The sequence below is a fragment of the Pseudomonas sp. GW821-FHT10C09 genome (genome assembly GCF_059415465.1).
This window is the reverse complement of sequence record NZ_JBWKNG010000032.1, coordinates 1-57,210: the sequence shown is the minus strand read 5'-3', so window position 1 is coordinate 57,210 and position 57,210 is coordinate 1. Positions and strand designations below refer to the sequence as shown.

Below are 57,210 nucleotides of genomic sequence, written 5' to 3'. Positions count from 1 at the left end.
ACCCGTGAGAACGCGAACGACGCCCGGCAGATCCACCTGTGTATGGGTTCCGGCGACTTCAACACCTTGATGGACCCGAACCAGCTCACTCAGGTCCTGGACAATTTGTTGCGAAATGCCTGGCGCCACAGCGCCCTGAATCACCACACGGCTCAGGTCTGGCTCAAGTTGTTTGTCGATGCCGACAGCCAATTGCCGATTCTCGAGGTTGTGGACGACGGCCCCGGCGTGGCGCCAGACCAGCAGGGGCATTTGTTCGAACCGTTTTTCACCACCAGTAGCCAAGGCACAGGCCTGGGGCTTTATCTGTCCCGTGAGCTGTGCGAAAGCAACCAGGCCCGCCTAGACTTCAAACCACGCCAAGGCGGCGGCTGCTTTCGCATCACTTTTGCTCACGGACGGAAACAAAGTTGAACATGAGCCCACGGCCCAAAGTCCTGATCGTCGACGACGAACCGGATATCCGCGAACTCCTGGAAATCACCCTGGGACGGATGAAACTCGATACCTTCAGTGCCCGTAACCTGGGCGATGCGCAAGCGTTGCTGGCCCGGGAAACCTTCGATCTGTGCCTGACCGACATGCGCCTGCCCGACGGTACCGGCCTTGAGCTGGTGCAGCACATCCAACAGCGTTACGCACAGGTGCCGGTGGCGATGATCACCGCCTACGGCAGCCTTGAAACAGCGATCAACGCGCTCAAGGCCGGCGCCTTCGATTTCCTGACCAAACCGGTCGACCTCACTCGCCTGCGGGAGTTGGTCACCAGCGCCCTGCGCCTGCCCGCCCCTACCGACGCCAGTACGGCGATTGATCGCCGGCTGCTGGGCAACTCACTGCCCATGCGCAACCTGCGCAAACACATCGACAAACTCGCCCGCAGCCAGGCGCCGGTGTACATCAGCGGCGAATCCGGCAGCGGCAAGGAGCTGGTTGCAAGACTGATCCACGAACAAGGCCCGCGAGCCCATCACCCCTTCGTCCCGGTCAACTGTGGGGCGATTCCGTCAGAGCTTATGGAAAGCGAGTTCTTCGGGCATCGCAAAGGCAGTTTCAGCGGCGCCATCGAAGACAAGCGCGGACTGTTCCAGGCCGCCCAAGGCGGCACGCTGTTCCTCGATGAGGTCGCGGATTTGCCGTTGGCGATGCAGGTCAAACTGCTGCGTGCGATTCAGGAAAAAGCCGTGCGCAGTATTGGTGAGCAACAGGAAACCGTGGTCGACGTGCGCATCCTTTGCGCCACCCACAAAGACCTTGAGGCCGAAATCGCCGCCGAGCGTTTTCGTCAGGATTTGTACTACCGGCTCAATGTCATCGAACTGCGGGTTCCGCCCTTGCGCGAACGCCGTGACGACATCGAGGCATTGGCCAGCCATGTGCTCAGGCGCTTGGCGGCCGACAGTGGCCGACCTGCCGCGACACTCCATCCGCTCGCACTGGATGCGCTGAAAAGTTATCGGTTTCCAGGCAATGTGCGGGAACTGGAGAACGTGCTCGAACGGGCTCACACCTTGTGCGAGAACAAGCAGATCGAAGCCAGCGACTTACGACTGGCCGAGGGTAATTGCGCGGCAGAAGGCGGGGTTCCGGACCTGACGCAGATCGACAATCTGGAAGACTATCTGGAAAACGTCGAGCGCAAAGTCATTCTCCAGGCGCTGGAGGAAACCCGCTGGAACCGTACTGCGGCGGCTCAGCGGTTGAATCTTTCGTTCAGGTCGATGCGTTACAGGCTCAAGAAACTAGGGTTGGATTGAGGGCCCCTTCGCGAGCGGGCTCGCTCCCACAAGGATTTTGCATAGCTCACAGATCCAGTGTGGGAGCGAGCCTGCTCGCGAAGGCAATGACAGTCGCCGAAGATCCTGCGACTAGATCCGCCCGGTCGGCGCGTACGGCTTGGGATCAATAATCGGCTCACGCCCCAGCATCACATCCGCAAACAACTGACACGACGCCGGCGCCAACACCAACCCATTGCGGTAATGCCCGCAATTGAGCCAAAGCCCCTCAAACCCGGGCACCTGACCAATGTAAGGAATGCCTTCCGGCGAGCCCGGCCGCAACCCGGCCCAGTGCCCGACGACTTCGGCATCCGCCAATGCGGGAATCAACTCCACCGCCGATGCCTTCAGGCTTTCCAACGCCGAATCGGTCGGCGTCTTGTCGTAGCCTTCATGCTCCAGCGTGCTGCCGATCAAAATGTGCCCGTCGCGGCGGGGAATCGCGTAACGCCCCTTGGCCAGCACCATGCTCGGCAGAAAATCTGCCGCGCACTTGTACAAAATCATCTGCCCTTTCACCGGTTCGACCGGCAGCGCCAGGCCCAGGCCTTTGAGTAAATCACCGCTCCAGGCACCAGCGGTCAGCACCACTTGATCACCCTGAATGGCCCCCGTCGACGTCTGCACACCAACGACTTGATCGCCTTCACGAATGAAGCCGCTGACTTCGCACTGCTCGTGGATGGTCACATTCGGCAGCGCCAGCAACGCAGCCTTCAGCGACTTCACCAGCCGCGGATTGCGCACATTGGCCACATCGGCCATGTAGATCGCCCGCGAGAACCCCGCGGCCAACACTGGCACTGCATCGTGAGCCGCCGAGATATCCACAGCCCGCAGCGGACGGTTTTCCCGTTTGGCCCACGCCAGTGCCTCAGCTTCGTCATCCAGGTCCAGCCAGTACAGGCCGGTGGTGTGAACTTCAGGATCGACTCCGGTCGCAGCGAACAATCGCTCACCGAGCTGTGGATAAAAATCCTGGGACCAATGGGCCAGAGCAGTGACCGCCGGGTTGTAGCGCCACGGATAGAGCGGCGAAACAATCCCGCCCCCGGCCCATGACGACTCCTGCCCAACGTTCGAACGATCCAGCAGCACCACGCTGCGCACTTCAGACGCGAGATTGAACGCCGTCAGCAGCCCGATCACGCCGCCGCCGACAATCACCACTTGCTGTTGCCTGGTCATGTTCAGATCCAACCGTTAAATAGACAAAGGGCGCAAAAGGCGCCCGAAAGAAAACTCAGCGACCCCAGCAATCCTTGGCGGTCAAACCGGCTGTGGCGTTGACCATGTTCCGAACACCGGTATTGGTGAGGGTGAAATCCCCGCACTTGTCGGTGGCCATGCTCGAGCCAGCCTTGCGCACCGCCGTCAGCAGGAAGGTCTGGTCAGTGATTGTCGGGGTGATGGTGTAATAGTCATTGCCGGCGCTCAGGCCGGTGGCGTTGGTGTAGACATTGCTCTTGGTGTAGAACCGTTCAAGGATCTGCGCCTGCTCCGACAACACCCCGGCGATTTCGCTGCGCCGGCCCTTCTTCAGGTACTCGGTGAAGCTCGGGGCGGCAATGGTCATGACGATCCCGATGATCGCAATCACGATCATGATTTCGATCAGGGTAAAACCTCGGTTGGATCTACGCATGCCTCAACTCTCACTTACTGTATTTGTCGCCACATGATGCGACGGCTGCCGCCGCCACCTTTTTCTACTAGCGTTTTGATGTTGCCACTGGAATCGTTAAGAATCTTACCGGTTCCGCCGTTGACGATGGCGTTCACGGTCGAAATGCCGCCGGCGGAAACCACACCGCTCGACACCATGTCGGCGCTGTCGACCACACCGTCGCTGTTGGTATCAAGCACCGCATAGTTGAGCATCTTACCGCTGAACGCCTCCAGTTCGACCAGTTTGCCGGTGCCGAAGCTGGCGCACGGGTCGGTGGTGTCCACACTCGCCGTGGTAAAAACAATCCGCCCCAGCACCAGACTCGCCTGATTGATCACCCGCTCACCTGTCAGCACGTTGTTGTACACCAGTGGCAAGTACCAGCCCTTCTCTGCCGGGTAAGTCACATCGTTCTGGCTGGTGGTGATGAATTGATCCGCGCTCCCCGCAAACACACCGGTTACCGCCTGCGCCTGCAAACTGGCCACGGTGATCTGACCCGATCCCCCGTCCGCGTCCCACACCGCATAAAACGCCTGCAGATCCTTGTTGGTCTTGTCGGCCGTCTCGTTGAATTTACCGGTGCCGACAAACACTTCCTTGCCGCCCAGTGCATTATCCGCCAGCAAGGGTTGCGCGGTGATCGGCTGAGTGGCGCCGCCTGCCGTGGTAAACAACGGTTTGCCGGAAAAGGCCACGCCCCAGGTATCGGGCGCCGTGGCGCTCAGGTCGAACTTCCACAACCGCCCCTTCAAGTCGCCGCCATAGGCAGCCTGCACCACGTTCTGCGAGTTGACCCTCAGTTTCACCGACGACAGCCCATTGGTGGTTTCAGTGCTGTCGACCACGATTTTTTTGATCAACGAGCCGTCACGCACATCGACCACGTACAACGCCGCAACGCCGGAGTTGCTGCCATAGCCGTTGGAAATGAACGCAGCCCATCGACCATCGGCCAAGCGTGCCACTTCCGGCCGCGCGTAGGCATAACCCAGGTCATTGAAAACGTTCGCCGTGCTCGGCGTGGTGGGCGCAGCGATTTCCCACAGCGCCTTGAACGCGTTACCCAACGAGGCGTCGAACAGTTGCAGCGCATAGAAGACTTTGCCGCCCGCACCGGTGCCGCCGATAGCCAGGGTTTTCCAGGCACCGCTGAGTTGGGCATCGAACACACCGACCTGACCGTCGACCAGGTACTTGTGGCTCACACCGTTGATGTAGGTCGGATCGGCGATATAGCGCAGTGCGGGCAAAACGCTGGACGGCATATAGGCATAGCGCCTGACCCCGTTGGCCGAGTTGATGACATTCACAAAACCGTCGTTGGCGTTCACCACCAGGCTGGCACTCATATTGGTGGCTTTGGTGGCCAGGTAGGTACTGTAAGTGCTGTCGCCCAGCAGATCGGAAGCGGTTTTATCCACAGGGGATGCCAGTACAAGCGGCGAGTTGATGATGTCGCCGAGCAATACGCTGCGCACCTTGAGCCCGGTTTTATTGGTGCCCTTGCTCCACTCCACCAGATCGCTGCCGGTGATGCCGGTGGGCAGGCTTTGACTCAACGATGCCTGCTGCGCCGGCGAGAAACTGCTGTAGGCCAGCGTGACGGCAGTGTTACTCAGGGTGTTCCAGGATTGAAAGGTCGGTGCGGTCGCGCCGGGGACGATGGTGGTGTCGGTGGTCCATTGCACAGCAGCAGTGTTCACCGCTCCAGCAGAAGTGAAACCGAAGGACTTGATGGTGCCGCGCCAGTCCTTCGGGTCATAGCTGGTCTGGAAATAGCTGGATCCGCTGGTCAGGGTGATGCCACTGGTGACACCGCCTCCCCCGGAACCGGCCTTGAAAGTGATCTCACTCAACGCCGACGACAACGCGCTGTTGAGCCCCACGCTATCGGTCGCCTGATAATACTTGCCCTGTCCATAGCTGGCCGCGTCCGACAACATCTGGTTCGCAGCGGTAAACCCCACGGTGTAGGTGTTCATGTTCTGTTTCGGGAAGTCCACTGCGTTCCAGCTCTTGCCCGCCGCGTCGGTGCCGGTGGAGCGCATATCGATGTCGAACGCGAACTTGGCGATATCGTCGAGGTAAAGCGTGTCACCTTCGCCGTCACCATTGAGGTTGTTGCCGTCGTTGTTCACGCCATCCCAGTTCGGCAGGCGAGCACCTCCCAGCGGATCGTTGGTCGGGAAGCTCCGGTCAAAGGTCGGCAGGCCATCGGTGATGACCACGCCGTAATTTTTCTGACAACGGTACTGGATCGGGCTGGTGTACGTGGCTGGCGTCGAGTTGTAGTAAGGCGCCAGGCCCCGAAAGTAGCGGGTGATTTCGTAATAGGTTTCCGCCAGCGGCGTATTGGCCACGGCGCTCAAGCCGTTGATGGAGCTGATCAGGTTGTTGTAATTGTTGTCGGCCTGCGACTGGGTCACGCTGCCACTCACCACTGACAGATCACTGATCGAGCGGGCGATGAAGCCGCCATTGCCAGAGTTGCTGCTGTTCACCGGATTGAACGTCGCAAGCCCCATGCGCAAGCCGCGGTTGCTGCTCACCAGCGCCGTGGACACGTTTCGCGCCACGTTCATGCGGTAGTCGTTGGGGATCGAACCCGTGGTGAAGTCCCGGTTGCTGCCGTTGGCCAGACCCACCAGGTACGACAGGTAATCGTCGGAGTACCGGGTGTTTTCATTGCCCACCGGGTCCGGCAACTTCAGGCACAACGGCGCCAGGCTGTTGTTGTAAAACGCGTAGGCCCCACTGGAGCATCCGGACTGCGGCAGACTGGACAGGAAGATCGAATCACCGACGATGTCGCTGCCGCTCAAACATAGCCCGAGGAATAAATTGCATTGTCTGGCGGGCGTGCGCCCTGTAACGGTCGGATCGAACCCGGCGGCATAAATGATGCTGTTCATGCTCCCCGAATCGTCGATCAGCAACATCACGTTCGGCGCAACAGCCGCGGCGCTCAGCAGCGGTGAATCCGAAGGCGTGAAGGCATACGCCGGGGCCGACAGATAAAAGCCCAACAACGCACCGTAAAACGACCGCCAAACGCGCGAGCGCCATTCAGTACTTCGCATAAATACTCTCCACGACGCTGCGCGAGTTGCCCGCGATGCCGACGGCGGTCACCCGGTAAAGCGTCGCCGAGGTATTGCTCGGCACATTGACGGCGTTGAGCGTGGTGCCGATGTTTTGCACCCCGTAAAAGCCACTGCCGGAAGCGATCCACGTCACACCAGAGCTGGAGTTGAGACCGGCGGCCGTGATGCTCGTGGCTTCGGCCGGTGGCGCGCACTGGCCGCAGACCGGCAATGAATAGCTGTCGAGTTGCACCGCGCTTTCACCCACGCGCAACGCCGCTTCGGCGCCCTGGAATGACTGGTTGCGCAGGCTCACGCTGCCGGCCATTTTTTCCTGCAGGGTGGCGTTCTGCATCGAAGAAAGGCCGATCAGTGTCAGCAACAGCAGAAACACCAGACTGACCAGCAGCGCCATGCCACGTTGCGCGCAGTACGTCATGTTGGCCACCCTCATGGCAGGCGGTTGCGCAAGGCGGCAACCACGCTGAAGGTCTGGTTGCGCACCCGATTGTTCGGGTCGGTGAGGGTCAGGGACAGGCGTACGCTGCGAATGCGCGCCGGGTCCGACGGGTTGCTGCTGTAGCTGGAAGCCGCCACGTCGGTGGCGGAACTGGCGAGGCCGAAACTCACGTTAAACGCACTGACGTTATTCACCAGCACGTACTGGGTGGGCGTGCCGGCGCCGGCCCCCATCAATATCTGGTTATTGCTGAAGCTGTAGATCAATCGCCGGATCGGAAAGGCCAGAAACCCTGTCGCGGGTGTTCGCGCGCCGGTATACGCCGTCGCCGAGTTGCGACAGTCAGACACCACCGTCCAGGTCGGCGCCCCGCCGTTGCTGCCGACATCCGCTGTCACCAGGGTCAACTTGAGGTTGGCGTTGTCCCAGTTGATGGGGGTGATCTGACTGGCGTTGAAGTCACCCGACGAGCTCGAATCGGTGATGGTGCCCAGACAGCCGAACATGCCGACCATACGGATTTCCTGAATCATTTTGCTCAACACAAAACGCGCGTCCTCCTGCATCGCCGCGGAGACGTTCTGGCTGACGTAGGTATTTTTCGCCGCGATGAAAATCTGCGCCACGCCCAGGACCACGATCAGACTCAACGCCAGCGCAATCAGCAACTCGATCAAACCGAACCCTCGGCTGGAGCGGTTCATGGCGTGGACACCGGGTCGACTGAGGCGCGGCTGGTCAGGACAAAGCTGCGGCGCGAGCTGGCGATATTGGCGGCGCGTGAGTCATCCCAATTGATAGTGATGGTGTAGACCCGCTGGTTCAGCGTCACGCTGCCAGTGGCCGTCGCGCCGCCGAAATTGGCGATGTTGGTGGTGAAATCGTAGAGGTCCTGGTCCCGGGCGACACTCAGGTTGCCCGAGGTCGGAGGCGTGACGGTGTAATCGGCGGCGGAATTGGCGCGGATGCGGTCCATCATGTCGTAGGCGATAAAACTCGCCTGGCTGGTCATCCGCGAACTGTCGGTGTACTTCAGCGCATTGAGCTGAATCGCCGCCGCCCCCAATAGCCCCACGGTCAGTATCAACAACGCCACCAAGACTTCGATCAGCGTCATGCCCTCCTGTGCACGCTTGCTCCATCCCCTCATCCGCAACTTCCACCCAATAGAATTCGTCCGTTCAAACACACGTTCAGCGTCCTGCTTTGCGTCCCCGATACATAGTTGATGACCACGGCGGTAGACGGTGCCGACAAACCGCCCAGGTTGTTGAAGTCCAGCGCGGTCACTCCTGAGGTTAGCGTCAGAGTGGCGCCGCTGCTCATCGCTGGAACAACCCGCAATACATTGGCCGGTGTGCCAGTACCGTCATAGACCGTCAGTTCACCGGTCCACACACTGCCGCCCGCCGTCGGACGGACCCGGGTGGTGATGCCACGGTCGATGGCCTCCAGCCGGGCGAAATTGAGTCCACGCTGCAAGTCGCCGATTTCGGTATCGGCCCGGGTGGTTTGCACCGAACGGGTAAACGCCGGCACGGCCAGGGTGATGAGGATCAGAAACACCGCGAGCGTGATCAACAACTCGATCAGCGTGAAACCTTTTGTACGATGATCCATCGGTGCCCTCCGTTGCCGTCGGCTATACCTGCTTCTACACGCTAGAACATTCGACCGGCCCAGGCAGGTTGATTTGCCATTACTCGCGCAAGGATTGCGCGGGTCACACCACTCCAGGGAGGGAAATGCCATGCATCAGCAAGGATTCAGCCTGATCGAACTGCTTATGGGACTGGCGATTGCCGCAATTGTTCTGCTGTTGGTCAGTCCGGCGTTCGCGGCACTCACTGAATCGAACCATCGCGAGGCGGCGGCGAACGCGCTGGTCAGTGGTATTCGCAACGCCAGAACCCTGGCCATCACACGCAATCAAGCCGTGGTGATTCATGGCATCAACGGGGATTGGGGTCAGGGTTGGCGGATCATTCTGGACATCAGTGGCAAAGGGCCGAAGGACAGCAGCAATCCGCTGCTGGTTGAGCGCGTCAGTGGCGCTCGAGGGGCGATTGTCGGCAATGGGCCGGTCAGGCGTTACATACGATTCAGCGGGATAGGCGAACCTCAGATGCCCGGACGGGCGTTTCAAGCGGGGACAGTGCACTTTTGCGCAGCCCGCGAACCGGTCAGCCAGCTCCAGGTGGTACTGGCCGCTACGGGTCGCGTCAGCCTGCGCAGCAAAAAAGCCGAGCAGGCGCTATGTCCGGGTGGGAAACGCTTCAGAGCAACGAGCGCACGCGCAGCTCTTTAGGCATGGAGAACGTGATGTTCTCCTCGCGACCGGCCAGTTCATCGGCACCGGTGGCGCCCCACGCCTGCAATTGCTGGATCACGCCGCGCACCAACACTTCCGGAGCCGAGGCACCAGCGGTAATGCCGATACGCTCGACACCCTCAAACCAGCTCTTTTGCAGGTCTTCGGCGCCGTCGATCAGGTAAGCCGGAGTGGCCATGCGCTCGGCCAGTTCACGCAAGCGATTGGAGTTGGAGCTGTTCGGGCTGCCAACCACCAACACCACGTCGCATTCGTCGGCCAGTTGCTTGACCGCGTCCTGACGGTTTTGCGTGGCATAGCAGATGTCGTCCTTGCGCGGCCCACCAATCGCAGGGAAACGGGCACGCAGTGCGTCGATCACGCGGCTGGTGTCGTCCATGGACAGGGTGGTCTGGGTCACGAAGGCTAGTTTTTCAGGGTTGTTTACCTGCAACGCGGCGACGTCTTTCTCGTCTTCGACCAGGTAGATCGCGCCACCATTGCTGCCATCGTACTGGCCCATGGTGCCTTCGACTTCCGGATGACCGGCGTGGCCGATCAGGATGCACTCACGACCATCGCGGCTGTAGCGCGCGACTTCGATGTGCACCTTGGTCACCAGCGGGCAGGTCGCGTCGAACACCTTGAGGCCACGGCCCGCGGCTTCGGTACGCACTGCCTGGGAAACGCCGTGGGCACTGAAGATCACGATGACGTCGTCCGGCACCTGATCCAGTTCCTCAACGAAGATCGCCCCGCGAGCACGCAGGTCTTCGACGACGAATTTGTTGTGGACCACTTCGTGGCGCACGTAGATCGGCGGCCCGAACACTTCCAGGGCGCGGTTGACGATTTCGATCGCACGGTCCACACCGGCGCAGAAGCCACGGGGGTTGGCGAGTTTGATTTGCATGCTGTGCCTCGTGTCTTGCGCGCAAGAAATAGCGAAAACAGTGAATAACTTAATGTGGGAGCGAGCCTGCTCGCGAAAGCGGTGTGTCAGTCATCATTGATGTTGAATGTGATGACGCATTCGCGAGCAGGCTCGCTCCCACAAGTTACAACGATTTGACGCTGATGATCTCGACGTCAAAGGTCAATGTCTTGCCGGCCAGCGGGTGGTTGAAGTCGATGGTCACTTGCTCGTCATCGAATTCTTTCACCACACCAGGCAGCTCAGTATTCGCCGCATCGTTGAAGATCACCAGCAAACCCGGTGACAGCTCCATGTCCTTGAACTGCGAACGCGGGATGATCTGTACGTTTTGCGGGTTCGGCTGGCCGAAAGCGTTTTCTGGCTGAATCGTCAGCGTACGCTTGTCGCCCGCCTTGAAGCCGAACAGTGCCGCTTCGAAACCTGGCAACAGGTTGCCGTCACCGACCTGGAAGGTCGCCGGGGCTTTGTCGAAGGTGCTGTCGACGGTATCGCCGTTCTCCAGGCGCAGTGCAAAGTGCAAGGTGACTTCCGTGTTCTGGCGGATGCGTTGCTCAGCCAATACCTGTTCAGTCATGAACGGCTTCTCCGGTCTTCTTACTTTTGAACATATCCAGTGCCAGCATCACCGCACCGACAGTAATTGCGCTGTCGGCAAAGTTGAACGCCGGGAAATACCAGCGGTTCTGCCAATGCACCAGAATGAAATCGATCACATGGCCCAACGCGATGCGGTCATACAAATTGCCCAGCGCGCCGCCCAGCACGAGTGCCAGGGCGACGGCCAGCCAGGTTTCGTTGCGCCCAAGACGCTTGAGCCACACCACCAGCACCGCACTGACCACCACGGCAATCAATGCGAACAGCCAGCGCTGCCAGCCGGAGCTGTCAGCCAGGAAGCTGAATGCCGCGCCGGTGTTGTAGGCCAGGGTCCAGCTGAACAAATCGGGGATCACCACGATTTGCTGATACATCTGGAGCTTGCCTTCAAAGTAGAACTTGCTGGCCTGGTCGATGACCAGGACCAGCAAACTCAACCAGAGCCAGCTCAGCCGTCCGAAACGGCCAACGGCATTAGGCATAGTGACGAACCTCGCCAGCGCCGCTGATGTTGTCGACGCAACGACCGCAGATTTCCGGATGCTCCGGGTTCACGCCGACGTCTTCACGGCAGTGCCAGCAACGGGCGCACTTGGCGTGGCTGGACTTGACCACTTGCAGCTTCAAGCCGCTGACTTCGGTGACCACGGCATCAGCCGGTGCCTGCACGAACGGCGCGACGGTTGCGGTGGAAGTGATCAGGACGAAGCGCAGTTCGTTGCTCAGCTTGGCCAGGTCGGCGCTCAACGCTTCTTCGGCGAACAGCGTCACTTCGGCTTGCAGGTTGCCACCGACGGCCTTGGCCGCGCGCTGGATTTCCATTTCCTTGTTGACGGCTACTTTGACGGCCATGATCCGCTCCCAGTAGGCGCGGTCCAGCTCGACGCCTTCCGGCAGCTCGGTCAAACCTTCGTACCAGGTGTTGAGCATCACCGACTCGTTACGCTCGCCCGGCAGGTATTCCCACAGTTCGTCAGCAGTGAAGGCGAGGATCGGCGCGATCCAGCGCACCAGCGCTTCGGAGATGTGATACAGCGCGGTTTGCGCCGAGCGGCGGGCCTTGCTGTTGGCGCCAGTGGTGTACTGACGGTCCTTGATGATGTCGAGGTAGAAACCGCCCAGCTCCTGCACGCAGAAGTTGTGGATCTTGGAGTAGACGTTCCAGAAGCGGTATTCGCCGTAATGCTCTTGCAGCTCGCGTTGCAGCAGCAAGGTGCGGTCCACGGCCCAACGGTCCAGCGCGAGCATTTCTTCGGCCGGCAGGATGTCGGTGGCCGGGTTGAAGCCGGTCAGGTTCGAGAGCAGGAAGCGCGCGGTGTTACGGATACGCCGGTAGGCGTCCGCACTGCGTTGCAGGATCTGCTCGGAAACCGCCATTTCACCCGAGTAATCGGTGGAAGCCACCCACAGGCGCATGATGTCGGCGCCCAGAGTGTCGTTGACCTTTTGCGGCGCGATCACGTTGCCCAGCGATTTGGACATTTTGCGGCCGGACTCATCGACGGTGAAACCGTGGGTCAGCAGTTCGCGGTACGGCGCGTGGTTGTCGATGGCGCAACCGGTCAGCAGCGACGAGTGGAACCAGCCACGGTGTTGGTCCGAGCCTTCCAGGTACAGGTCGGCGCGTGGACCGGTTTCGTGGCCCATCGGGTGCGAACCACGAAGGACGTGCCAGTGCGTGGTGCCCGAATCGAACCAGACATCCAGGGTGTCGCTAATCTTGTCGTACTGCGGCGCTTCGTCACCGAGCAGTTCGGCAGCGTCCATCTTGAACCAGGCTTCGATGCCTTCGACTTCGACGCGCTTGGCGACTTCTTCCATCAGCTCGGCAGTGCGTGGGTGCAGTTCGCCGCTTTCCTTGTTCAGGAAGAACGGGATCGGCACGCCCCAGTTGCGCTGGCGGGAGATGCACCAGTCCGGACGGTTGGCGATCATCGAGTGCAGGCGCGCCTGGCCCCAGGCCGGAACGAACTTGGTGTCTTCGATGGCTTTGATCGCCCGCTTGCGCAGGGTCTCGCCGGTCGCAGGCTCTTTGTCCATGCCGATGAACCACTGCGCGGTGGCGCGGTAGATCAACGGGGTCTTGTGACGCCAGCAGTGCATGTAGCTGTGTTCGATGATGGTGGTGTGCAGCAGCGCACCGACTTCAGTCAGTTTGTCGACGATGGCCGGATTGGCTTTCCAGATGAACTGGCCGCCGAAAAACTCCAGCGAGGTCGCGTAAACGCCGTTGCTTTGTACTGGATTGAGGATGTCGTCGTTGACCATGCCGTACTTCTTGCAGGTCACGAAGTCGTCCACGCCGTAGGCCGGTGCGGAGTGAACCACGCCGGTGCCAGCGCCCAGTTCAACGTACTCGGCCAGGTAAACCGGCGACAGGCGATCGTAGAACGGGTGACGGAAATTGATCAGTTCGAGTTCTTTACCGGTGGTGGTCGCAATGACCGAACCTTCCAGGCTGTAACGGGCCAGGCAAGACTCGACCAGCTCTTCAGCCAGTACCAGCAGTTTGTCGCCGACGTCGACCAGGGCGTAGTTGAATTCCGGGTGAACGTTCAATGCCTGGTTGGCCGGGATGGTCCACGGGGTGGTGGTCCAGATCACGATCGAAGCAGGCTTGGCCAGCGACGGCAGACCGAATGCGGCAGCCAGTTTGGCTTCGTCGGCAATCGGGAACGCTACGTCGATGGTCGAGGACTTCTTGTTCTCGTATTCGACTTCCGCTTCAGCCAAGGCCGAACCGCAGTCGAAGCACCAGTTCACAGGCTTGAGGCCCTTGAACACGAAGCCGCCCTTGACGATTTCCGCCAGGGCACGGATTTCACCGGCTTCGTTCTTGAAGTCCATGGTCTTGTACGGGTTGGCGAAGTCGCCCAACACGCCCAGACGGATGAATTCGGATTTTTGCCCTTCGATCTGCTCGGTGGCGTAGGCACGGCACAGTTCGCGGGTCTTGTCCGCGCCCAGGTTCTTGCCGTGGGTCACTTCGACTTTGTGCTCGATCGGCAGGCCGTGGCAGTCCCAGCCCGGAACATAAGGCGCGTCGAAACCCGACAGGGTCTTCGAGCGGATGATCATGTCCTTGAGAATCTTGTTCAACGCATGACCGATGTGAATCGTGCCGTTGGCGTACGGAGGACCGTCGTGCAGGACGAACTTCGGACGATCCTTGCCAATCTCGCGCAACTTACCGTACAGGCCAATGCTGTCCCAGCGCTGCAGAATCTGCGGTTCGCGCTGAGGCAGGCCGGCCTTCATTGGGAAGGCGGTGTCCGGAAGGTTTAGCGTGGCTTTATAGTCGGTCATTTAAGGCTCTTCATTAGCGATTGGCGCTAGGTGCGACAGGGCACGGGCGGCGGCGACATCCGCATTGATCGCCGTCTTAAGCGCCTCCAGAGAGGCGAAACGCTGCTCTTCACGCAGCTTGTGGTGGAAGACCACCGTCAAACGCCGGTCATACAGATCGCCGGCAAAATCTAAAAGATGCACTTCGAGGTGGGCTTTGCCATCACCTTGGACCGTTGGCCGCACGCCGATATTGGCGACGCCTGGCCAGGTCTTGCCGTCGATGTCGACGTTGACCAGGTAAACCCCGGTCAGCGGCACGCGACGGCGCTTGAGTTGTATGTTGGCCGTGGGCGTACCCAACTGCCGCGCCAGCTTCTGGCCATGCAGCACCCGCCCGGTAATCTGGAACGGCCGCCCGAGCAATCGCTCGGCCAGGACAAAATCGGCAGCGGCCAGGGCATTGCGGACCTGGGTGCTGCTGACGCGAATACCGTCCAGCTCTACGGTTTGCGCAGCTTCCACGGTAAAGCCCTGAACGATGCCGGCCTGTTGCAGGAAATCGAAATCGCCGACGCGGTCACAGCCGAAGCGGAAGTCGTCACCGACTTCGAGGTGCTGCACGCCAAGGCCGTCAACCAGAATGGTATCGACAAATTCGCTGGCGCTGAGCTTGCTCAACCGCTGGTTGAAGGCCAGGCACAGGACGCGGTCGACACCTTCGTCGGCCAGCAGCTGCAGTTTGTCCCGCAGCCGGGCCAGACGGGCCGGGGCCGTGTCCGGGGCGAAGAATTCTCGCGGCTGCGGCTCAAAAATCACCACGCAGCTAGGCACGCCCAACTCGAGCGCACGTTCACGCAGCCTCGCCAGGATAGCCTGGTGGCCACGGTGAACACCGTCAAAGTTGCCAATAGTGGCGACACAGCCCCGATGCTGGGGGCGCAGATTTTGGAGGCCTCGAACCAGCTGCATAACGCGCTTCTTGCTCATAAAGTGGTCGATTATAACCACACCCGGCGGCCGACGACAGGCAACACCGTAACCAAAGTGATCGAGCCGACAAAACCACCGGCTCGCCCGTGTTTATCAAGGCTGCAACCTCAGCTCAATGCCTTGCGATTGAAGTCGCGCAAACGGAAGCCCATCAGCAGCAACATCCCGAAGTAAGCGACGATACCGGCGCCGATCAAAGCACCCAGGCGCAGGAACCGCTCCAGCATATGCCCTTGATCCCATGCCGGCATGAAGTGCATCCCCACCAGCAATACGGCGGACATCACCAGCACGGCGATAACGAGCTTGGCACCGAACTTCGCCCAGCCCGGCTGCGGCTGGTACATCTGCTGCTTGCGCAGTTGATAGAACAACAGCCCGGCGTTGATGCAGGCACCGGCACTGATGGCCAAGGCCAGGCCGGCGTGGGCCAAAGGACCGATGAGCATCAGGTTGAACAACTGAGTCACCACCAGGGTGAAAATTGCGATTTTCACCGGGGTGCGGATGTTTTGTTGCGCATAAAAGCCCGGCGCCAGCACTTTGATCACGATAATCCCAAGCAAACCGACGGAATAAGCGATCAGAGCGCGCTGGGTCATCGACGCATCGAAGGCACTGAACTGGCCGTACTGGAACAGCGAAACGGTCAGCGGCTCAGCCAGAATCCCCAGCGCCAGCGAACACGGCAACACCAGGACGAAGCACAGGCGCAGGCCCCAGTCGAGGATGCGCGAATATTCGTGACGGTCCTTGCTGGCGTAGGTTTTGGCCAGGGTCGGCAACAGAATCGTGCCCAGCGCCACGCCCAATACGCCGGACGGCAATTCCATCAAGCGGTCGGCGTAGTACATCCAGGACACCGAACCGGCCACCAGGAAGGACGCGAAAATGGTGTTGATGATCAGGGAAATCTGGCTGACCGATACGCCGAGAATTGCTGGCAGCATCTGCTTCATGACCCGCCAGACGCCGCTGTCGCGCAGGTTCAGGCGCGGCAATACCAGCATGCCGATCTTTTTCAGGTGCGGCAGCTGATAAAGCAATTGCGCCAGGCCACCCACCAGGACCGCCCACCCCAACGCCATGACCGGCGGATCGAAGTACGGCGTCAGGAACACCGAAAAGACGATCATGCTGACGTTGAGCAAGGTCGGCACGAAGGCCGGCACCGAGAAACGGTTGTAGGTATTGAGGATCGCACCGGCCAGGGACGACAGGGAAATCAGCAATATGTAGGGAAAGGTTACCCGCAACAGGCTGGAGGTCAGCTCGAATTTTTCCGGCGTATCGGTAAAACCCGGCGCAGTCGCCCAGATCACCCAGGGCGCTGCAATCATCCCCAACGCAGTGACCAGCGCCAGCACCAGTGTCAGCAGGCCTGAGACATAGGCAATGAATGTTCGCGTCGCCTCCTCGCCTTTCTGGCTTTTGTATTCGGCCAGAATCGGCACGAAGGCCTGGGAAAATGCCCCCTCGGCGAAGATTCGCCGCAACAGATTGGGCAATTTGAAGGCGATAAAGAAGGCGTCCGTCGCCATCCCGGCACCAAATGTACGTGCGATCAGCGTGTCACGAACAAACCCCAAAACCCGGGAAATCATCGTGATAGAGCTGACGGCGGCCAACGATTTGAGCAGATTCATTGAAAGAGTTTGTGCCTGTCGATAAACAGCAGGCGAACAAAGCGCCTACTTATGCGATACTCCGCGCCGCAGCAGCACAGAGCCAAAGCTCGCGAGTTTACAGGTCAAGCGCCGGAAATAAATATCCCGCCTCTTTATACCTACCACTTAGCGGAACGTCTCAACCGCCCTTGACAAGACATCAACTCATCGGCATGATTCGCGGCCTATTTTGTTTGCTATTTCCTAAAAAGTCTTTCGAGGAGCTCGACGGTGGCCAACACACCTTCCGCCAAAAAACGTGCAAAACAGGCTGAGAAGCGTCGCAGCCACAACGCCAGCCTGCGTTCCATGGTTCGTACCTACATCAAGAATGTAGTTAAAGCCATCGACGCAAAAGACGCTGCTAAAGCTCAAGCTGCTTACGTTCTGGCCGTGCCAGTTATCGACCGTATGGCCGATAAAGGCATCATCCACAAGAACAAGGCTGCTCGTCATAAGAGCCGCCTGAACGGTCACGTCAAGGCTCTGAACCTTGCTGTAGCCGCATAAGCGATAAGCTTGTTAAAAAACCGACCCCAGGGTCGGTTTTTTATTGCCTGCGATTTGCCAAAGACAACACAAAAAAATGTGGGAGCGAGCCTGCTCGCGAAGAGGTCGTCACATTCAACATCATCGTTGACTGTTACAACGCTTTCGCGAGCAGGCTCGCTCCCACAGTTTGGATCTTCGCCTGATTACTGAGCGTGCGCCCACGGCAGGATCGGAATCGCCGTCACCGCATTCTGCGGACTACCCTCAATCAAGCGATCGCTGTAGACCAGGTACACCAGCGTATTGCGCTTCTTGTCGAGGAAGCGCACCACCTGCATGGTCTTGAATACCAGCGACGTGCGCTCCTTGAACACCTCATCACCATCCTTCAGCTCACCCTTGAAACTGATGGGGCCGACCTGACGGCAAGCGATAGAAGCCTCGGCGCGATCTTCCGCCAGACCCAAACCACCCTTCACACCACCCGTCTTGGCGCGCGACAGGTAGCACGTCACGCCGTCGACCTTTGGATCATCAAACGCCTCGACGACGATGCGGTCGTTCGGCCCGACGAATTTGAACACCGTCGACACCTGGCCAATTTCCTCAGCCGAAGCCAGCAGCGGCATCGCCAGCAGCAGACCCAACAATCCTTTTGCCACACGCATTCAAATATTCCTTCAGACCAGAATCAGGTTATCGCGGTGAACCAGTTCCGGCTCAGCCATGTAACCCAACAGACCGACAATCGCCTCAGACGACTGACCGATGATTTTTTGCGCTTCCAGCGCGCTGTAGTTGGCCAGGCCACGAGCGATCTCGCGACCATCCGGCGCCACGCACACCACCATTTCGCCGCGACGGAAGCTGCCCTGCACCAGCTTGACACCCACCGGCAGCAAACTTTTATGATCCTGGGCCAACGCCTTCACCGCACCACCGTCCAGCACCAGCGTGCCACGGGTTTGCAGGTGCCCGGCCAGCCATTGCTTGCGCGCCGCCAGCATGCCGCGCTCAGGCGAGAGCAAGGTGCCGATGCGCTCACCCGCCTTCAGGCGATCCAGCACGCGCTCAATGCGCCCACCGACGATGATGGTGTGTGCCCCGGAACGAGCAGCCAGACGCGCCGCACGCAATTTGGTCTGCATACCGCCACGCCCCAGCGCACCACCCGTACCGCCCGCCACCGCATCCAGCGCCGGATCATCAGCGCGCGCTTCGTAAATCAGGTTGGCATCGGGGTTGTTGCGCGGGTCCGCGTCGAACATGCCATCGCGATCCGTGAGGATCACCAGCAAATCAGCTTCGACCAGGTTGGCCACCAGCGCCGCCAGGGTGTCGTTGTCGCCGAAACGGATTTCGTCAGTCACCACGGTGTCGTTTTCGTTGATCACCGGGATCACTTTCAGCTCAACCAGAGCGCGCAAGGTACTGCGGGCGTTCAGGTAGCGCTTGCGATCGGACAAGTCATCGTGCGTCAGGAGAATCTGCGCGGTGTGCCGGCCATGCTCGGCAAAGCTCGACTCCCAGGCCTGCACCAGGCCCATCTGACCGATGGCGGCGGCGGCCTGCAACTCATGCATCGCACTGGGTCGTACGGTCCAGCCCAAGCGGCTCATGCCCGCGGCCACAGCCCCGGAAGACACCAACACCAGTTCGACGCCAGCTTCATGCAAAGCCACCATCTGCTCGACCCAGACACCCATTGCCGCGCGATCCAGGCCCTTGCCGTCCGCCGTCAGCAAAGCGCTGCCGATCTTCACGACCCAACGCTGCGCACCTGTCACCTTGCTCCGCATCATCTTCAACCTTAGCTTGAGGACAGCGCGACCTGGCACTGCCCGTGACGTTAATCGTGGCTATTACTGACCAACGATCGATTTCCAGATACTAAAACGCCGCTCGATTGAGCGGCGCTTAAGTTTACTGCAACGAATCAGTCACGCACGTAAATGATTTCCGGACCGTCTTCGTCATCCACATCTTCTTCGTCCCAATCATCGTCGCCGATGTCATGGACCGACTTCACGCCGCTACGGCGCAGGGCACGCTGGTCATCCAGGGCCTGCAGCTGAGCACGGGCTTCGTCTTCGATGCGCTGATCGAGTTCTGCCAGCTCTTCCTTGTAGGCCGGGTCGGCAGCCAGGCGATCGGCACGGTCTTCCATGTAACGCATGATGTCGTGACACAGACGCTCGGTACCGAGCTTGGAGATGGCCGAGATCACGTAGACCGGACCGGTCCATTCCAGGCGATCAACGATTTCCTTGACGCGAGCATCGTGCTCTTCTTCAAGGATCTGGTCGCACTTGTTCAGTACCAACCAACGATCACGCTCAGCCAGGGACGGGCTGAACTTGGTCAGCTCGCTGACGATTACTTCAGCGGCATCCGGAGCACTGGTGTCATCCAGTGGCGCCATGTCCACGAGGTGCAGCAGCAAACGGGTACGCGACAAGTGCTTGAGGAAGCGAATCCCCAGGCCTGCACCATCGGAAGCACCTTCGATCAGACCCGGAATGTCCGCGACCACGAAGCTCTTCCAGCGATCGACGCTGACCACACCCAGGTTCGGCACCAAGGTGGTGAACGGGTAGTCGGCGACTTTCGGCTTGGCGGCCGATACCGAGCGAATGAAGGTACTTTTACCGGCGTTCGGCAAGCCCAGCAGACCGACATCAGCCAGCACTTTCATTTCCAGCTTGAGGTCACGCGCCTCACCCGGCTTACCCGGAGTGGTCTGACGCGGAGCACGGTTGGTACTGGATTTGAAACGGGTGTTACCCAGACCGTGCCAGCCGCCGTGAGCCACGAGCAGCTTCTGGCCGGCCTTGGTCAGGTCGCCGATCACTTCTTGAGTGGCCGCATCGATGACGGTGGTACCAACCGGTACGCGCAGCACCAGTTCTTCACCTTTCTTGCCGGTGCAGTCGGTGCTGCCGCCGTTCGAACCGCGCTCGGCATCGAAGTGACGGGTGTAACGGTAGTCGACCAGGGTGTTGAGGTTTTCGTCGGCGATCATGTAGACCGAGCCGCCATCACCACCGTCACCGCCGTTCGGGCCGCCGTTTTCAATGAATTTCTCGCGACGGAAGCTCATGCAACCGTTGCCGCCGTCGCCGGCCTTTACTCGAATCGATACTTCATCAACAAACTTCATAACAAAACGCCTCTCGCCATACGGACGAGCCGAAAAAATCTAGACATAAGACTCTTGCAAAAATGAGCGCAGCGACCTCAATCAACGACCGCAAAAACCTGCGCTGGAGCCCATCACAAACAGCTTTGCAAGAGACTCACCCCACAAACGAAAAAGCCCCGTCGCAAGACAGGGCTTTTCCAGCAACCACGTAATTATGCCGCGACGACGTCAGTCTTCGGGACAATGCTTACGTAACGGCGATTGAAAGCGCCTTTTACTTCAAACTTGATCACGCCGTCGATTTTAGCGAACAGAGTGTGATCTTTACCCATGCCAACACCGTAACCGGCGTGGAATTGGGTGCCGCGCTGACGCACGATGATGTTGCCCGGAATGATAACCTGGCCGCCATACATCTTCACGCCAAGGCGTTTGGCTTCTGAGTCGCGACCGTTACGGGTACTACCACCAGCTTTTTTGTGTGCCATGAGTCAATTCTCCTAGTGAGGAATTAGGCTGAAATTAAGCCTGAATACCGGTGATTTTGATCTCGGTGTACCACTGGCGGTGGCCCATACGCTTCATGTGGTGCTTACGACGACGGAACTTGATGATGCGGACTTTATCGTGACGACCTTGGGAGATCACTTCAGCCACAACGGTAGCGCCAGCAACAACTGGAGCGCCGATGTTCACGTCATCGCCATTGGCGACCAACAGAACGCGATCAAAAGTAACGGATTCGCCGGTAGCGATTTCCAGTTTTTCGATCTTCAGGTATTCACCTGGGGCGACCTTGTATTGCTTGCCACCAGTAACAATTACTGCGTACGACATGGTATTTCTCCGATAATCCTGCTCACCCAGCTCTTTATAAGAAGAGGTATTGGCTGGCATGGCTGCATAGGGCTGGAAGGCCGGTTTGCAATTGCGTAAGGCAGGTGCTGCCCAGGAAGTTCAGGGTGCGCGATTGTACGCAAGCTGCCGGAGCGATGCAAGTGGCCGTCCATCGCGCCTTGACACTCGCCGACGTGGGTCCTAGCATGCCGCGCAACCCTTCTGGAGCAACTGTCGCTGATGCAACCCCAAGCTTTCTACCGCGCGGTGGCGGACGATTTTAGCGCCGTCGACGGCATCATCAAGAAGCAGCTGACTTCCCGAGTGCCGCTGGTATCGAAAATCGGCGATTACATTACCTCGGCTGGCGGTAAACGCCTGCGTCCTTTATTAGTGCTGCTGTGTGGCAAGGCGCTGGGCCGCGAAGGCGACGACCTGCGTCTGCTGGCCGCGACCATCGAGTTCCTGCACACCGCCACCCTGCTGCACGACGACGTGGTCGACATGTCCGGCATGCGCCGTGGCCGCTCGACCGCCAACGCCATGTGGGGCAACGCCCCGAGCGTACTGGTCGGCGACTTCCTGTATTCGCGCTCCTTCGAAATGATGGTCGAACTGGGCTCCATGCCGGTGATGAAGATCCTTTCGCAAGCGACCCGCATCATCGCCGAAGGCGAAGTGTTGCAGCTGTCGAAGGTCCGTGACGCCAGCACCACCGAAGAAACCTACATGGAAGTCATCCGCGGCAAGACCGCGATGCTCTTCGAGGCTTCGACCCACAGTGCTGCCGCGCTCTGCGAAGCCACGGCGGAACAGGCCGAAGCCCTGCGCACCTTTGGCGACCACTTGGGCGTGGCCTTCCAACTGGTCGACGACCTGCTGGATTACAAAGGCGACGCGGAAACCCTGGGCAAGAACGTCGGCGACGACCTGGCCGAAGGCAAGCCGACCCTGCCGTTGATCTACACCATGCGCGAAGGCACGCCGGAACAGGCAGCCCTGGTGCGCAAGGCGATCCAGAAAGGCGGCATCGAGGATCTGGAAAGCATTCGCGAAGCGGTAGAAGCCTCCGGTTCGCTGGAATACACCGCGAAACTGGCCCGTGATTACGTGGCCCGCGCGATCAAGTGCCTCGACGCACTGCCTGCCAGTGAATATCGCGACGCACTGGTTGAGTTGAGTGAGTTTGCGGTAGCCCGCACTCACTAACTGCGCCGCAATTCCCTGTGGGAGGGCCTCTCCCACAGGTTTATCAGCATCAAGCACTCTCCCGCCTAAAACCCTATATAATGTGCGCTTTTTAGCGATCCTGAATCCAAGGAGCTTTAGTGAGCACGTTGCCACCCTGCCCAAACTGCAATTCCGAATACACCTATGAAGACGGCGCACAGCTGATCTGCCCCGAGTGCGCGCACGAATGGTCCGCCAGCGGCGAAGCCGATGTGGCGTCCGATGACACCGTGAAAAAGGATTCGGTCGGCAATGTCCTGCAGGACGGCGATACCATCACCGTGATCAAGGACCTCAAGGTCAAGGGCACGTCGCTGGTGGTCAAGGTCGGCACCAAGGTCAAGAACATCCGCCTGTGCGATGGCGACCACGACATCGATTGCAAGATCGACGGCATCGGCCCGATGAAGCTCAAGTCCGAGTTCGTCAGAAAAGTCTGAATCCGCTGTATTCCATCCTGCGCCATGCGTGGGATGGTGCTTCGCCCTCCCCCGTTTCAACCCGCCTGCACGCGCAATAGCCAAACGCCAGCCGAATTGACCTTACGCAACCTTTACCCGGAAAAAAGCACAAACCGCCAATAGGTCCTTGCTATTTGATGAATAAGAATTATTCTCATTGAAACCCAAATCAATGGAGATGAGACATGACTTATTTGATCGATGCCTGGCTGGACCGGCCACACCCTTACCTCAGGATCCTGCATCGGGAAACCGGGGAAGTCTGTGCGGTGCTTGAAGAAGAAGCCTTGAACGAGCTGCAGGATCAGGGGGATCTGGACGTCAACGGCCTGAGTTCCAGCGAGCCGGTGGTGCTCAAGGAACTGGTGCGTAATCTGTTTCTGTTCTGTTATGCCCGGGCGTTGCGCCCGTCGAGTGAACTGCACCACAAGATCGAAATATGAAGATCACTGTAAAAAACTGTGGGAGCGAGCCTGCTCGCGAAAGCGGTCTGACATTCAACATTGAAGCTGACTGACATTTCGTCTTCGCGAGCAGGCTCCCTCCCACATGGGTATTACAGAACGTCGAGCAGCTCGACGTCGAATACCAGTACGCTGTGCGGCGGAATGCCGCCAACGCCTTGAGCGCCGTAAGCCAGTTCGCTCGGCACGTACAGACGCCATTTGCTGCCGGCATTCATCAGTTGCAGGGCTTCGGTCCAGCCAGCGATCACGCCACCAACCGGGAATTCTGCAGGCTGGCCGCGCTCGTAGGAGCTGTCGAACACAGTGCCGTCGATCAGGGTGCCGTGGTAGTGAGTACGCACTTGATCTTCACGGGTCGGCTTGGCGCCTTCACCAGCAGTCAGCACTTCGAATTGCAGGCCGGAAGCCAGGGTGGTGATGCCTTCACGCTTGGCGTTTTCAGCCAGGAAAGCCAGGCCTTCGCCAGCAGCCGCTTCAGCTTTGGCAGCTGCTTCGGCTTGCATGATTTCGCGAATCACCTTGAAGCTCGCGGACATTTCTTCCTGGCCAACACGGCTTTCCTTGCCCGCGAAGGCATCGGTCAGACCGGCCAGGATCGCGTCCAGGCTAACGCCCGGTGGCGGGTTGTCGCGCAGTTGGTCGCCCAGCTGACGGCCAATACCGTAGCTGACGCGGGTTTCGTCGGTGGACAGATTTACTTCGGACATGACACTGCTCCGCTGTGCGGACGGCCCAGGAACTTGCCGTGCGTGCACAGCGCGTCCCGGAGCGCCCGGAACCAAAAGGGCCAGCAGACTAGCACAGATGACATCGTCCTGATGAGGGCTGTCAGTGATGCCAGGAGGAGCGGAAGGCGATCGGCACCTTCAGGCTTTCCCCGACGCTGGCACCCAGCCCGCACATCTCATCATGAACCAAGGCGTGAACAAGGTTGAAGGGTAAGGAAGGAAAGTCATGCAACACTTGACGAGCATGCTCGACCGAGCGCACGTGGAACATATGGTCGTGGGCATCGCCCAAGGGATACGCGGCACCATGCATGCGCGCCTCCAGCAGATAGATTCCGCCTTCCATGGAGATCAGGTTCAACTCATCGACTTTCCCTGCGATGGCATAAGCGCGTAGTTCAACAAGGTTCATGAAGGCACCTCATACAATGGCCAGCCAAGACTACTTACAGGGATAGGCCCCGGCGCATCAAAGTACAAGCCAGCAACGCCACCGCCCGTCCGGTTCAACCTAATCCCCCTTGTGGAAGCGTGGCTTGCCCGCGATGGCATCACCGCGGTTTACCGTCAGACCGCGGTGATGCCATCGCGAGCGAGCTTGCTCCTACAGGGGTTCGTTCGAATCAGTGCTTGGTCAGCTTGTCCAGATAACCCATGGCGAAGGCCGACACGACGAACGTCATGTGGATGATCACGTACCACTTCAAATGCTCGGGATCGACGTTCTTGGCGTCCATGAAGATCCGCAGCAGATGGATCGAGGAAATCGCCACGATGGAAGCGGCCACTTTCATCTTCAGGGAAGAAGAATCCATGGTGCCCAGCCAGTTGAGCTTTTCCTTATGGTCATCGATGTCCAGCTCGGAGACGAAGTTCTCGTAACCGGAAATCATCACCATCACCAGCAAACCGCCCACCAGCGCCATGTCGATCAGCGACAGCAGCACCAGGATCAAGTCCGATTCCGCCATCGAGAACACGTTGGGAATAACGTGGAAAACCTCCTGGAAGAACTTCAGCGCCAGCGCCAACAGCCCAAGCGACAATCCGAAGTAGATCGGCGCCAGCAACCAGCGGGAGGCGTACATTGCGTTTTCGATAAAGCGTTCCATTGAATCTCACACAGGGGTTGAAAATGGCCGCGAGTATATCAGCCACCTGTCGCTATCCAGAAGCTGCCAGAAACCATCGGGAAATCCGCCACCTGCGCGTGTGTCACAAAGTTTTTCTGCTAGTGTCCAGACTATTGACCTCCCAGCGACATCGGACAGGAAGACTGGAAATGGATGTGCGATTGCCTTTAACGAGTGTCGGCATTTGCCTGACGTTGCTGATGAGCGGCTGCTCGCCCGGCGAGGACAAGCATCAGGTCAGCCTCGAGGAAAAAACCGCGCAGTTCGAACAATCGCTGGATCAGATCCAGGACCCGAAACTCAAGGACGCCGTGTCCGAGCTCGGCGGCTCACTGCTGTTGCTCGAACGTGCGCAACTCAAGCTCGACAGCAAACCGGTGGAAACCGAATACGGCGAAGACGCCCTCGCCGTGCTCAAGCACTACCCGACGCCCCAGGCCCTGGTGGACACCTACATCAATGGCCTGTTCGTGCTGCACAAGGATTCCAGCTCCGATTACCTGACCGACCTGCAACCGGTATTCCCCTTCAACTTCAATATTCCGGCGGCATTCCTTTTCCCCCATGGACTGGAATGGCAATCGGTGACGCTGAGCAATAAACGCGTCATCCCCTTCCAGCCCGAATGGTCGGAAACCGATCCCGGCATTCAGCTCAGCCCGTCGAGTTCCAACCTGACCAACCCCGACGACCTGACGGTGACCTACCCGTTCATCGACGGCCTGGATGTCGACAAGAAGAACCAGCCGCAACCGGTGAGCCTGCAAGGCAAAGTCGAAGTGATTGCGCCTCGCCGGCTCTACAGCTTCGACCTGCGCAAAAAGGACGTTGGCCAGACCCGCACCAACGACAACCTCAGCGTCACCCTGCTGAAGCTTGGAAAGAACTACGCCGAAATCGAGTACACCAACAGTGCACCAGAGGCCCCAGAGGTCGGTGAAACCCCGTTGAACCCATTGATCGTCCAGGCCAAGGACGGCACCGGGCAATTTCTCTCGCGTTCCGGTTCGATCAACGAGACGGCCACGCAAATTGCTTTCTACCAAAAACAACTGGCGAAAATGCAGCAACAGAAAACCTGGAGCGAGGCGTTCGAACAACAGCTCAATCACGAACAGCGCACGTTCGAACAGCAGCAGGGTCAGCATTATTCCAAGGTGTATTTCAACGGGCCGATCGAGACCCTTGAAGTCAGTCTGCTGGATTTCTCGACCGCTACCGTCACACGCAAGGACTTGAACTTGCCGGTACGCCGCTTCGACCCACACACCACGGAAAAAACCGTCCAGCCGCTGACCTTGCCGGTGGTGGTGTATGACGATCAGACGCCAAACTGGCTCAAGGGCGCGACACTGAGTGAGGAGCAGCTGAAAAAAAGCATCAACGTCAATCAGTCGGTGGAAGACCCGAGCGCCGCGCGCATCGAATTCGATCACCCCAGAAGCTTCAACGACGAGTTGCTCGGCACGTCATTCAGCCCCGGCAATAGCCCGGTCAGTTTCTTTACCGCGGACAGTAACGGTAAACGCGATGAGCCGATCGAATTGCCACCGGAGGCCTATCAGGTCGACCCTCTGCGGGGCACGATCACCTATGACCTGAACCTGTTTCCGCAAACGCCGGCGTTCGCCGTGGGCTCCATGCCGTTGTTCCTGGCCACGGTCGACAAGCAAACGCTCAACGCACAGAAATTGCCCAAGGGTCTTGAGCTCAAAGGCAACGCGCTGGTGGTGGATGCAAAACTGTTTCCTGCACAGGACTGGCGATTTTTTGCCAGGGACGACAGCGGGAACTACCTGAAAGAGATTCTTGCGGTCACCCATGATGCAAGCGCCGAAGGCCCGGCGTTATTTGACGTGCACTACTTCTATGGCCAGCCCACACGTCTGGAAACCTATCAGCGAACCGACCTCGCCACTGTGCAATATGGTTTCGAGGTCAAACTGGCCAAGGCTGATCTGAGCCAGCTCGATCAATAACCCATCAGTGCTCGAAGCCACCCAGATTGCGGCAACGGCCGCCGTTGATTTCCCGCAGCTGGGCTTGCAGGTGCAGGCACCAGATTTGTGGATCATCGGCCAGTTCGTAACCGTGCAGCGTCAGGCTTTCAACGATGGTGTCGAGGATTGATTCGGCCACAAAAGGGCCATGAAACGGGCCTTGTGCCTTGATGGCTGAAGGTTGTTCGCCAGCCATTCCGGCGGCGAAGAGCAAGGTCCACATGCCCGTATCTCCCGCCAAAGGACGGATGGCGCACTCGATACGGGTCACTAGGCCCAGGCATTGACGGGTGAGACAGAGGTTGCGCGACATGGCGGCGACCCTCGGTAGATCCGGTATTCAGCCCCCGTGGGAAGGCTGTTTCGATCCTGTGATGACTGTCGATATCCTTGAACCAGAGAATAGAAGAAAAGTCTGCCCAGCACGTCAGGCGAGACCAGAAGGCGCCGAATGGTCATAGTGTGAATATTGACGTCAGAGTGATGGCACTTTTTCTTCGGTTCACACATAAAAATGTGGGAGCGAGCCTGCTCGCGAAAGCAGTGTGCCAGGCGACAATGATGTCAACTGACACTCCCCCTTCAAGAGCAAGCCCGCTCCCACATTAGACCGAGAGTCCTTAGGCCGGCTTGGCCTCCACCAACGCTTCCTGCGCCGCTTCTTTCTCGGCTTCCTTGAGGTCTTCCTCACTGATCATTTCCGCGATCACCCGCAGGCGCTCCACCACCCGCGCATTGACGCTGCCTTCAGGGAATTCGCCATTCTCATCCGGCGCACCCGCCGGCTCGCCGACCAACAGGCTCAGCGCCTCGTCCGCCTGACGCACCGCGTACACATGGAACTGCCCCGCGCGCACGGCAGCCAGCACCTTCTCGTCGAGCATCAAAGTGGCAACGTTCGCCTGCGGAATGATCGCCCCCTGTTTGCCGGTCAGCCCGCGCGCTTCGCAGAGGCGGAAGAAACCTTCGATCTTCTCGTTGACCCCGCCCACTGCCTGTACTTCGCCGAACTGGTTGATCGAACCGGTGATCGCAAAGCACTGCTTGAGCGGTGTTTTCGACAAGGCTGAAATCAGCGTACAAGCCTCACCCAGCGACGCACTGTCGCCATCGACGTAACCGTAGGATTGCTCCAGGGCGATGCTCGCGGAAATCGCCAGCGGGAACTCCTGGGCGTAGCGACTGCCCAGATACCCGGTGAGGATCATCACGCCTTTGGAGTGAATCGGCTGCCCGAGGTTGACCTCGCGCTCGATGTCGACAATGCCGCTGCCGCCCGGGTACACCGTGGCGGAAATCCGCGCCGGCACACCAAAGGCCGAATCGCCGACTTCCAGCACCGTCAGACCGTTGCACTTGCCGACGGCGGCACCATCGGTGTCGATCAGGATGATCCCGGCCAGCATGTCATCAAGAATCCGCGCCGAGACACGCCCGGTGCGGGTGGCCTTGGCCTTGAGCGCACGCTCGATGTGCCCGGCGTCGGTCATCTCGTCGCCCGCCAGGTGGCGAATGAAATCCGCCTCGCTGACCAGTTGGAACAGATCGCCGATGCGCGCCGACAAACGCCCCTGGTGTTCAGCCAGACGTGCGCTGTACGTCGCCAGACGTGCGACGGCATCTGCCGTCAGCGGCGCCATGCCTTCTTCGGAGGTGCGGGTTTTGAGCAACTGGGCGAACTGCTCCAGGCTCTCGTCGACCATCGGGATGTCTTCATCGAAGTCCACCAGGACGCGAAACATCTCCTGGAAGTCCGGATCGAGGTCTTGCAGCGTGTAATACAGCTGACGGGCACCGATGATGATGACTTTGACCGCCAACGGAATGTGTTGCGGCGTCAGGGTCACCGTGGCCAGTCGGCCCAGCTCACCCAACGGTGATTCCATCTTCAGCTTGCGCGACTGCAGGGCGCGCTTGAGCGCATCCCAGACGAACGGCTCGCTGAGCATTTTTTCCGCTTCAAGAATCAGGAAACCGCCGTTGGCCCGGTGCAAGGCGCCCGGTCGCAGTTGCCGGTAGGTCGTGTACAGCGCGCCCTGATCGGTGCTGTATTCAATGCGGCCGAACAGGTTTTCGTACGTCGGGTGCGGCTCGAACACCACCGGCGCACCGCCGCTGGCCGAGTGCCCGACCACCAGGCTCGGCGCGTATTGCTCTTCCAGCAGCTTGCGGGCAATGGCGTCGGTCTTGCTGTCGTCGACCAGTTGCTCGACCACGGTCTTCAACAGGTAAACCTGCATCGCTTGCAGGTAGCCGCACACGGCTGCGTTCTCGGCGTACTTCTCCGACAACGGCGACAACAACGGCTGCAAGGCCAGGGTGATGGTTTCTTCGTTGAGGTGGCGCAGTTGATTGCTCGACTCACGCTTCCATTGCGGCAGGCTGGCGAGTTCCTCATTCAGACGCTCTTCCAGGCCGGAGATGTCTTCGTGAAAACGCTCGCGATCGGCTTCCGGCAACTGGGCGAATTCCGCCTCATCCAGCGCTTTGCCTTCGCTCATCGGGGTAAACGCGATGTTGCTGGCGTCGCGATACAGGGCGACTTCTTTCTCCAGGGCCAGGCGCTCGATGACGTCCAGCGCCTTGTCGTAGCGCTGATTGAAGGCGCGGTCGATGGCGCTTTTCTTCTGCTGGTAGGACGGGTGTTCGAACACCGCCGGAAAGGTCGACAACAGGTTATCGATCAAGCCGTTGATGTCGCCGATGAAGGCACCGGCGGTGCCCGACGGCAATTCCAGTGCGCGAGGCTCGCGCGGTTCATCGAAATTGTTGACGTAGACCCAGTCCGCCGGGGTCTGCAGGCGCTTGCCTTCGGCTTTCAGATAGCGTTTGACGAACGAGAACCGGCCGGTGCCAGGCTCACCCATGACAAACACGTTGTAACCGGGGCGTGGCATGGCCACACCGAACTGCAAGGCTTCGACCGCACGTTCCTGGCCAAGCACACCGCGGAAGGGCTCCAGATCATTGGTGGTAGAGAAGCTGAACTGTTCAGCGGAAAACGGACGGGTCAGCGCTTCAGGCGCTAGACGCAAGCTGGCAGCAACAGGATCAGGCATCGGGCTTCCTTACATCAGGCGGGGCAGATAGCGGCATTCTGGCGCTGCCCATACCCCACTTGCAAGGCGCGCCTCCAGCCAAAGCATAGACAAGCTGCCATCTCCCAGTGGGCCGGGGCTAAATCAATGATTTCGGCGAATGTTTTGCAAAAAATCACGGAACCCCGTGATCGTGCCTAAACTCCAAACTGCGCGGCTGGACTAATAACCGGCCCAACTGGCGCCGACACGGGCCAAAACACCCCTTGTTCATCGGTATGCACACAAAGAGAACATAGCTATGAAACGGATTCTTCTCGGTACTCTTTTCACCGTTGTATCCCTCAACGCCATGGCGCAAGCCCCAGGCGGGCCGGATTGCGGTTGGGGCAACATGCTGTTCGAAGGTCAGCGTGGCACCCCGGCTCACTTCATGGCCTCCACCACCAACGGCACCTCCGGCAATGCAACCTTCGGTATGACCTCCGGTACCAACGGCTGCGCAACGAATGCGTCGCTGACCTATGGCGGCAAATCCTGGTTTGCCATGAATGGCATGATGAACGAGCTGTCCGAAGACATGGCCAAAGGTCAGGGCGAAGCGCTGACCACTTACGCCGTGGTCCTGGGCGTGGCGCCGGAAGACCGTGCGCATTTCGCCGCCGTCACTCACGAGCACTTCCAGCAAATCTTCAGCAAGGCTGACGTGACCGCTGAAGACGTGCATACCAACACCCTGGCCGTTCTGAAGAGCGATCCGCGTCTGGCCAAGTACGCCACTCAAGCTTAAGCTCGAAGCACCCGCTCCTTTCGGGGAGCGGATTTATTTTTTGGCCCGCCCCTTCTTTGGGTCTTTGTTTTTTTCGACTTAAGTTGCCCACTATGCTCAAACGCCTTGCCTGGCTGGCGCTCTGTGTCTGCGCCCCGCTGTCCGCCGCGCCGCACATCGACCCTCAACGTTTGCAGCAACTGGCCAATGACCCCTTCTGGATTTCCCTGGGCCACTACGAAACCGCCAAGCTCGGTGGCTGGCGCAGCTATGTCAGCGACAAGAAATTCTTCCTCGCGCCCGACGGCAATGAACACCCCGACCATGAGTTGGCCGCTACCGTGCAAGCGTTGTACGCCCCGGTCAGTGCCGGCGAACACCACGCTCAATGTGTTTACCCGGCCCGTACCCGCTGGCTGAAAGCGAAGCTCAATTTGACCGATCTGCCGACACTGAACTGCAGCGAATTCAAGCAATGGTTCAAGGACGTCTCGCCCCACAGTGCGGTGATGATTTTCCCGGCGGCGTATTTGAACAGTCCGTCTTCGATGTTTGGCCACACCTTGCTGCGCATCGACCAGGCCGATGTACAGAGTGACCACACGGCCCTGCTCAGTTACGCGATCAACTTCGGCGCGTATATCGAAGGTTCGGACAACAGCATTCTCTACGCTTGGAAAGGCTTGATGGGCGGCTATCCGGGGCTGTTCGCGCTGGTGCCCTATCAGGAAAAACTCTCGGAATACCGCAGCCTCGAGAACCGTGACTTGTGGGAATACCGGCTGAACCTGACCCAGGAAGAAACCGCACGCATGGTCGAGCACGTCTGGGAGCTGAAACAGATCAAGTTCGACTATTTCTTCTTCGACGAAAACTGCTCCTATCGCCTGCTGGAATTGCTGCAAGTGGCACGCCCGAGCCTGCGGCTGACCGAACAATTCCCGCTGACCGCGATTCCAACCGACACCGTCAAAGCCGTGAAAGAAGCAGGTCTGGTGGAATCCATTGAATATCGCCCGTCCCGTGAACGTGAGTTGTTGAGTCGCGCCGAACCGCTGAACCCTGAAGAACAGCAATGGGTGCTGAAAGTCAGCGCCGATCAGAAACAATTGCAGGAACCCGCGTTCAAGGCGCAACCCAAGGATCGCCAGGCGCTGATCATCGACGCGGCCTATCGCCTGGAACGCTACCGCGCCAATGGCCAGGAACGTGACCCGGCGCGGGCTCAGCGCAGTTTCGAACTGTTGCGGGCGATCAATCAGAACCCGGCGCCGGAGCTGGACATTCCGCAACCCGGCCTGCCCGAGGATGGCCATGAATCGCGAACCTGGCAGGCCGGCATCGGCACCCGCGGTGACAAGGCGTTTGGCGAGTATGGCCTGCGCATGGCCTATCACGATCTCAACGACAACGCCGAGAGCTTCCCGCTCGGCGCCCAGATTGAAATCCTGCAAATGAAATTGCGCCAGTACGAAGGCAATCACTGGCAATTCCAGCAGCTGGATCTGGCGACGATTCGCTCCCTGACCCCGCGCAACGAGCTGCTGCAGCCGCTGTCGTGGCAGGTGACGGGTGGCCTGGAACGGGTACCGGGCAAGCATGACGACGAAACCCTGGTCAGCCACGTCAATGGCGGTGGCGGCGGTACCTGGCAACTGGGCGAGGACATGCTCGGTTTTGCGCTGGGCACGGTGCGCGTCGAGCACAACAATGACTTCGCCGAATTCATCGCCCCGGCGGCGGGCTTCAACACCGGCGTGCTATGGAAAAACCCGCTGGGTAACTTCAGCCTGGAGACCAAGGGCGATTTCTTCACCAATGGCGAAGTGCGCCGCAACATCAGCCTGAATCAACAATGGGAGCTGTCGCGCAACCTGGGCCTGCGCCTGAGCGCCCAGCGCGACTTCAGCCACCTCGCCACCCCCGAGAACGAAGTGATGCTTGAAGTGAAGTGGTATCACTACTGACCTGACACACCACCATCCCTTGTGGGAGCGGGCTTGCTCGCGAAAGCGGAGTGTCAGTCAGCATTGATATTGACTGACACTCCGCTTTCGCGAGCAAGCCCGCTCCCACATTGGATTTGTGGTGCTCAAGAAATCTCAGTCGCAGGCTCCGACAGATTCATCACAGGCCTTTCACACACGCCTCACGAATCCACTTCTAGACTTCCCCTATAGGCCGTTGCACGGCCCGGGAGTTTGAGATGTGGCGGTGCGTTGCAGTCATAGGTGTGTTGGTGTTGATCGCAGGTTGCCAGACAACCCACGAAGAATTGATCTCCAAAGGTTATCCACCGGCATTCGCCGACGGCTTCGATGACGGTTGCAGCAGTGGCCGGCAAGCTGCCGGGGCGATGAGTGGCGAGTTTCGCAAAAACGTCCCGCGCTATCTCAAGGACAAGCAATACGCCGAAGGCTGGAGTGATGGCTTTCGTCAGTGCCAGGCCATGCTCGAAAACCAGGACCGCGCCGACTATCGCAGCCACCATTGGGACGACCGGGACAAAGCCTGGCAGCAACAGAAAGACCAGGACGCCGCCCGTGCCTATCACTCGCCATGAGTCGTTTGCAGACATCCGCCGAAACTAAAAGCCTGCAACCATGGCCCAAACCCTATAACGGGAGAAGACCATGAGCCGGGCATTCGTCAACGAAGATAACGCCGCCGAGCAAGCCGACCAGCCAGTTGAACGGCAGGTCAGCACGCAACCCAACTACGTCACGCCAGCGGGGCTTGCGCAGTTGCAGGCGAAAGTCGCCGAGGTGCAAAACCTGATCAATGAACAGAGCGCGAAAGGTGAACTGGCCGACAAACAGCGCCAGGCCGACCTTGAGCGTGACTGGCGGTATTTCAATCAACGCCTGCAAAGCGCTCAACTGGTCGTACCGGCCTCCTCGACCCACAAGGTACAGATTGGCGCCTGGGTGACCTTTGCCGACGAACAGGGCAGCGAGCAGCGTGTGCAGTTGGTGGGCGAGGATCAGGCGGATGCCGCCAGCGGGTTGATCAATTGGGGCTCGCCGTTGGGGCGGGCGTTGTTGGGTGCGCAGGTGGGGGATGAGGTGGTGTGGAAGCGGCCGGTGGGGGATTTGGTGATTGAGGTTTTGCAGATAGATATTGAGTGACCATCAGGCCGCCTTCGCGAGCAGGCTCGCTCCCACAGAGGATTTGTGTTGGCTGCATATTTGAAGTCCACCGAAGATCAATTGTGGGAGCGAGCCTGCTCGCGAAGGCCGCGCCGCGGACTACCTGAATGCCCCCCATAAAAAAACGGAGCCGCGAAGGCTCCGTTTTTCATGCAACCAACCTGATATCAGGCCAGTTTCTTGTGCCGTACACGATGCGGCTGGGTAGCCGCTTCGCCGAGACGCTTGCGGCGGTCGGCTTCGTATTCGGTGTAGTTACCTTCGAAGAACACCGCTTGCGAGTCGTCTTCGTACGCCAGGATGTGCGTCGCAACGCGGTCAAGGAACCACCGATCGTGAGAGATCACAATGGCGGCGCCCGGGAAGTCCAGCAGGGCTTCTTCCAGGGAACGCAGGGTTTCAACGTCGAGGTCGTTGGACGGTTCGTCGAGCAGCAGGACGTTGCCGCCCTCCTTCAGGGTCAGGGCCAGGTGCAAACGACCGCGCTCACCACCGGACAGGTCCTTGACGAACTTCTGCTGATCGCCGCCCTTGAAGTTGAAACGACCGACGTAGGTACGCGACGGAATCTCATAGTTACCAATGCGGATCTGGTCCGAACCGTCGGAGATCTGCTGGAACACGGTCTTGCTGCCGTCCAGGTCTTCGCGGCTCTGATCGACGCACGCCAGTTGCACGGTTTCGCCGACTTCGATGCTGCCCGAATCCGGTTGTTCCTTGCCCATCAGCATGCGGAACAAGGTCGATTTACCGGCACCGTTACCGCCGATCACGCCAACGATGGCGCCTTTAGGCATGGAGAACGACAGGTTGTCGATCAACACGCGATCGCCGTAGCCCTTGCTGACGTTCTTGAATTCGATGACCTTGTCGCCCAGGCGCGGACCGGCCGGGATGTAGATCTCGTTGGTTTCGCTGCGCTTCTGGAATTCCTGCGATTGCATTTCTTCGAAGCGTTGCAGACGTGCCTTGGATTTGGACTGGCGGGCCTTGGCGCCTTTGCGCACCCATTCCAGTTCTTCCTTCATGGCTTTTTCGTGAGCCGATTGCTGCTTGGATTCGGCGGCCAGACGATCGGACTTGGCTTCGAGCCAGCCCGAATAGTTGCCCTCGTACGGAATACCGGCGCCGCGGTCGAGTTCCAGAATCCAGCCGGCAACGTTGTCCAGGAAGTAACGGTCGTGCGTGATCGCGACCACAGTGCCCGGGAAGTCGTGCAGGAAGTGCTCCAGCCAGGCGACGGAATCGGCGTCCAGGTGGTTGGTCGGTTCGTCGAGCAGCAGCATGTCAGGGGCGGACAGCAGCAGGCGGCACAGGGCCACACGACGCTTTTCACCACCGGACAGGAATTCGACCTTGGCATCCCACGCCGGCAGGCGCAGCGCATCGGCGGCGACTTCCAGCTGGCGATCCAGGTTGTGACCGTCGCTGGCTTGCAGGATGGCTTCGAGCTTGGCCTGTTCTGCCGCCAGTTTGTCGAAGTCGGCATCTTCTTCAGCGTAAGCCGCGTAGACCTCGTCCAGGCGCGCCTGGGCGTTCTTGATCACGCTGACCGCTTCCTCGACCACTTCACGCACGGTCTTGGTCGGATCCAGGATCGGTTCCTGCGGCAGGTAGCCGATGTTCAGCTCCGGCATCGGACGGGCTTCGCCCTCGAACTCGGTGTCGACGCCGGCCATGATTTTCAGCAGCGTGGATTTACCCGAACCGTTGAGGCCGAGCACGCCGATCTTGGCGCCAGGGAAGAACGACAGAGAAATGTTTTTCAGGATTTCCCGCTTCGGCGGAACAACTTTGCCCAGCCGATGCATGGTGAAGACGTATTGAGCCATGGAGAACCTTGGGTCAGTGACAGATGAATGATTGGAGCGCAGGCGAGGCCTGGCCAGACTGTGCGCGTCGTCCGATTGATGGCTATCAATACGTACACGCTGAAAAAGTCTGATTCTAGGAGCTGGAACGCTCCCGCGTAACCGGCAAAGCTACCTGAATGACGGAAGGCAGTCCAGCCGACAGGGGCTGGCACTTAGCCACAACTCAAGGCATGCTAGCCGCCCTTCGGGCGTCAGGCTTATAGTGCACGTCGCGCCAGTCCAGTCAAACCGCAGGATTCCAGTTTGCCTAATGCCACTCCGCCCGTTTCCGTGAGCGCTCCCAGTCCTGCGACCGGCTCGCCCCTGCGCGGAACCTTGAAAGGCGCACTGGCCACCCTCGTCCTGATGCTGCTCGCGCTGCTGTTCTGGCAGTTGCTGGATCAGCTTCGCGAAACCCAGAAACACCAGCGCCAATACACCATCGACTACACCGCCGACCTGGCCGCGCAAGTCAGCCTGAACATGGCGCTCAACGCGCAGATCGCCCTCAACTTGCTACCGATCGTCGAACAGCCGCAAAGCGCCGATGAACAACAGGCGTTGCTGCGCAAACTGCAACAGTCATTACCCGAGCTGCGCAGCCTGGCATTGCTCAGCCCTTCCGGCAAAATCCTCAGCGACAGCGCTGCTGGCAGCCAGGACGCCGACTACCTGAGTGATCTGGTGCGGCGCAGTCACGCCCAGGCGCACTATTTCAGTAATGCCGATGACGGTTCCGTGGTGCATCTTCTATTGCATCAGGCCAGCGGCAGCACCAGAGGCTATTGGGCACTGCGCCTGGCACCGACCTTTTTCTCGGCCCTGACCAAACAAAACGAAGCCGGCATCCGCCCGCTGTGGCTGGTGGAGAACCGGGTCAATCGCCAGATCATCAGCCGCGATGACGCATTGCCCTCCAGCACGCCCGCCGTGCTGACGCCGGATGAACTGGCCAGCAGTGTGCTGACCGTTCCCCTGAGCAGCAGCGACTGGCAGCTGCGCGGATTGTTCGATCGGCAACGCGTGCTCGAAGACCTGCTGCCGGCCTTCATCGGCAAATGCCTGCTGGGCCTGGCGCTCTCTTTGCTGCCCTTCATTGCGCTGCTGAACATGCGTCGGCGTCAACGCCAGGTGCACGAGGGCCGTCGACGCTATCAGGACATTTTCGAAGGCACCGGTGTTGCCCTCTGTGTTCTCGACGTTTCCGGGCTCAAGGGCGTTTTCGACAAGACGCAGTTGCACAGCAACGAACAACTGCATGCCTGGCTCGAGGACCCGGAACAACGCCGGCAACTGCTTCGGGAATTGCGCATCACCGAGGTCAATCAGGTTGCCCTGCAACTGCTTAACGTCAATTCCTGCGATCAAGCCTGGAACCTGCTGATCGATGGCAATCCGCTGGATGGCACGGCCATCGGCAATCAAGTGCTTGAAGCGGTGTTCAACCAGCAAAGCCAGCTTGAGCTGGAAATCAAATTGCAGGGTGCCAATGAGCGCGATCAGCATTTGTGGCTGGTACTGCGCCTGCCGGCCGATCAGGACGACTATAAAGCGGTGATCCTGAGCATCACCGACATCACCAGCCGCAAGCTGATCGAGCTGTCGCTACTGGAACGTGAAGGGTTCTGGTCCGATGTGGTGCGCACGGTACCGGATCATCTGTACGTGCAGGACGTGATCAGCCAGCGGATGATTTTCAGCAACCACCACTTGGGCCAGACCCTGGGTTACGACCGCACCGAACTGCATCAAATGGGTGAGTACTTCTGGGAAATCCTGCTGCACCCCGAAGACGCCGATTTCTACCACCGTTCGCGCCAGACCCAGCGTCAGGCCGGTTACAGCCAATTGATGCAGTGCCAGCTGCGCTTCCGTCATCGCGACGGCAAATGGCGGCGGTTCGAGATACGCGAACAGGCTTTGGCGCGGGACAAGCACAATCAAGTCACGCGCATCATTGGCGTCGCCAAGGACATCACCGATCAGATCGAAGCCAGCGAATCGTTGCGCGACAGCGAGCAGCGTTACCGGATGCTCGCCGAAAGCATCAGCGATGTGATTTTCTCCACCGACAGCAAGCTGTCGCTCAACTACGTCAGCCCCTCGGTGCAAGCCGTGCTGGGTTATGACGCAGACTGGATCTTCCAGAACGGCTGGCAATCGATCGTCGCCAACCCGCAACAATTGAGCGGCATCTTCGCCCTGATGGATCGGGTCAGCAAAGCGCTGGATAAACCCGAGCAACTGGCGCTGCTACGCAGCCAGGTGCAGACCCAACTGTTCCTGTTCGATTGCCTGCGGGCCGACGGTCGCAAGATTCCCATCGAGCTGCGGCTGGTGCTGGTCTGGGACGAACACGGCGGTTTCGAAGGCGTGCTCGGTGTCGGTCGCGACATCAGCCAGCAGCGCCGCGCCGAGAAAGACTTGCGCATGGCGGCCACGGTATTTGAACACTCGACCTCGGCGATTCTGATCACCGACCCGGCCGGTTACATCGTTCAGGCCAACGAAGCCTTCAGTCGTGTCAGCGGATACGCCGTGGAACAGGTGCTCGACCAGTTGCCGAGCATGCTGACCGTCGACGAGCAGCAGGAAGCGCACCTGCGCTACGTGCTCAAGCAACTTCATCAGAACAACACTTGGGAAGGTGAAGTCTGGCTCAAGCGCCGCAGCGGCGAACACTACCCGGCCTGGGTCGGTATCACGGCGGTCCTCGACGACGAAGGCGACCTGGCCAGCTATGTGTGCTTCTTCAGCGACATCAGCGAACGCAAGGCCAGTGAGCAGCGGATCCACCGCCTCGCCTACTACGACGCCCTGACGCACCTGCCCAACCGCACGCTGTTCCAGGATCGACTGCACACCGCGCTGCAATCGGCGGAACGGCAGAAGTCGTGGGTGGTGCTGATGTTCCTCGACCTCGACCGATTCAAACCGATCAACGACTCCCTCGGTCACGCTGCCGGCGACCGCATGCTCCAGGAAATGGCCACGCGCCTGCTCGGCTGCGTCGACGATGACGACACCGTGGCACGTATGGGCGGTGATGAGTTCACGTTGCTGCTGCAGCCGAAGGTCAACCGTGAAGTCGCCCTGAACCGGGCGATCCACGTGGCGGAACAGATCCTCGCCAGCCTGGTGAAACCCTTTGTGCTCGAAGGCCGCGAGTTCTTCGTCACGGCCAGTATCGGCATCGCCCTGAGCCCTCAGGACGGCAACGAACTCAGTCAGTTGATGAAGAACGCCGACACGGCGATGTACCACGCCAAGGAACGCGGCAAGAACAACTTCCAGTTTTATCAGGCAGACATGAACGCCAGCGCCCTTGAGCGTCTGGAGCTGGAAAGCGACTTGCGCCACGCCTTGGAACAGAACGAATTCGTGCTGTATTACCAACCGCAGTTCAGCGGCGACGGTAAACGGCTGACCGGTGCCGAGGCCTTGCTGCGCTGGCGTCATCCGCGGCGCGGACTGGTGCCGCCGGGGGATTTCATTCCGGTGCTCGAAGAGCTCGGGCTGGTGGTGGATGTCGGCGACTGGGTAATCGGTGAAGCCTGCCGTCAGCTCAAGACCTGGCACCAGACCAAGGTCCGCGTGCCGAAGGTGTCGGTGAACATCTCGGCGCGGCAGTTCTCCGATGGCCAGTTGGGCACGCGGATTGCCAATATCCTCAAGGAAACCGGCCTGCCGCCTGCGTGCCTGGAGCTGGAACTGACCGAAAGTATCCTGATGCGCGAAGTCAGCGAGGCGATGCAGATTCTTGCCGGGTTGAAAAATCTTGGCCTGAGCATCGCGGTCGACGACTTTGGCACCGGCTATTCATCACTCAACTACCTCAAGCAATTCCCGATCGACGTGCTGAAAATTGACCGCACGTTCGTCGATGGCCTGCCGTCCGGCGAACAGGACGCGCAAATCGCCCGGGCGATCATCGCCATGGCCCACAGCCTGAACCTGGCGGTAATCGCCGAGGGCGTGGAAACCCACGAACAGCTCGACTTCCTGCGTGAGCATGGGTGCGATGAGGTTCAGGGGTATCTGTTCGGCCGGCCGATGCCGCCTGCCCGGTTTGAGGCGCAGTTCAGCAATGATGCGCTGTTCATGTTCGACTGATTCTTTCAGTGGGGCAGATGGCCCCTTCGCGAGCAGGCTCGCTCCCACAGGGAAATGCATTTCAAAATGTGGGAGCGAGCCTGCTCGCGAAGGGGTCGGCATGATCACCGCTGATCCCGTCATGAAGCCCACTTGTCTGCGACATGATGTCCTTTCATATGCCATCTAAAACCCGTTGGGTTAGAATGCCCCCCTTTTCTGCCCCCGATCCTTGAGGACCGCCATGTTCAGCCGTGATTTGACTATTGCCAAGTACGACGCCGATCTTTTTGCCGCCATGGAGCAAGAAGCTCAGCGCCAGGAAGAACACATCGAGCTGATCGCTTCGGAAAACTACACCAGCCCAGCGGTGATGGAGGCTCAAGGCTCGGTACTGACCAACAAGTACGCCGAAGGCTACCCGGGCAAGCGCTACTACGGTGGTTGCGAGTTCGTTGACGTCGTCGAGCAGCTTGCAATTGATCGAGCCAAAGAACTGTTCGGCGCCGATTACGCCAACGTTCAACCGCACGCCGGTTCGCAAGCCAACAGCGCCGTTTACCTGGCCCTGCTGTCGGCTGGCGACACTATCCTGGGCATGAGCCTGGCCCACGGTGGTCACCTGACCCACGGTGCCAGCGTTTCGTCCTCCGGCAAGCTGTACAACGCCATCCAGTACGGCATCGACGCCAACGGCCTGATCGACTACGACGAAGTCGAGCGTCTGGCCGTTGAACACAAGCCGAAAATGATCGTGGCCGGTTTCTCTGCCTACTCGCAGATTCTGGACTTCCCACGCTTCCGCGAAATCGCTGACAAAGTCGGCGCTTATCTCTTTGTTGATATGGCTCACGTTGCGGGGCTGGTCGCCGCTGGCGTCTATCCGAACCCGGTGCCTTTCGCTGACGTCGTGACCACCACCACGCACAAGACCCTGCGCGGTCCACGTGGCGGCCTGATTCTGGCTCGCGCCAACGCCGACATCGAGAAGAAGCTGAACTCCGCAGTATTCCCGGGCGCCCAAGGCGGCCCGCTGGAGCACGTGATCGCCGCTAAAGCGATCTGCTTCAAGGAAGCGCTGCAGCCTGAGTTCAAGACCTACCAGCAACAAGTGGTGAAAAACGCCAAGGCCATGGCCGGCGTATTCATCGAGCGCGGTTTCGACGTGGTTTCCGGTGGTACCGAGAACCACCTGTTCCTGCTGTCGCTGATCAAACAGGAAATCTCCGGTAAAGACGCCGACGCCGCCCTGGGCAAAGCGTTCATCACCGTGAACAAAAACTCCGTTCCAAACGACCCACGCTCCCCGTTCGTCACCTCCGGCCTGCGCTTCGGCACCCCGGCTGTGACCACTCGCGGCTTCAAGGAAGCAGAGTGCAAGGAACTGGCCGGCTGGATCTGCGACATCCTGGCTGACCTGAACAACGAAGCGGTGATCGACGCCGTTCGTGAGAAGGTCAAGGCCATCTGCAAGAAGCTGCCGGTATACGGCGCTTAATTGCACCGCTAGATCTGCAGTATGAAAACCGGCCAGAGATGGCCGGTTTTTTATTGCCCAGGATTTAACTTGCGATTATTCCCGAGAAAAACACCACAACTTAGCCTCTCCGCCATCCGCCCACCCTTATACGAACTAAAACTCTTGCAACACACACAAAGCCCAACACTAATAAAAACCGCTTAGTCTAAAACCCGACTCAACAAACAACATCTAAGGTTCGGGTTACACCATGACTAACAGCATTGAAAAATCTTTCACCGCGACACTAAGAATGCTCGACCACAAAGTAGGGGTTCTTGAACAACTCCATGGCAAGCCGGCGCTGGCCACCATCACCCTCTTCAGCGGTGGCTTCTTTACCGGGAGCCCGCAAACACGGGATCACTCCCACCTGCTCGGCCTACGACCCAACGAGCAAATCGGAAAGGTGATTCCATTAAAACTGCATTTCCGACATACCCCTGACGGCTACATCCTCACAATAAAAAACAAGGGTGACTATTACAATCAGGTCATTAGCAAGAACGGACTGGATACTTTTGAAGCCATGGATTCAGACACCGACGACCCGATAACCTTTACCCTTATTGATCATCAAGGCGCTGCTATTACGCTGGACAACTTACAGGCCGTTCACTCACCGATCTCTCTCAGAATAAAAGACAAACATTACTTGGGCGGCGTCAAGATCAAAGGCTCGCCGTATATTTATCTTGGCAAAGCCGAAGAACGCTCAAAGATAACGTTCATCCTGAGCATTCTTGAAAGGAAAGTACCTCACACCAAAAATTGACACGCCACACTCTGAAAAAAAAATCGGCATTCAGTGCCGATTTTTTTGGACAAGCGCTCAAGACCGGGACATTCAGCCCAACTGGTAAGACCGGTCATGCCAATTTCAAAATTTCCCCTTGCGATCACCCAAAACCTGCGCCTAGACTGCGCCTGCACTGGACATACCGGTAAGACCACAATAATTAAGTCCTGAATCTGCTGCGCTCAAGCATCAGGCCGCCAGGACACCGACCAGGATTCCTCCCATGCTCAGATGGTGCTCGCGTTCAATCTTCCTTCAAGTGGTTCTCGGACTGGTGCTCGGCATCGTCTGCGGGCTGACCCTTCCTGAATACTCGGCCCAGCTCAAACCGCTCGGCGACGGTTTCATCAAACTGATCAAGATGCTCATCGGCCTGATCGTGTTTTGTGTGGTGGTCAGCGGCATCAGCGGTGCCGGCGACCTGAAGAAGGTCGGACGCATCGGCCTGAAATCAGTGATTTACTTCGAAGTGTTGACCACCATCGCCTTGGTGATCGGCCTGGTGTTCGCCTTCAGCACCGGCATCGGCAGCGGCGCGAACATTCATCTGGAGCAGCTCTCCGCCGCCGACATGGGCGATATCGCCCAACGCGGCCAGCACATGCACACCACCACGCAATTCCTGATGGACCTGATCCCGACCTCGGTGATTGGCGCCTTTGCCGACAACAACATCCTGCAAGTGCTGCTGTTTTCAGTACTGTTCGGCAGCGCGTTGAACCTGGTGGGCGAAGCGGCCTCGGGCATCTCCCGACTGATCAATGAACTGAGCCACGTGATTTTCCGCATCATGGGCATGATCGTGCGCCTGGCGCCGATTGGCGTGTTCGGCGCCATCGCCTTCACCACCAGCAAATATGGCCTGGATTCGCTGCAGCATCTGGGCAGCCTGGTCGGCCTGTTTTACCTGACCTGCGCCGCGTTTGTGTCGCTGATCCTCGGTCTGGTGATGCGCCTGTCCGGCCTGCGGATGTGGCCGTTGCTCAAGTACCTGCGTGAAGAACTGCTGATCGTCATGGGCACCGCTTCGTCTGACGCGGTGCTGCCGCAAATCATGCGCAAACTTGAGCATCTGGGCATCGGCAGCTCGACGGTCGGGCTGGTGATCCCCACCGGTTACTCGTTCAACCTCGACGGTTTCTCGATCTACCTGACCCTCGCCATCGTGTTCATCGCCAACGCCACCGGCACGCCGCTGGCCATGACCGACCTGCTGACCATTTTGCTGGTGTCGCTGATCACCTCCAAAGGCGCCCACGGGATTCCCGGCTCGGCGCTGGTGATCCTCGCGGCCACGCTGACGGCGATCCCGGCGATTCCGGTGGTTGGCCTGGTGTTGGTGCTCGCAGTGGACTGGTTCATGGGCATCGGCCGCGCGCTGACCAACCTGATCGGCAACTGCGTCGCCACCGTGGCCATCGCCCGTTGGGAGAAAGACATCGATATCCAGCGCGCGAACAAGGTGCTTTCCGGTCAGGTGGGTTATACCTTCCAGCCGAGAAAACCGGTCGCGCCGGCGCATCAGCAGGAATTTTGAATCAAGTGGGAGCCTGCCAGACGGCGGGTTCCCCTGCCTTTATCCATGGAGCAACCCGTGATTACCACTTCAACGGTCGTCAATTCAGTTGTAGAAAAACTTCGGGCCGCATTGGCCCGTGGTCAGTGGCGCTCCGGCGAGATGTTGCCGGGGCAGCGTGAACTGGCCGAACAACTGGGCATCAGCCGCCCGAGCCTGCGCGAAGCCGTGATCGTGCTGGAAACCCTCGGCCTGGTGCGTTCAATGCCGGGCAAAGGCGTGGTGGTGCTGGACGCCCACCTCAGCGACAGCCAAAGCCACGACAGCGCGGTGGCCGGCGCGAGCCTGGAAGATGTGCTGCAGCTGCGCTACACCCTTGAGCCGTTCATTGTCGGCCTGGTGGCGCAGTCGATCAGCAGCAAGGAAGTCGGGCAACTGCGCCTGACTCTGATGGACATGCGCGAAGCGCTCGAAGCCAACGACGCCGAGGCCGGGGTCAACGCCTACATCGCCTTCCACGAAGAATTGTTCACGCTGACGTCCAATCCGATTTTCCAGAGCGTGGTGCAGCAGACCAGTAACGCGCTCAAGCAAAGCGCCGAAGTGCTGCGAAACTCGCCGGAACATCTGGCCGAGCGCCTGGAAGAAAACGAAGCCGTGGTGCGCGCAATCCGTAGCAAGAACAGCGCACAGGCCAGTGCCGAAATGCGCCGCCACATCCTTCGCGAAGGACGGCGAATGGGCATCGAATTGAACATCCCGGACGACAACCTCGGCAGTTGAAACCTTTGGAACCGGAGACCGGCCATGAACAGCTTCGCTTCACCGCAGATGCTTGTTGCCCTGCCCTTTCCCGACCGGGAGGAGGATCTGTATTCACGGGTTTTCGACGCCATTCTCGAACAGCGCATTGATGCGGGCAGTCGTTTTACCGAAGACAGCCTGGCGCAGATGTTCAGCGCTCGACGCGGTGATATCCGGGGTGTGCTGACGCGATTGGCTCATCAGCAGATCATCGTACTTCGGGCGAATCATCGGCCGCGTGTGGCTGCGCTGGATGTCGAACAGGTCCGGCAAACGTTGCATGCACGGCGGCTGGCCGAGGTCACGTTGGTGCGGTTGGCTTGTCAGCACCCGTGCCCGCACGCGTTGAAACGCTTGGGAGCGTTGATCGACAGCGAGCGCGAAAGTGCCCGGCGCGATTCAGCGATTCGGTTGTCGGGGGAGTTTCATCTACAACTGGCGAAAATGGCTGGGAATGCTCCATTGGCGCATTTTCTGGACAGCCTGGTGCCACTGACGGCGCTGGCCGTTGCGCAGTTTGATGGATGGCTGGAGGGTTATTGCGATTGGCAGGTTCATCAACGGATTTTGGCGGCGGTGGAGCATCGGGATGAGGGAATGGCGGTCGCGTTGCTGAATCAGCATCTGGATCATTTGGAAGAGGTGTTACTGAATTCCGGGCCGACACTCCGCCAGAATCGGGTTGCCGGTTAGGCCGCCTTCGCGAGCAAGCCCGCTCCCACATTTGGAATGCATTCCCCTGTGGGAGCGGGCTTGCTCGCGAAGAGGCCCTTTCAGTCACCGAAAATGTCAGGGCTGCGCCGCCACCCGTGCAAACCCCTCACGAATCTTCTCTTCCGGCAAATCATCCGCAATAAACACGATCACACTTTCCCGCGCCTCGCCCTCCGCCCATTCCGTGTCCCAGTCGAATCCGTACAACTTCAGGACACCCTGGAACACCATGCGTCGCGGCTCGCCGGCAATGTTCAACACGCCTTTGTAGCGCAGCAACTGCTTGCCATGGTCTTCCAGCAGTTCGTTCATGAACTCGCTGAGCTTGTCGATATCCAGCGGCTGGTCGGTACGCAGCACCAGGCTGGAGATACGGTCAATGGACGGCGCTTTGCTGACCGGACGCAAACTCACGCCACCGCCAAGATCCGCATTCAGGTTAAAACCGCGCACGTCGAGCAATTCGGCCAGGTCGATATTGCCGTGATCGACCACGCGGATCGGTGCACGCCGGTTGATGCGCGTCAGGCGCTCACTCAATGCGGTAAACGTCGGCTCGTCCACCAGATCACGCTTGCTCACCAGCAAGCGGTCGGCGAAACCGATTTGCGCCTGGGCGATGGTTTGGGTCAGGTGAGTCTCGGCGTGCGCGGCGTCCACCAGAGTGATAATGCCGTCGAGGATGTAGCGCTCGCGCAGTTCTTCGTCGATGAAAAAGGTTTGCGCCACCGGCGCTGGATCGGCCAGGCCGGTGCATTCGATCACCAGACGGTCGAAGGCGATGTCACCGCTGTCCAGGCGTTCGAGCAACAGGTACAGCGCCTTGGTCAGGTCGGTGTGGATGGTGCAGCAGACGCAGCCGTTGGACAGCGTCATGACTTGTACCGGCTCGTCGCCCAACAGTTGGGTGTCGATACCGGCATCGCTGAATTCGTTTTCGATCACGGCGATTTTCAGCCCGTGCTCGGCTTTGAGCAGGTGGCGCAACAGCGTGGTCTTGCCGGCACCGAGAAAGCCGCTGAGGATTGTTACCGGGATGGGAGAGGACAAACTGGATCTCCTGACTCACAAAATTAAAGTATCAACACAAAACAACTGTGGGAGCGAGCCTGCTCGCGAAAGCGGTGTGTCAGTCAACATAAGTGTCAAATGACAGATTGCCTTCGCGAGCAGGCTCGCTCCCACAGGTTTTACTTCACAGCATGACCTGACTCAGCAGATCAACAGCACTTCGGCCCACCCTTGCCACCGTAACGAGCTTCCTGGCGTTCGCGGAAGAACATTTCGTAGCTCATCACCGGTTTGTCCGGGTGTTTGGTTTGCATATGCTCGACGTAGTTGTCGTAGTCGGGCATGCCGACCATCAGGCGCGCGGCCTGACCGAGGTATTTACCGAGGCGACTCAGGTCATTGAACATGTTTGCAATCCTCGATTACGCGTCCGGCAGGGCCTGGAATGGCGCTTCTTTATCCGTACGCTCTTTCGTACCCCAGGCGGCGATGCCGACCTTGAGTGCGTAGAACAGAATACTGAAGACCACGAACAGGAACAGCGCCGTCAGCGTTGCGTTGGTGTAGGCGTTGAAGATCACGTGCTGCATTTGCGTAATGTCCTTGGCCGGGGCGAGGAGCTGACCATTGGCCAGCGCATCGCTGTATTTCTTCGCCAGCGACAGGAAGCCGATCGCCGGGTTGGCGTCGAACAGCTTGATGAAGCCTGCGGTTACGGTGCAGATCAGCAGCCAGACCGCCGGCAGCATGGTCACCCAAATGTAGCGTTGGCGCTTCATTTTGATCAGCACCACCGTTGCCAACATCAGCGCTATACCGGCGAGCATCTGGTTGGAGATGCCGAACAGCGGCCACAAGGTGTTGATGCCGCCCAACGGGTCGATCACGCCCTGATACAGCAACCAGCCCCACATCGCCACGCAACCGCCGGTGGCGATCAGGTTGGCGGTCCAGGATTCGGTACGGCGCAAGGCCGGCACGAAGGAGCCGAGCAAATCCTGGAGCATGAATCGACCGGCACGGGTACCGGCATCGACTGCGGTCAGGATGAACAGCGCTTCGAACAGGATCGCGAAGTGGTACCAGAACGCCATGGTGTTTTCACCCGGCAGGACACTGTGCAGGATCTGCGCGATACCGACCGCCAGGGTCGGCGCACCACCGGCACGGGCCAGAATGGTGGTTTCACCAATGTCATGGGCCACCGCTTGCAGGGCTTCCGGGGTAATCGCAAAGCCCCAGCTGCTGACGGTTTGCGCGACCGCTACGATGTCACCACCGACTACAGCAGCCGGGCTGTTCATGGCGAAGTACACGCCCGGCTCGATCACCGAGGCGGCGACCATGGCCATGATGGCAACGAAGGATTCCATCAACATCGCGCCGTAACCGATGTAACGGGAATTGACTTCGTTATCCAGCAGCTTCGGCGTGGTGCCGGAAGAGATCAGCGCGTGGAAACCCGAGACCGCGCCACAGGCGATGGTGATGAACAGGAACGGGAACAGACCGCCCTTCCACACTGGGCCAGTGCCATCGATGAACTGGGTCAGCGCCGGCATTTTCAGCTCGGGCATGGTCACCAGAATGCCGATCGCCAAAGCGACGATGGTGCCGATTTTCAGGAACGTCGACAGGTAGTCACGGGGGGCCAGGATCAGCCACACCGGCAGTACCGCCGCGACAAAACCGTAGCCGACCAGCATCCAGGTAATCTGGATCCCGGTGAAGCTGAACGCCTTGGCCCAGACCGGATCCGCCGCAATCTGCCCACCGAGCCAGATCGAACCGAGCAGCAACGCCACGCCGACCACGGAGATTTCGCCAATGCGACCCGGACGGATGTAGCGCATGTAAATGCCCATGAACATCGCAATCGGGATGGTCGCCATCACCGTGAAAATGCCCCAAGGGCTCTCGGCCAGGGCTTTCACCACGATCAGCGCCAGCACCGCGAGGATGATGATCATGATCAGGAAGCAGCCAAACAGCGCGATGGTGCCGGGGATGCGGCCCATTTCTTCACGGACCATGTCGCCCAGGGAGCGGCCATTGCGGCGGGTCGACATGAACAACACCATGAAGTCCTGAACCGCGCCGGCCAGCACCACACCAGCGATCAGCCACAATGTGCCGGGCAGATACCCCATCTGCGCCGCCAACACCGGCCCGACCAGCGGCCCCGCGCCAGCGATGGCCGCGAAGTGGTGCCCGAAGAGGATGTGTTTGTTGGTCGGAACGTAGTCCAGACCGTCATTATTGAGTACGGCGGGGGTGGCCCGTCGCGGGTCGAGTTGCATCACATTGTTCGCGATGAACAGACTGTAGTAGCGATACGCAACCAGATAAATGGCCACGGCAGCGACCACAATCCACAAGGCGTTGATCGCCTCACCTCGGCGCAATGCCACTACACCCAGGGCGCACGCACCGACGATTGCCAGCAGCAGCCAGGGTAAATGGCGTAGCAGGCTATTATTATTTTTCATTTTATGATTCCAGCCAGAGTGGACAAGAAAGACAGCCACCCCGAGTTTAGCTCTCCTGACGGCAAAGGCCATACCCCGACATTGGTCTAGACGCCGGCCTGCGCTGGCAGGCTTCAATAATGCCGGTCTATAGTCAGCGTACCTTTCCGAGGATTACGCCATGAGCGAACAAGCAGCCGACCGCCGCCGCTTCAAACGTATCGAGTTCGATGCCAAGACCGAGCTGAGTCAGGGGGAGTACATCTGGCCGGTGAAGCTGATTGATCTGTCGCTCAAGGGGCTGTTGGTCGAGAAGCCCGAGCCGTGGCTGGGCAATCGGGAGCATCACTTTTGCGTTGATGTTCATCTGACGCCTGAAGTCGCGATCAAGATGGATGTTCTATTGACCCACGATGACCATGGCCAGCTCGGCTTCGTCTGCAAACACATCAGCCTCGAATCCATCGAGCGCCTGCGGCGGTTGATCGAACTCAACCTGGGGGATCCGGAGGAGCTGGAACGCGAGCTGGGCGCCCTGATCGAAGTCTGAAGGTTTGCCGCAATTGCAATGTGGGAGCGAGCCTGCTCGCGAATGCGGCGTGACATTCAACATTTAAGTCGACAGGCATACCGCTTTCGCGAGCAGGCTCGCTCCCACAGGGATTGGTTCGTTATTCGAACAAGGCGTCGAGGGCCTGCTCCAGACGGGTCACGGCAATAATCTGCAACCCCGGCGGCGCCTCTTTCGGTGCATTGCCCTTGGGCACGATGGCGCGCTTGAAGCCGTGCTTGGCGGCTTCTTTCAGGCGTTCCTGACCGCTTGGCACCGGGCGCACTTCGCCGGACAGGCCAACTTCGCCAAACACCAACAGATCATGGGGCAATGGCCGGTTGCGCAAACTGGACATGACGGCGGCCATCAATGCCAGGTCAGACGCGGTCTCCAACACCTTCACACCACCGACCACGTTGAGAAACACGTCCTGATCGTGGGTGGGAATGCCGCCGTGCCGGTGCAGGACCGCCAGCAACATCGCCAGGCGATTCTGATCCAGCCCCAGCGTGACCCGGCGCGGATTCGCCAAATGACTGTCGTCCACCAGGGCCTGGACTTCCACCAGCATGGGCCGCGTCCCTTCCCACGTCGCCATGACCACACTGCCCGGGACTTCCTCCTGAGCGCGGGTGAGAAAAATCGCCGACGGGTTAGAGACTTCTTTCAGTCCCTTGTCAGTCATGCCGAACACACCCAATTCGTTGACTGCGCCAAAACGGTTTTTCACCGCACGCAGCAAACGCAAACGTCCATCGGATTCGCCTTCGAAATACAGCACGGTATCGACCATGTGCTCCAGCACACGGGGACCGGCCAGCGCGCCTTCCTTGGTCACGTGACCGACGAGGAAAATCGCGGTGCCACTCTGCTTGGCATAACGCACCAGCAAGGCCGCACTCTCGCGCACCTGAGAGACGCCGCCCGGGGCCGATTGCAATTGTTCGGTGAAGATCGTCTGGATCGAGTCGATCACCATGACCTTGGGCTTTTCAACCCGGGCCGTGGCGATAATGGTTTCGATGCAGGTTTCGGTCATCACCCGCAATTGGTCCTGCGGCAAGCCCAAGCGGCGGGCGCGCATGGCTACTTGTTGCTGCGACTCTTCGCCGGTGACGTACAGCGCCGGCATGCTCTTGGCGAGGTTGCACAAGGTTTGCAACAGAATGGTCGATTTACCGATGCCCGGGTCGCCGCCGATCAGCACCACCGAACCGTCGACCAGGCCACCGCCCAGCACCCGATCGAGTTCGCTGGAGGCCGTGGAAAAACGCGGGATTTCTTCGACACTGACTTCCGCCAGGGTCTTGATTTGGGCCTGTTGGCCGGTCCATCCGGTGCGACCGCTGGGGGCGGCGGCGCCACCGCTTTCAACCATGGTTTCGGTCAGCGTGTTCCAGGCCCCGCACTCGCCGCACTGGCCGGCCCACTTGGGGAAGGTTGAGCCACACTCGGTGCAGCCGTACATGCGCTTGGCCTTGGCCATCTGAACTCCCGGCAAAAACCGCGATGATAGCTCAGCTGACGTCAATCAGCGCGGCGCGGCGGTACGGATTTCACCGTTGGCCAGACGCGCGGCGCTGTTGCCCAACGGATCCTCGGCGTCCAGGTCCGCGCCTTTGGCCTTGAGTGCGTCGAGCAGTTCGGCACGCTTGAACAATCCGGCGTACATCGCAGCCGTTTGCCCCGCGCCGTTGCGTTGGTCGGGGCTGCAATTGGCTAACAGCAAGGTCCGGGCAATCTGCACTTCCCCTTTGAAAATCGCCCCCATCAATGCCGTGTTGCCTCGCTGGTCCTGAGCACAGGCATCCGCGCCGGCGGCGAGCAACCGGTCCACTGCAGCGGTCTGGCCGTGATAGGCCGCCAGGATCAGCGCGGTGTAGCCCTTATTGTCGCGGGTGTCGAGTGAGTAGCCAGCCTCAATGAACGTGTCGAGCATGGGCACATCGCCACGGCGGGCGGCGTCGAAGTAGTAATCCTGCAGTTGAGCAGACAGCGCCGCCGAGTCGTCGCGGGGGGTGGAAAAGGCACTGGTCGTGAGCAACGCCAGCCACACAAACAGATAAATACGCATCGCAAACTCCTTGGCTGGACGGGACCTCAACGGAGGTCCCGCATTTCAGGCAAACGCGGTCAGTCGACTAGGTTGGCCGCCAGCGCCTTGACCCGGCTCAGGTCACCCTTGGCCACCTTGGTCACGCCTGTCCCGTACTCCGGGTCGGCCTTGTACAGGAACGACAGAATGATGTGCTTGCTCTCGTCATCGGTTGTCGCGAGCGAACCGCCAAAACTCTCGATCAGGTCGTTTCGCTCTTTTTTACTGAAGGAGCGATACAGATCACCGGCCTGCTTGAAGTTTTGCTCGCGCTGGATTTTCGCCTGCTGGGTGCTGCCCGTCAGCGCCGATTGGCTGTAACGCGCACTCTGTGGTTCCTCGCGAGGCATCAGACGGCTCGGCTGATAGTTCACGCCTGTGGTGCTGTGGCCAATGTTCATCGCGCCGTCCTGATTACCGTTGTTCACGGCAACTTTTGGCGCATTGATCGGCAATTGCTGTGCGTTGGCACCCAGGCGATAGAGTTGAGTATCGGCATAGGAGAACACTCGCCCTTGCAATAGGCGATCTTCCGAAGGCTCGATACCGGGAACCAGATTGGCCGGAGCCATCGCCACTTGTTCGGTTTCCTGGAAGACATTCGAAGGATTACGATCCAGGATCATTTGTCCAACTTTTCGTTCAGGAACTCCAGGCCAGATCTTCGTCGCATCCAATGGATCGAAATCAAACTTGTACAAGTCTTGAGATTTTACAACCTGGACGTACAAGTCCCATTTCGGGAAGTCACCCTTGTCAATATGAGCGACCAAATCATTGGTCATGTGGCTGTAATCTTTTCCTTGAACTTTTGATACCGACTCGGGATCGAGATTATTAATCCCCTGCAAACTTTTCCAGTGAAACTTCACATAATGTACATCGCCTTTGGCGTTAACTAACTTGTAGGCGTGTACACCGTTTCCGTCCATTTCCCGATAACTGGCTGGCGTGCCAGCATTGGAATACAACTCGGTCAGGGTGCGAGTGGCTTCAGGGACATGGGAGAAGAAATCAAATCGCCGCGAATCATCGTCGAGGTTGGTGCGCGGGTCTGGTTTAAACGCGTGAACCATGTCTGGAAACTTGATCGCATCACGGATGAAAAAGGTCGGGAAATTGTTTCCCACCAGGTCCCAGTTGCCGTCGGCGGTGTAGAACTTGGTGGCGAAACCACGAGGATCGCGCAGGGTTTCCGGCGAATGGTTGCCATGAACGACGGCGGAGAAACGCACGAACACCGGTGTGCTCTGACCGTCAGCAAACACTTTCGCCTTGGTCAGGTCGCTCAGGTCATTGGTCACGGTGAAAGTGCCGTGGGCGCCAGTGCCACGAGCATGCACCACACGTTCAGGAATGCGCTCCCGGTCAAAGCGCTGCAGCTTCTGGATCAGTTGCACGTCCTGCAACAGCACCGGGCCTGTAGCACCGGCCGTTTGTGAGTTCTGGTTATCGCCCACGGCAGCACCGTTATCACGGGTCAGGTTGGCAGCATGGACGGAGAAGGACAGCAGGCTGGCGGTTAAAACGCCGAGCGTACGCCAATGGGCAAAGGCCCCAAGGCCAAGGGTAGAAGTCATATCAGGTTCCTCTGTTTTCAAGGCGCACTCCCAGTGCGCTGAACCGAGGCTAGAGGCCGAACCGGCAAAACTTAAATAGAAAAAACGCAACATGATGATTTGGATATTTATGTCGCTAATCAGTCGGTTAGCGCGTATTCCGCGCGCGATTGCTGGCACTTTGCAAACTAATTGCCGGCTGACAGGTCGATAGTCACGAGCATTGTAATGAGGTGTTTCAAGCAGGAGCTGTTTTGCTGAATTACACTGCCTCCACCAACCTCATCTGTAACAAGGAAATAACCTATGGGCGTGATAAGTGAGTTCAAGGCCTTCGCGGTCAAAGGTAATGTGATCGACATGGCCGTCGGTATTATCATCGGCGCCGCCTTCGGCAAGATCGTGACGTCGTTTGTCGGCGACGTGGTCATGCCGCCCATTGGCTTGCTGATCGGCGGGGTGGACTTCAGTGACCTGGCCATTACGCTCAAGGCTGCCGAAGGCAATGCCCCGGCCGTGGTGCTGGCCTACGGCAAATTCATCCAGAGCATGATTGACTTCGTCATTGTCGCGTTCGCGATTTTCATGGGGATCAAGGCGATCAACCAACTGAAGCGCGAAGAGGCTGCGGCCCCGACGCTGCCGCCGGTTCCGACCAAGGAAGAAGAGTTGTTGAGCGAGATCCGCGATCTGCTCAAGGCCCAGAACGATCGGCCCTGAAGGCTGGTTGAACACAGAAACGGCGCCCTTGAGGCGCCGTTTTTTTTACCAGAAGTTTTCCACAGCCACCTGGCCTGGACGGCGGCTGAGGCTCAGGTGCATGTCGCGCTGCTTGAGCAGTTTGCGCGTGTCATCGATCATCTGCGGGTTACCGCAGAGCATGACCCGCGAATGCTCGGGTGTTAGCGCCACGCCCGCAGCACTCTCCAGCTCGCCATTTTCGATCAGCGTGGTGATTCTTCCATTCAGCGCACCAGGATGTTGTTCGCGAGTAACGGTGGCGATGAACTGCAATTTGTGGGCGTTTTCGGCCAGATAATCGCGCCCTGCCAACCCCGCAATCAGCGTCTGATACGCCAGTTCCCGGGCTTCGCGCACACTGTAGACGAGGATGATGCGTTCGTACTTCTCCCACACTTCGAAGTCCTGCAGGATCGACAGGAACGGGGCAACGCCGGTGCCTGTGGATAACAACCAGAGGTCACGCCCATCGACGAAGCGGTCCGGGGTCAAATAACCAAAGGCTTGGCGGTCGACCAGCAAGGTATCACCGACCTCCAGTCGACTCAGCTCGCTGGTGAACTCACCGCCCGGCACCACGATAGAGAAGAACTCGAGAAATTCGTCATGGGGTGACGACACCATTGAATAGGCACGCCAGACCGTACTGCCATCGGTTTTGGTGACCCCTAGCCGGGCGAACTGACCGGCCCTGAAGCGAAAGCCCGGATCTCTTGTGGCTCGCAGCGTAAACAGGTTTGGGGTCAACGGCTGGACGTCGAGCAAGGTCTGGCGAGTGTATTTTTCGGCACTGGCGGTCATGGCACGCTCCATTGAACTGATATCACCAGTGTCGCGCAAACCAGGCGATGTAAACACCCGTGATCTGTAGTGTCTTTGGAAATGAGATCCAATGCTAGTTTGGTATTAGTTGTACAGTTACTTTTGTATTGTCGATCACCCGGATCAAAGTTGTACAACAACGTAATAAGTAGAATGACATACGCCATATGAAGTAATTTTGTGAACCTGAAAAGCTAAGAACCAGATATGCACTTTAGATAATTTTCAAGAGCAAAAAAATTGCAGCGTATTTGTAGGATTACTCCTACACTCGGGGCGTGCTGGATCTCGGATCCAATTTGCACCCCCAAGATATCCGCATGGAGCTACTGCAATGAATATGTGGAAGGAGTCACAGTTAAGACAGATATTTGAAACCAAGGAGATTAAGCCCGCCTATGAGATTTCACTCTTGCTGGCCCAAAGACTCGGCTTCAATTTCTGTGCTTTTTCAATTACATCTCCCGCGTTTATGCCTCATCACGACAACGTAAGTTTTAACAACTACCCAGTCGATTGGAATTCGACATATGAACATGACCATTTCGGCGACATAGACCCAATACTGGCTCATTGTAATCAATCAGAAATGCCGATTCTTTGGGAAGATAAGGTCTTCTCAAAGGCCCCGCAGCTGAGACAGGCGCAAAAAAAACAAGGCTTGCAGTTTGGTTGGTCACAATCGATTCATGACGGCAGTGGTCTGCGCAGCATGTTTAGCCTGGCCAGAAGCAACAACCCGATCACTGCCGATGAATGGTATGGACATCTGGGCTACGCCATTCTAATCAACCGCCATTTGAATGGGCTCGTGGCTAAAAAACTGAATCATCGCCTGCCGTCTGCCTGCACACCCCAATTGTCGACACGTGAAATCGAAATCCTGAAATTGTCGGCCGACGGCAAAACCGCCTACGAATGCTCAAGAATCCTCAGCATCAGTGAACGCACCATCAATTTTCATGTGCACAGCGCAATCCAGAAATTTGGTGTGAACAACAAAATCGCTGCAGTAATAAAGGCTGTGAGGGTTGGCGTTATCTGAATCCATTCAGTACGAAGAAAACCCACGGGTAATCAAGCCGAAAAAAACGTACCATTTGCGGCCCCCTGAGTGATGTCGTCTATAACTTCACGACGCAGTGCACTCGGCCGGTCCCGTCCGCTACAACGCCTCCGGCCGCGGGACACCACACCCGTTGACTACCCAGAGCCCCGCCTCATGCCCCTGCTCGAAACACCCTTCGCCCAACTCGACCTGATCCGCCAGCCAGAACAGCAGAACGAACCGCTGCAAGCGTTCGATGCCGCCGACGAATACCTGCTCAACCACTTGGCCGAACAACAGCCCTCGGCCGAGACTCGGGTACTGGTGTTGAACGACAGTTTTGGTGCGTTGGCCGCCAGCCTCGCGGGCAAGGTCCGGGTGATCAGCAGTGGCGACTCGTTCCTGGCCTTTCAGGGCCTGGAAAAAAATCTGATTCGTAACGGCCAGGCGTTTGACGCCGTGCCGAGCGTGCCGGCCAGCGAAGCGTTCAGTGGTCCGTTCGACCGGGTGTTGATCCGCGTGCCGAAAACCCTGGCGTTGCTGGAAGAACAACTGATTCGCCTGCAGGGCCAACTGGCGCCGGGCGCGCAGGTGATTGCGACGGCGATGATCAAGCACCTGCCACGTGCTGCCGGTGATCTGCTGGAACGCTATATCGGCCCGGCACAAGCTTCCCTGGCGGTGAAAAAGGCCCGGCTATTGATCGCCACACCAGAAGCAAAAGCCCCGGTCGTGTCCCCCTACCCTTCGCGCTATCAGCTGGATGAACCAGCCATTGAACTGCTGAACCACGCCAACGTGTTCTGCCGCGAAGGACTGGACATCGGCACCCGGGCCTTTCTGCCGCACCTGCCAAAAAACCTCGGTACTGCGCGAGTGGCCGACCTCGGTTGCGGTAACGGTGTGTTGGCCATCGCCAGTGCACTGCAAAACCCCGAGGCGCAGTACACGCTGGTCGACGAGTCGTTCATGGCAGTGCAATCGGCCGCCGAAAACTGGCGCGCTGCGCTGGGTGACAGAGCGGTGATTGTGCGGGCCGGCGACGGTCTGGCCGGGCAGGAAGCTCAATCCCTGGACGTGGTGTTGTGCAATCCACCGTTCCATCAACAACAAGTCGTCGGCGACTTTCTCGCCTGGCGCATGTTCCAGCAGGCCCGGGAAGCGCTGGTGGTGGGTGGCGCGCTGTATATCGTTGGCAACCGTCACCTGGGTTACCACAGCAAGCTCGCCCGGTTGTTCCGCGGCGTCGAACAAGTGGCCGCCACGCCAAAATTCGTAATTCTCAAAGCCCGCAAATAAACCGGGGCAAAAAAAAGGTTCTTCACGGAATCCCGGGAAACACAGAAACAAGAACGCCGATTTGATTGATGATGTTCGTGCGAGC

General features: G+C 58.9%; 53 protein-coding genes (1 of these 53 only partly in view). 22 read left to right on the top strand and 31 right to left on the bottom strand.

The window, feature by feature from the left end:
* Positions 1 to 414, top strand: partial view of a sensor histidine kinase gene (locus AC07N8_RS26655; RefSeq protein WP_483842959.1) — the end only. The gene continues 1,176 nt to the left of window position 1, outside the view; the window shows 414 of its 1,590 coding nt (coding positions 1,177-1,590); its start codon lies beyond the left edge, outside the window; its stop codon occupies positions 412 to 414.
* A 2-nt stretch (positions 415 to 416) separates the two neighbouring features.
* Positions 417 to 1,757: a sigma-54-dependent transcriptional regulator gene (locus AC07N8_RS26650; RefSeq protein ID WP_483842960.1), complete on the top strand. Its 1,341-nt coding sequence runs from the start codon at positions 417 to 419 to the stop codon at positions 1,755 to 1,757.
* Between the two features lie 111 nt (positions 1,758 to 1,868).
* On the opposite strand, the gene thiO is transcribed toward AC07N8_RS26650, so the two are convergent.
* From thiO to AC07N8_RS26615, 7 genes are read right to left on the bottom strand one after another with little or no spacing between them, the layout of a single operon-like run.
* On the bottom strand, positions 1,869 to 2,969 hold the full coding sequence (gene thiO, locus AC07N8_RS26645) for a glycine oxidase ThiO (RefSeq protein ID WP_483842961.1): 1,101 nt from the start codon (positions 2,967 to 2,969) through the stop codon (positions 1,869 to 1,871).
* A gap of 55 nt (positions 2,970 to 3,024) precedes the next feature.
* The gene (locus AC07N8_RS26640) at positions 3,025 to 3,426 is read right to left on the bottom strand and encodes a type IV pilin protein (RefSeq protein ID WP_493146546.1); all 402 of its coding nucleotides are present in this window, start codon (positions 3,424 to 3,426) and stop codon (positions 3,025 to 3,027) included.
* 14 nt (positions 3,427 to 3,440) lie between these two features.
* A complete protein-coding gene (locus tag AC07N8_RS26635; RefSeq protein ID WP_493146548.1) occupies positions 3,441 to 6,533 on the bottom strand; it encodes a pilus assembly protein in 3,093 nt (1,030 codons plus the stop codon).
* Positions 6,520 to 6,990: a pilus assembly PilX family protein gene (locus AC07N8_RS26630; RefSeq protein WP_483842964.1), complete on the bottom strand. Its 471-nt coding sequence runs from the start codon at positions 6,988 to 6,990 to the stop codon at positions 6,520 to 6,522. Before AC07N8_RS26630 ends, AC07N8_RS26635 begins: the two co-directional genes overlap by 14 nt.
* Positions 6,987 to 7,700, bottom strand: a complete 714-nt coding sequence (locus AC07N8_RS26625; RefSeq protein WP_483842965.1) for a PilW family protein — start codon at positions 7,698 to 7,700, stop codon at positions 6,987 to 6,989. Before AC07N8_RS26625 ends, AC07N8_RS26630 begins: the two co-directional genes overlap by 4 nt.
* On the bottom strand, positions 7,697 to 8,146 hold the full coding sequence (pilV, locus tag AC07N8_RS26620) for a type IV pilus modification protein PilV (RefSeq protein WP_493146551.1): 450 nt from the start codon (positions 8,144 to 8,146) through the stop codon (positions 7,697 to 7,699). Before pilV ends, AC07N8_RS26625 begins: the two co-directional genes overlap by 4 nt.
* A complete protein-coding gene (locus AC07N8_RS26615; protein ID WP_483842967.1) occupies positions 8,143 to 8,616 on the bottom strand; it encodes a GspH/FimT family pseudopilin in 474 nt (157 codons plus the stop codon). Before AC07N8_RS26615 ends, pilV begins: the two co-directional genes overlap by 4 nt.
* A gap of 130 nt (positions 8,617 to 8,746) precedes the next feature.
* Here AC07N8_RS26615 and AC07N8_RS26610 point away from each other — a divergent pair, with 130 nt between their 5' ends.
* Complete coding sequence (locus AC07N8_RS26610) at positions 8,747 to 9,304, top strand: GspH/FimT family pseudopilin (protein WP_493146553.1); 558 nt, start codon at positions 8,747 to 8,749, stop codon at positions 9,302 to 9,304.
* On the opposite strand, the gene ispH is transcribed toward AC07N8_RS26610, so the two are convergent.
* From ispH to murJ, 6 genes are all read right to left on the bottom strand, one after another.
* Positions 9,273 to 10,220, bottom strand: a complete 948-nt coding sequence (gene ispH / locus AC07N8_RS26605; RefSeq protein ID WP_483842969.1) for a 4-hydroxy-3-methylbut-2-enyl diphosphate reductase — start codon at positions 10,218 to 10,220, stop codon at positions 9,273 to 9,275. The two genes, AC07N8_RS26610 and ispH, sit on opposite strands and share 32 nt — an antisense overlap.
* Positions 10,221 to 10,365: 145 nt before the next feature.
* On the bottom strand, positions 10,366 to 10,803 hold the full coding sequence (gene fkpB / locus AC07N8_RS26600) for an FKBP-type peptidyl-prolyl cis-trans isomerase (protein ID WP_010467538.1): 438 nt from the start codon (positions 10,801 to 10,803) through the stop codon (positions 10,366 to 10,368).
* Between the two features lie 7 nt (positions 10,804 to 10,810).
* Positions 10,811 to 11,323: a signal peptidase II gene (gene lspA, locus AC07N8_RS26595; protein ID WP_123433514.1), complete on the bottom strand. Its 513-nt coding sequence runs from the start codon at positions 11,321 to 11,323 to the stop codon at positions 10,811 to 10,813.
* Positions 11,316 to 14,147: an isoleucine--tRNA ligase gene (gene ileS, locus AC07N8_RS26590; protein ID WP_483842970.1), complete on the bottom strand. Its 2,832-nt coding sequence runs from the start codon at positions 14,145 to 14,147 to the stop codon at positions 11,316 to 11,318. The genes lspA and ileS overlap by 8 nt, the downstream gene beginning before the upstream one ends.
* Positions 14,148 to 15,098, bottom strand: coding sequence for a bifunctional riboflavin kinase/FAD synthetase (gene ribF / locus AC07N8_RS26585; protein ID WP_027924197.1), 951 nt, complete (start codon positions 15,096 to 15,098; stop codon positions 14,148 to 14,150).
* Positions 15,099 to 15,226: 128 nt separating this feature from the next.
* Positions 15,227 to 16,765, bottom strand: coding sequence for a murein biosynthesis integral membrane protein MurJ (murJ, locus tag AC07N8_RS26580; RefSeq protein ID WP_483842971.1), 1,539 nt, complete (start codon positions 16,763 to 16,765; stop codon positions 15,227 to 15,229).
* A 252-nt stretch (positions 16,766 to 17,017) separates the two neighbouring features.
* Between murJ and rpsT the strand changes: the two genes are divergently transcribed.
* Complete coding sequence (rpsT, locus tag AC07N8_RS26575) at positions 17,018 to 17,296, top strand: 30S ribosomal protein S20 (RefSeq protein ID WP_007942340.1); 279 nt, start codon at positions 17,018 to 17,020, stop codon at positions 17,294 to 17,296.
* A 185-nt stretch (positions 17,297 to 17,481) separates the two neighbouring features.
* Here the strand turns inward: rpsT and AC07N8_RS26570 are convergent, their stop codons facing one another.
* From AC07N8_RS26570 to rplU, 5 genes are all read right to left on the bottom strand, one after another.
* Entirely contained in the window at positions 17,482 to 17,946 is a 465-nt protein-coding gene (locus tag AC07N8_RS26570) for a CreA family protein (RefSeq protein ID WP_008022496.1), read from the bottom strand.
* Between the two features lie 12 nt (positions 17,947 to 17,958).
* A complete protein-coding gene (proB, locus tag AC07N8_RS26565; RefSeq protein WP_027924199.1) occupies positions 17,959 to 19,077 on the bottom strand; it encodes a glutamate 5-kinase in 1,119 nt (372 codons plus the stop codon).
* Between the two features lie 137 nt (positions 19,078 to 19,214).
* On the bottom strand, positions 19,215 to 20,438 hold the full coding sequence (gene cgtA, locus AC07N8_RS26560) for an Obg family GTPase CgtA (RefSeq protein ID WP_027924200.1): 1,224 nt from the start codon (positions 20,436 to 20,438) through the stop codon (positions 19,215 to 19,217).
* Positions 20,439 to 20,632: 194 nt separating this feature from the next.
* The gene (gene rpmA, locus AC07N8_RS26555) at positions 20,633 to 20,908 is read right to left on the bottom strand and encodes a 50S ribosomal protein L27 (RefSeq protein WP_007943982.1); all 276 of its coding nucleotides are present in this window, start codon (positions 20,906 to 20,908) and stop codon (positions 20,633 to 20,635) included.
* A gap of 34 nt (positions 20,909 to 20,942) precedes the next feature.
* On the bottom strand, positions 20,943 to 21,257 hold the full coding sequence (rplU, locus tag AC07N8_RS26550; protein WP_003176051.1) for a 50S ribosomal protein L21: 315 nt from the start codon (positions 21,255 to 21,257) through the stop codon (positions 20,943 to 20,945).
* Between the two features lie 240 nt (positions 21,258 to 21,497).
* Here rplU and AC07N8_RS26545 point away from each other — a divergent pair, with 240 nt between their 5' ends.
* The 3 genes from AC07N8_RS26545 (at position 21,498) to AC07N8_RS26535 (ending at position 23,391) form a co-directional block, all read left to right on the top strand.
* The gene (locus tag AC07N8_RS26545) at positions 21,498 to 22,466 is read left to right on the top strand and encodes a polyprenyl synthetase family protein (RefSeq protein ID WP_027924201.1); all 969 of its coding nucleotides are present in this window, start codon (positions 21,498 to 21,500) and stop codon (positions 22,464 to 22,466) included.
* Between the two features lie 119 nt (positions 22,467 to 22,585).
* Entirely contained in the window at positions 22,586 to 22,927 is a 342-nt protein-coding gene (locus AC07N8_RS26540; RefSeq protein ID WP_493146561.1) for a zinc ribbon domain-containing protein YjdM, read from the top strand.
* A gap of 206 nt (positions 22,928 to 23,133) precedes the next feature.
* Entirely contained in the window at positions 23,134 to 23,391 is a 258-nt protein-coding gene (locus tag AC07N8_RS26535) for a PA4570 family protein (RefSeq protein WP_461953161.1), read from the top strand.
* Positions 23,392 to 23,504: 113 nt separating this feature from the next.
* Here the strand turns inward: AC07N8_RS26535 and bamJ are convergent, their stop codons facing one another.
* The 3 genes from bamJ to AC07N8_RS26520 form a co-directional block, all read right to left on the bottom strand.
* Positions 23,505 to 24,122, bottom strand: a complete 618-nt coding sequence (gene bamJ / locus AC07N8_RS26530) for a BamJ family beta-barrel-assembly machinery protein (RefSeq protein WP_483842973.1) — start codon at positions 24,120 to 24,122, stop codon at positions 23,505 to 23,507.
* A 121-nt stretch (positions 24,123 to 24,243) separates the two neighbouring features.
* Complete coding sequence (locus AC07N8_RS26525; protein ID WP_483842974.1) at positions 24,244 to 24,555, bottom strand: DUF6482 family protein; 312 nt, start codon at positions 24,553 to 24,555, stop codon at positions 24,244 to 24,246.
* A 211-nt stretch (positions 24,556 to 24,766) separates the two neighbouring features.
* The gene (locus tag AC07N8_RS26520; protein WP_027924206.1) at positions 24,767 to 25,255 is read right to left on the bottom strand and encodes a TIGR00645 family protein; all 489 of its coding nucleotides are present in this window, start codon (positions 25,253 to 25,255) and stop codon (positions 24,767 to 24,769) included.
* A gap of 170 nt (positions 25,256 to 25,425) precedes the next feature.
* Between AC07N8_RS26520 and AC07N8_RS26515 the strand changes: the two genes are divergently transcribed.
* Positions 25,426 to 27,255 (top strand): hypothetical protein, encoded by a 1,830-nt coding sequence (locus AC07N8_RS26515; protein WP_483842975.1) that lies wholly within the window; start codon positions 25,426 to 25,428, stop codon positions 27,253 to 27,255.
* 4 nt (positions 27,256 to 27,259) lie between these two features.
* Here the strand turns inward: AC07N8_RS26515 and AC07N8_RS26510 are convergent, their stop codons facing one another.
* Entirely contained in the window at positions 27,260 to 27,589 is a 330-nt protein-coding gene (locus AC07N8_RS26510; RefSeq protein ID WP_027924208.1) for a PA4575 family protein, read from the bottom strand.
* Positions 27,590 to 27,896: 307 nt separating this feature from the next.
* Complete coding sequence (locus tag AC07N8_RS26505; RefSeq protein ID WP_483842976.1) at positions 27,897 to 30,335, bottom strand: Lon protease family protein; 2,439 nt, start codon at positions 30,333 to 30,335, stop codon at positions 27,897 to 27,899.
* Between the two features lie 280 nt (positions 30,336 to 30,615).
* On the opposite strand from AC07N8_RS26505, the gene AC07N8_RS26500 reads away from it, so the two are divergent.
* The 4 genes from AC07N8_RS26500 (at position 30,616) to AC07N8_RS26485 (ending at position 34,211) form a co-directional block, all read left to right on the top strand.
* The gene (locus tag AC07N8_RS26500; protein ID WP_123433504.1) at positions 30,616 to 31,104 is read left to right on the top strand and encodes a DUF3015 domain-containing protein; all 489 of its coding nucleotides are present in this window, start codon (positions 30,616 to 30,618) and stop codon (positions 31,102 to 31,104) included.
* A gap of 92 nt (positions 31,105 to 31,196) precedes the next feature.
* Entirely contained in the window at positions 31,197 to 33,050 is a 1,854-nt protein-coding gene (locus AC07N8_RS26495; RefSeq protein ID WP_493146566.1) for an Lnb N-terminal periplasmic domain-containing protein, read from the top strand.
* A gap of 239 nt (positions 33,051 to 33,289) precedes the next feature.
* Positions 33,290 to 33,646: a hypothetical protein gene (locus tag AC07N8_RS26490; RefSeq protein WP_493146569.1), complete on the top strand. Its 357-nt coding sequence runs from the start codon at positions 33,290 to 33,292 to the stop codon at positions 33,644 to 33,646.
* Between the two features lie 70 nt (positions 33,647 to 33,716).
* Positions 33,717 to 34,211 (top strand): GreA/GreB family elongation factor, encoded by a 495-nt coding sequence (locus AC07N8_RS26485; protein WP_493146571.1) that lies wholly within the window; start codon positions 33,717 to 33,719, stop codon positions 34,209 to 34,211.
* A 188-nt stretch (positions 34,212 to 34,399) separates the two neighbouring features.
* Here the strand turns inward: AC07N8_RS26485 and ettA are convergent, their stop codons facing one another.
* Positions 34,400 to 36,064 (bottom strand): energy-dependent translational throttle protein EttA, encoded by a 1,665-nt coding sequence (gene ettA, locus AC07N8_RS26480; protein WP_123433500.1) that lies wholly within the window; start codon positions 36,062 to 36,064, stop codon positions 34,400 to 34,402.
* Between the two features lie 285 nt (positions 36,065 to 36,349).
* On the opposite strand from ettA, the gene AC07N8_RS26475 reads away from it, so the two are divergent.
* The 6 genes from AC07N8_RS26475 (at position 36,350) to AC07N8_RS26450 (ending at position 45,508) form a co-directional block, all read left to right on the top strand.
* Entirely contained in the window at positions 36,350 to 40,198 is a 3,849-nt protein-coding gene (locus AC07N8_RS26475; protein WP_493146574.1) for a bifunctional diguanylate cyclase/phosphodiesterase, read from the top strand.
* Positions 40,199 to 40,421: 223 nt separating this feature from the next.
* A complete protein-coding gene (glyA, locus tag AC07N8_RS26470) occupies positions 40,422 to 41,675 on the top strand; it encodes a serine hydroxymethyltransferase (protein ID WP_059182128.1) in 1,254 nt (417 codons plus the stop codon).
* A gap of 232 nt (positions 41,676 to 41,907) precedes the next feature.
* Positions 41,908 to 42,471, top strand: a complete 564-nt coding sequence (locus AC07N8_RS26465; RefSeq protein WP_493146579.1) for a hypothetical protein — start codon at positions 41,908 to 41,910, stop codon at positions 42,469 to 42,471.
* 247 nt (positions 42,472 to 42,718) lie between these two features.
* Complete coding sequence (locus AC07N8_RS26460) at positions 42,719 to 44,032, top strand: C4-dicarboxylate transporter DctA (protein ID WP_483842981.1); 1,314 nt, start codon at positions 42,719 to 42,721, stop codon at positions 44,030 to 44,032.
* Between the two features lie 57 nt (positions 44,033 to 44,089).
* Positions 44,090 to 44,794, top strand: coding sequence for a FadR/GntR family transcriptional regulator (locus tag AC07N8_RS26455; RefSeq protein ID WP_483842982.1), 705 nt, complete (start codon positions 44,090 to 44,092; stop codon positions 44,792 to 44,794).
* A gap of 24 nt (positions 44,795 to 44,818) precedes the next feature.
* Complete coding sequence (locus AC07N8_RS26450) at positions 44,819 to 45,508, top strand: GntR family transcriptional regulator (protein WP_493146585.1); 690 nt, start codon at positions 44,819 to 44,821, stop codon at positions 45,506 to 45,508.
* Between the two features lie 96 nt (positions 45,509 to 45,604).
* Here the strand turns inward: AC07N8_RS26450 and yjiA are convergent, their stop codons facing one another.
* From yjiA to AC07N8_RS26435, 3 genes are all read right to left on the bottom strand, one after another.
* Positions 45,605 to 46,579, bottom strand: a complete 975-nt coding sequence (yjiA, locus tag AC07N8_RS26445) for a GTPase (RefSeq protein WP_483842984.1) — start codon at positions 46,577 to 46,579, stop codon at positions 45,605 to 45,607.
* Positions 46,580 to 46,749: 170 nt separating this feature from the next.
* Complete coding sequence (locus tag AC07N8_RS26440) at positions 46,750 to 46,947, bottom strand: YbdD/YjiX family protein (protein WP_007895266.1); 198 nt, start codon at positions 46,945 to 46,947, stop codon at positions 46,750 to 46,752.
* A gap of 15 nt (positions 46,948 to 46,962) precedes the next feature.
* The gene (locus AC07N8_RS26435) at positions 46,963 to 49,029 is read right to left on the bottom strand and encodes a carbon starvation CstA family protein (protein WP_310270665.1); all 2,067 of its coding nucleotides are present in this window, start codon (positions 49,027 to 49,029) and stop codon (positions 46,963 to 46,965) included.
* A 160-nt stretch (positions 49,030 to 49,189) separates the two neighbouring features.
* Between AC07N8_RS26435 and AC07N8_RS26430 the strand changes: the two genes are divergently transcribed.
* Positions 49,190 to 49,558, top strand: coding sequence for a PilZ domain-containing protein (locus AC07N8_RS26430; protein ID WP_493146593.1), 369 nt, complete (start codon positions 49,190 to 49,192; stop codon positions 49,556 to 49,558).
* Between the two features lie 121 nt (positions 49,559 to 49,679).
* Here the strand turns inward: AC07N8_RS26430 and radA are convergent, their stop codons facing one another.
* The 3 genes from radA to katB are packed head-to-tail and all read right to left on the bottom strand — an operon-like array spanning position 49,680 to position 53,236.
* Positions 49,680 to 51,047: a DNA repair protein RadA gene (radA, locus tag AC07N8_RS26425; protein ID WP_008040321.1), complete on the bottom strand. Its 1,368-nt coding sequence runs from the start codon at positions 51,045 to 51,047 to the stop codon at positions 49,680 to 49,682.
* Between the two features lie 45 nt (positions 51,048 to 51,092).
* Positions 51,093 to 51,635, bottom strand: a complete 543-nt coding sequence (locus tag AC07N8_RS26420) for an ankyrin repeat domain-containing protein (protein WP_493146595.1) — start codon at positions 51,633 to 51,635, stop codon at positions 51,093 to 51,095.
* Between the two features lie 59 nt (positions 51,636 to 51,694).
* Complete coding sequence (gene katB, locus AC07N8_RS26415) at positions 51,695 to 53,236, bottom strand: catalase KatB (protein ID WP_493146617.1); 1,542 nt, start codon at positions 53,234 to 53,236, stop codon at positions 51,695 to 51,697.
* A gap of 285 nt (positions 53,237 to 53,521) precedes the next feature.
* Here katB and mscL point away from each other — a divergent pair, with 285 nt between their 5' ends.
* Positions 53,522 to 53,935, top strand: a complete 414-nt coding sequence (gene mscL / locus AC07N8_RS26410; RefSeq protein WP_483842989.1) for a large-conductance mechanosensitive channel protein MscL — start codon at positions 53,522 to 53,524, stop codon at positions 53,933 to 53,935.
* A gap of 45 nt (positions 53,936 to 53,980) precedes the next feature.
* Here the strand turns inward: mscL and AC07N8_RS26405 are convergent, their stop codons facing one another.
* Positions 53,981 to 54,757 carry a ferredoxin--NADP reductase gene (locus AC07N8_RS26405; RefSeq protein WP_493146602.1) on the bottom strand — a complete coding sequence of 259 codons (777 nt, stop codon included), beginning with the start codon at positions 54,755 to 54,757 and terminating at the stop codon, positions 53,981 to 53,983.
* A 355-nt stretch (positions 54,758 to 55,112) separates the two neighbouring features.
* Between AC07N8_RS26405 and AC07N8_RS26400 the strand changes: the two genes are divergently transcribed.
* Together AC07N8_RS26400 and AC07N8_RS26395 are read left to right on the top strand one after the other, a co-directional pair.
* Positions 55,113 to 55,823, top strand: a complete 711-nt coding sequence (locus AC07N8_RS26400) for an autoinducer binding domain-containing protein (protein WP_483842991.1) — start codon at positions 55,113 to 55,115, stop codon at positions 55,821 to 55,823.
* A 177-nt stretch (positions 55,824 to 56,000) separates the two neighbouring features.
* Entirely contained in the window at positions 56,001 to 57,125 is a 1,125-nt protein-coding gene (locus tag AC07N8_RS26395) for a methyltransferase (RefSeq protein WP_493146607.1), read from the top strand.
* Positions 57,126 to 57,210: the final 85 nt, after the last annotated feature.

Excerpts from the sequence above, each read along its gene's own strand:
- AC07N8_RS26440 (WP_007895266.1), bottom strand. The coding sequence starts at position 46,947 with ATGTTCAATGACCTGAGTCGCCTCGGTAAATACCTCGGTCAGGCCGCG.
- AC07N8_RS26535 (WP_461953161.1), top strand. The coding sequence starts at position 23,134 with ATGACTTATTTGATCGATGCCTGGCTGGACCGGCCACACCCTTACCTC.
- AC07N8_RS26460 (WP_483842981.1), top strand. The coding sequence starts at position 42,719 with ATGCTCAGATGGTGCTCGCGTTCAATCTTCCTTCAAGTGGTTCTCGGA.
- AC07N8_RS26520 (WP_027924206.1), bottom strand. The coding sequence starts at position 25,255 with ATGGAACGCTTTATCGAAAACGCAATGTACGCCTCCCGCTGGTTGCTG.
- lspA (WP_123433514.1), bottom strand. The coding sequence starts at position 11,323 with ATGCCTAATGCCGTTGGCCGTTTCGGACGGCTGAGCTGGCTCTGGTTG.
- ispH (WP_483842969.1), bottom strand. The coding sequence starts at position 10,220 with ATGCAAATCAAACTCGCCAACCCCCGTGGCTTCTGCGCCGGTGTGGAC.
- AC07N8_RS26495 (WP_493146566.1), top strand. The coding sequence starts at position 31,197 with ATGCTCAAACGCCTTGCCTGGCTGGCGCTCTGTGTCTGCGCCCCGCTG.
- AC07N8_RS26615 (WP_483842967.1), bottom strand. The coding sequence starts at position 8,616 with ATGGATCATCGTACAAAAGGTTTCACGCTGATCGAGTTGTTGATCACG.
- ribF (WP_027924197.1), bottom strand. The coding sequence starts at position 15,098 with ATGCAGCTGGTTCGAGGCCTCCAAAATCTGCGCCCCCAGCATCGGGGC.
- pilV (WP_493146551.1), bottom strand. The coding sequence starts at position 8,146 with ATGAGGGGATGGAGCAAGCGTGCACAGGAGGGCATGACGCTGATCGAA.
- AC07N8_RS26510 (WP_027924208.1), bottom strand. The coding sequence starts at position 27,589 with ATGTCGCGCAACCTCTGTCTCACCCGTCAATGCCTGGGCCTAGTGACC.
- AC07N8_RS26395 (WP_493146607.1), top strand. The coding sequence starts at position 56,001 with ATGCCCCTGCTCGAAACACCCTTCGCCCAACTCGACCTGATCCGCCAG.
- AC07N8_RS26505 (WP_483842976.1), bottom strand. The coding sequence starts at position 30,335 with ATGCCTGATCCTGTTGCTGCCAGCTTGCGTCTAGCGCCTGAAGCGCTG.
- AC07N8_RS26405 (WP_493146602.1), bottom strand. The coding sequence starts at position 54,757 with ATGACCGCCAGTGCCGAAAAATACACTCGCCAGACCTTGCTCGACGTC.
- thiO (WP_483842961.1), bottom strand. The coding sequence starts at position 2,969 with ATGACCAGGCAACAGCAAGTGGTGATTGTCGGCGGCGGCGTGATCGGG.
- proB (WP_027924199.1), bottom strand. The coding sequence starts at position 19,077 with ATGCGGAGCAAGGTGACAGGTGCGCAGCGTTGGGTCGTGAAGATCGGC.
- AC07N8_RS26450 (WP_493146585.1), top strand. The coding sequence starts at position 44,819 with ATGAACAGCTTCGCTTCACCGCAGATGCTTGTTGCCCTGCCCTTTCCC.
- bamJ (WP_483842973.1), bottom strand. The coding sequence starts at position 24,122 with ATGTCCGAAGTAAATCTGTCCACCGACGAAACCCGCGTCAGCTACGGT.
- AC07N8_RS26420 (WP_493146595.1), bottom strand. The coding sequence starts at position 51,635 with ATGCGTATTTATCTGTTTGTGTGGCTGGCGTTGCTCACGACCAGTGCC.
- AC07N8_RS26650 (WP_483842960.1), top strand. The coding sequence starts at position 417 with ATGAGCCCACGGCCCAAAGTCCTGATCGTCGACGACGAACCGGATATC.
- AC07N8_RS26430 (WP_493146593.1), top strand. The coding sequence starts at position 49,190 with ATGAGCGAACAAGCAGCCGACCGCCGCCGCTTCAAACGTATCGAGTTC.
- AC07N8_RS26435 (WP_310270665.1), bottom strand. The coding sequence starts at position 49,029 with ATGAAAAATAATAATAGCCTGCTACGCCATTTACCCTGGCTGCTGCTG.
- AC07N8_RS26570 (WP_008022496.1), bottom strand. The coding sequence starts at position 17,946 with ATGCGTGTGGCAAAAGGATTGTTGGGTCTGCTGCTGGCGATGCCGCTG.
- AC07N8_RS26500 (WP_123433504.1), top strand. The coding sequence starts at position 30,616 with ATGAAACGGATTCTTCTCGGTACTCTTTTCACCGTTGTATCCCTCAAC.
- AC07N8_RS26630 (WP_483842964.1), bottom strand. The coding sequence starts at position 6,990 with ATGAGGGTGGCCAACATGACGTACTGCGCGCAACGTGGCATGGCGCTG.
- katB (WP_493146617.1), bottom strand. The coding sequence starts at position 53,236 with ATGACTTCTACCCTTGGCCTTGGGGCCTTTGCCCATTGGCGTACGCTC.
- ileS (WP_483842970.1), bottom strand. The coding sequence starts at position 14,147 with ATGACCGACTATAAAGCCACGCTAAACCTTCCGGACACCGCCTTCCCA.
- AC07N8_RS26490 (WP_493146569.1), top strand. The coding sequence starts at position 33,290 with ATGTGGCGGTGCGTTGCAGTCATAGGTGTGTTGGTGTTGATCGCAGGT.
- AC07N8_RS26545 (WP_027924201.1), top strand. The coding sequence starts at position 21,498 with ATGCAACCCCAAGCTTTCTACCGCGCGGTGGCGGACGATTTTAGCGCC.
- cgtA (WP_027924200.1), bottom strand. The coding sequence starts at position 20,438 with ATGAAGTTTGTTGATGAAGTATCGATTCGAGTAAAGGCCGGCGACGGC.
- AC07N8_RS26515 (WP_483842975.1), top strand. The coding sequence starts at position 25,426 with ATGGATGTGCGATTGCCTTTAACGAGTGTCGGCATTTGCCTGACGTTG.
- AC07N8_RS26525 (WP_483842974.1), bottom strand. The coding sequence starts at position 24,555 with ATGAACCTTGTTGAACTACGCGCTTATGCCATCGCAGGGAAAGTCGAT.
- AC07N8_RS26465 (WP_493146579.1), top strand. The coding sequence starts at position 41,908 with ATGACTAACAGCATTGAAAAATCTTTCACCGCGACACTAAGAATGCTC.
- AC07N8_RS26625 (WP_483842965.1), bottom strand. The coding sequence starts at position 7,700 with ATGAACCGCTCCAGCCGAGGGTTCGGTTTGATCGAGTTGCTGATTGCG.
- AC07N8_RS26640 (WP_493146546.1), bottom strand. The coding sequence starts at position 3,426 with ATGCGTAGATCCAACCGAGGTTTTACCCTGATCGAAATCATGATCGTG.
- rplU (WP_003176051.1), bottom strand. The coding sequence starts at position 21,257 with ATGTCGTACGCAGTAATTGTTACTGGTGGCAAGCAATACAAGGTCGCC.
- AC07N8_RS26400 (WP_483842991.1), top strand. The coding sequence starts at position 55,113 with ATGAATATGTGGAAGGAGTCACAGTTAAGACAGATATTTGAAACCAAG.
- rpmA (WP_007943982.1), bottom strand. The coding sequence starts at position 20,908 with ATGGCACACAAAAAAGCTGGTGGTAGTACCCGTAACGGTCGCGACTCA.
- AC07N8_RS26610 (WP_493146553.1), top strand. The coding sequence starts at position 8,747 with ATGCATCAGCAAGGATTCAGCCTGATCGAACTGCTTATGGGACTGGCG.
- AC07N8_RS26635 (WP_493146548.1), bottom strand. The coding sequence starts at position 6,533 with ATGCGAAGTACTGAATGGCGCTCGCGCGTTTGGCGGTCGTTTTACGGT.
- glyA (WP_059182128.1), top strand. The coding sequence starts at position 40,422 with ATGTTCAGCCGTGATTTGACTATTGCCAAGTACGACGCCGATCTTTTT.
- radA (WP_008040321.1), bottom strand. The coding sequence starts at position 51,047 with ATGGCCAAGGCCAAGCGCATGTACGGCTGCACCGAGTGTGGCTCAACC.
- AC07N8_RS26485 (WP_493146571.1), top strand. The coding sequence starts at position 33,717 with ATGAGCCGGGCATTCGTCAACGAAGATAACGCCGCCGAGCAAGCCGAC.
- murJ (WP_483842971.1), bottom strand. The coding sequence starts at position 16,765 with ATGAATCTGCTCAAATCGTTGGCCGCCGTCAGCTCTATCACGATGATT.
- mscL (WP_483842989.1), top strand. The coding sequence starts at position 53,522 with ATGGGCGTGATAAGTGAGTTCAAGGCCTTCGCGGTCAAAGGTAATGTG.
- ettA (WP_123433500.1), bottom strand. The coding sequence starts at position 36,064 with ATGGCTCAATACGTCTTCACCATGCATCGGCTGGGCAAAGTTGTTCCG.